We start from the raw sequence: 57671 nt of genomic DNA on the forward strand, positions 1-57671 counted from the left end.
CTGCAGGGGGGACCCTGTGGGAGAGTAGGACGCCGCCGAACAAATTGTGGGGAAGCCCCCGTGTCTGATGACACGGGGGCTTTCTGCGTTTCAGGACCAAGGGAAAACGAACGGGAATGGCAGGGGCGGCTTCCGTCCACCGCCCAGCCCAGCCCGCGTTCCCTGGCGTTGAGATGCTCGGCGGCGGTTACAGCCGTCCCGCCGCCTTCAGGGCCAGATATGCGTCGGCCAGGGCCGGCGCCAGAGTGTCAGGAGTCGCGTCGACCACGGTGACGCCGTGCCGGCGCAGTTGTTCCGCGGTGCGCTCGCGCTCGGCGTGGGACTGGGCGGCTGCCGCCGCCTCGTACACCGCGTCCGTCGTGCCCCGTGCCGTGGCCATGTCGGCGATGTGCGGATCGGCCACCGAGGCCAGCAGGACCGTGTGGCGCTGGGTGAGTCGAGGCAGGACGGGGAGGAGACCCTCCTCGATCGGCGCGGGATCCAGAGTCGTGAGCAGCACGATCAGGGAACGGCGCGGGGTCGTGCGCAGTGCCGCGGCCGCCAGCCCACGGGCGTCGGTCTCGACGAGCTCGGGTTCCAGCGTGGCCATTGCGTTGACCAGGGACGGAAGGACATCGCCCGCGGTGCGGCCCTGGACGAGGGCACGCGTGCGGCGGTCGTGGGCGAGGAGCGCCACACGGTCGCCGGCACGGGAGGCGAGCGCCGCCAGCAGCAGGGCCGCGTCCATGGACGCATCCAGCCGGGGTACGTCCCCGACGCGGCCCGCGGACGTGCGGCCGGTGTCGAGGACCAGCAGGATGTGACGGTCCCGCTCGGGGCGCCAGGTGCGGACCGCGACCGCCGTCTGACGGGCCGTGGCACGCCAGTCGATGGAACGGGTGTCGTCGCCGGGGACGTACTCGCGCAGGCTGTCGAACTCGGTGCCCTCACCCCGCGTCAGGACGCTGGTGCGGCCGTCGAGTTCCCGCAGACGGGCCAGCTTGGACGGCAGGTGCTTGCGGCTGGTGAACGGCGGCAGGACCCGCACCGTCCAGGGCACCCGGTGGGTGCCCTGACGGGCGAACAGGCCGAGCGGGCCGTAGGAGCGGATGGTGACGCGGTCCGCCACGCGGTCGCCGCGCCGGGTCGGCCGCAGACGGGTCGTGAGGCGGCGCCGTTCGCCCGGGGGCACGCGCAGGCGGTGCCGTGACGCCTCCGGGCCCGTGCCGGGCTGCCAGCTGCTCGGGGGCCAGGCGTCCCGGATCCTGGCGCGCAGCGGACGCCCCGACGGATTGGTGACCGTCAGGGTGACGTCGGCGCTGTCGCCGAGGCGTACCGAGGTGTCCCCGGAGCGGGTCAGCCCGAGACGGCGCACGGGTGCGGCCAGGGCGTAGTCGCAGGCGCACGCGATCGCGAGGGGGGCGTTGACCGCGAGGATGCCCGTCCAGCCGGGTTCCCAGATGCCGACGGGGAGGGAGCCGAGGGCCGCGAGGAGGGCGGCGCGTCCGGTGAGTGCCATCAGCGCGGAACGGGGACGTGGGCCAGGACGGCGTTGATGACCGAGTCGGCCGTGACGCCTTCCATCTCGGCCTCCGGGCGGAGCTGGACGCGGTGCCGGAGCGTGGGGAGGGCGAGGGCCTTCACGTCGTCCGGGGTGACGTAGTCGCGGCCGGTCAGCCAGGCCCAGGCGCGGGCCGTGGCGAGCAGCGCGGTGGAGCCGCGGGGGGAGACGCCGAGGGTGAGGGACGGCGACTCGCGGGTGGCGCGGCAGATGTCCACGACGTAGGCGGTGATCTCGGGGGAGACCGTCGTCGCGGCGACCGCGGTGCGGGCCGCTTCCAGGTCGGCCGCGGTCGCCACGGGGCGGACGCCGGCGTCCCGCAGGTCGCGCGGGTTGAAGCCCTGCGCGTGGCGGTTGAGGACGTCGATCTCGTCCTCGCGGGAGGGCAGCGGGATCGTCAGCTTGAGGAGGAAGCGGTCGAGTTGGGCCTCGGGCAGGGGGTAGGTGCCCTCGTACTCGACGGGGTTCTGGGTCGCGGCCACCAGGAAGGGGTCGGGGAGGGCGCGGGGGGTGCCGTCGACGGTGACCTGGCGTTCCTCCATGGCCTCCAGCAGCGACGACTGGGTCTTCGGCGGGGTGCGGTTGATCTCGTCCGCGAGGAGGAGGTTGGTGAACACCGGGCCGGGCTGGAAGGAGAACTCGGCGGTGCGGGCGTCGTAGACGAGTGAGCCGGTGACGTCGCTCGGCATCAGGTCGGGCGTGAACTGGACGCGCTTGGTGTCGAGTTCCAGGGTGGCGGCGAGCGCGCGGACGAGGAGGGTCTTGGCGACGCCGGGGACGCCTTCCAGGAGGACGTGGCCGCGGCACAGGAGGGCCACGACGAGACCGGTCACGGCGGGGTCCTGGCCGACCACGGCTTTGGCGATCTCGGCGCGCAGGGCTTCCAGGGAGGCCCGGGCGGCGGCCGGGTCCCCGGTGTGCGCGGCGTTGTCAGTGGTCGGGTCCATCATGGACGGTGTACCTCTCTTTCGAGGGCGTCGAGGTGGTCGGCGAGCTGGATGAGGGCTGAGTCGTCGCCGGGCGGCGGGCCGAACAGCAGCGCGTGCAGGGACTGTCCGTCACCCCGGAGGTGCGAGGACAGGGCGGGGAGCAGGGCCTCGGGCGCGTGCGCCTGGGAGACGGGGACGCCGACGAGGGGGGCGAGGCGCGTGCGGGTGGCGGAGCGCAGAGCCGAGGCCGCGCGGTCGCGGGCGTCGGCCCGGCGGTAGAGGCGGGCGCGGCCCTCGACGGTTTCGGAGGCGCGGATCGCGACCGGCAGCTTCTCGGGCACCAGCGGGCCGAGCCGCCGTGCGCGCCACAGGGCGGCCAGGGCTGCCGCGATGAAGAGCTGCAGGGTGCCCCAGAGCCAGCCGGAGGGGATCAGGTCGAAGAAGCTGCGCCCGCCGTCCTCGGACGCGGCGGAGGCGTCGGCGAGCGTGGGGAGGTACCAGACGAGATGGGGGCGGGAGCCGAGGAGCTGGAGGGCGAGCGAGGCGTTGCCCTGCTCGGCGAGCTTGTCGTTGAGGAGGATGTCCGGGGAGCCGAGGAGGACGGTGTCGCCGTCGCCGGTGTCGGCCGGGATGCGCAGCAGGGTGGCGAGGCGCTCGCTGGGGTAGCACTCGTCGGCCGCGACGTGGGTGGTGGTGTAGCGGAGGCCGCCGACGTCGGCGTTGCCCGCGCGGCGGGCGGCGGGCAGGGCGCAGTCGGGGGAGAGCGTGGAGTCGCGGCTGGTGGCCGGGGCGGCGGTGACGCCGGGCGCGAGGCGTTCCACGGAGGCGCTGCCGGAGGCGACCAGCACGGTCCGGCCGCCGGCGTCCGAGGTGGCGTCGTGCAGCCGGGACTGCTGGGACGGGGTCAGCAGGTCGGGGACGGCGACCAGGAGCGTGGTGTCGGGGCCGGCCGCGGTGGCGGCCTCCTCCAGGGTGGTGACCACGCGGGTGTCCACGCCGCGGTCGGCGAGGAGTTCGGCGACGGCCCGGCTGCCGTGCGGGTCGGCGGAGCGCGGGTCGAGTGCGCCGTGGCGGGTGTCGGCGCGGACCACGGCGATCACGACGGCGCCCACGAGCAGCAGCACCAGCGCGAGGGCGATGCCGCGCGTGCGGGTCCACACCTGGCGGGCGGTGGGCGAGGCCGAGGTGGACGGAAGGGGGGCCTCGGTCGTCATCCGGCTGCTCCCCGGCTGGTGTCGTGGTCCGTGCCGTGGGCGCCGGCGGTGCTGCCCGCGAGCCGGGGCCTGCTGCGTTCGAGGTCGTGGTCCAGGCCGGCGATGGCGCGGTACGCCTCCTCGGTCGCGGTGCGGCCGCCGTACGTGACGTCGTCGAAGCCGCGGGCGGCGGCGCGCAGGCGGTCGGTGTGGGCGGGCAGGGCGCGGGCGGCCTCCGTGGCCGCCTCGTCGGCGGTGCGGCCGGGCCGCAGGTCGAGCAGGGCGCGCTCCTCCAGGGAGCGCACGATGGCCCGCATGCGTTCCTGGACGGCTTGGTTCCAGTGGCCCTGGGCGGCGTGCGCCTCGGCGGCGGCGCGGTGTTCGGCGGCGCTGCGGGGCCGGTCGTCGAACAGGGCGGGCGCGGAGACCGGCTGGCGGCGCGGGGTGCCCAGGCGCCACCACAGGGCGCCCACGACGGCGATGACGGCGGCGATGACGACGGTCAGGCCCAGGGTGCCGCCCGGGGTGGTGGTGGAGGCGGCGTCGAAGAGTTCGCCCACCCAGTCCCAGAAGGCGTTGAGGGCCTTGTGGAACCAGCTGGGGTCGTTCTCGTGGTACATGCGCTTGGACAGCTCGCGCCGGGCGGCCTCCCGCGCGGGGTCGCGCGGGATGGTGACGGGCGGTTCGTCGCCGCCCGTCAGGATGCGTACGGCGGTGCCGGTGGCCGTCGGCATCGCCTGGACCGATGTGAGAATTCCCCCCGCGGCTATCACCCCGTCAGCCCCCCGGGGTGGCGTCGGGGCCGGGGCCGTGGAGGCCGGCGGCGCGGGCCAGGTCGAGGTCGAGGGCCTCGCGGCGGATGCGCTGGTCGATGTAGAGGAGCACGGTGACGCCGGCCGTGATCGGGAAGGTGATCGTGGAGCCGATGACCGAGCCGATGCCGGTGATGATCAGGAACGTCCAGCCGAAGTTTCCGCCGGTGCTGTCCAGGAAGCCGGTGACGCCGTCTCCGCTGAAGGTGCTGGCGATGACGGTGAAGGGGAGGACGATGATCGATGCCACGAGGCCGCTGAGGAGGGCCGCCAGCACCTGGATGCCGAACACACGCCACCAGGCGCCGCGGACCAGCTTCGCGGAGCGGCTCAGCGCCTTGACGATGCCTTGCTTCTCGAGCATCAGCGCCGCCGAGGACAGCGAGAAGCGGACCATGAGCCACACGGCGACGACTGCGGCGCCGAGGAGACCGAGGACGGTGAGGGCGATGGCGGCCCCGCCACCGCCGCCCGCCAGGCCCACCAGCAGGCCGGGCAGCGCGCCGACGGTGACGACCGCGGCGGTGATCAGCAGCAGCAGGCACATCAGGCCCAGCAGCCGCAGGAGCTGGGGACGGGCGTCGCGCCACGCCTCGCCGATGGTGACCGGCCGGCCGAGCACGGCGCGGCTGGTGACGGTGGTGAGCAGGGCGGTGGCGGCGACGGTGCCCAGGAGCACGATCACGTAGAGCACGACCGAGCCGAGCATCAGGTCGCCCAGGACGCCGGTCACCTCGCTGAGGGTGGCGTCCGGGTCCTCGAGGATCGCGGTGTTGCTGCTGTCCAGGGCCAGACCCTGCACGAGGACGCTGATGACCTCGGTGATGACGGCGACGGTCAGCGAGATGCCGAGGATGGTGCGCCAGTAGGTGCGCATGGTGGAGACGGCGCCGTCCAGGATCTCGCCGACGCCCAGCGGGCGCAGCGGGATGACGCCGGGCTTGGCGGCGGGCGGGGGCCCGCCCCAGCCGTAGCCCCAGCCGCCCGGTGCGCCCCCGGGTCCGCCGGCGGGCGGCGGGCCGCCCCAGCCGGGACCGGGCGGGGGCGGGGGGACCTGGCCGTGGCCCGGGGCGCCCGGCGGGCCGGTGGGCGCGGACCACTGGCTCGGGGGCGGCTGCTCCTTCGACCACTTCACGCCCGGTCCGTCGGGGGCCCGGTCCGGCTGATCGGGCTGCGCCGGCTGCCCGGTCGGCCCGGCGGGGCCGGACGCGGACGGTTCCTGACCGTCGGACGGGGTGGATCCGGGCGAGGCCCAGCCCGGAGTGTCGTTCATCATCGCTCCTTCACGGTGCCCGTCCGCGGGTGCGGCGGCAGTGTGGCAGCCATCGTGCCATGGGGTGGTTGTGCCCGGTCCGGGCGAGGTCGGACCTGCACACCTTCAATTGTCCGCGCCCCAGGGGGCAGACTGGCGGCATGGCTGATCAGTACGCGCACCGCGGCGACCCCCAGCGGCCGACCGAGATCCCGGCGATCCGCTGGGACGAGCCACCCGAAGGGCCCGTTCTGGTCGTGCTCGACCAGACCAGGCTGCCCGCCGAGGAGGTCGAACTCGTCTGCACGGACGCGTCCGCCCTGGTGGAGGCGATCCGTTCGCTCGCCGTGCGCGGGGCGCCCCTGCTGGGCATCGCGGGGGCGTACGGCGTCGCGCTCGCCGCCGTCCGGGGCTACGACGTGGACGACGCGGCGTCGGCGCTGGAGAGTGCCCGGCCCACCGCGGTGAACCTCGCGGTCGGTGTGCACCGGGCCCGGGACGCCTTCCGGGCGGCGCTCACCCGCACCGGGGACCCGCGGCAGGCGGCCGGGGCGGCGCTGGCCGCGGCGCGGCAGCTGCACCGGGAGGACGCCGAGGCCAGTGCCCGGATGGCCGAGCACGGGCTGGCGCTGCTGGACGAGATGCTGCCCGGCGGCGGGCACCGGATCCTCACGCACTGCAACACCGGTTCGCTGGTGTCGGGCGGTGAGGGGACGGCGTTCGCGGTGGCCCTCGCCGCGCACCGGACGGGACGGCTGAGGCGCCTGTGGGTGGACGAAACGCGTCCGTTGCTGCAAGGTGCTCGCCTGACGGCGTACGAGGCGGCCCGCAGCGGCATGGCGTACACCCTGCTCACCGACAACGCGGCCGGATCGCTGTTCGCGGCGGGCGAGGTGGACGCGGTGCTCGTCGGGGCGGACCGCATCGCGGCCGACGGTTCGGTGGCGAACAAGGTGGGGAGCTATCCGCTCGCGGTGCTCGCGCGGTATCACCATGTGCCGTTCATCGTGGTGGCACCGTTGACGACGGTCGATCCGACGACGCCGGACGGGGCGGCCATCGAGGTCGAGCAGCGTTCCAGTCATGAAGTGACCGAGATCACAGCACCCCAGGTGCCGGTGGCCGGAGTGGAGGCGGGAGGCGGGATCCCGGTGGCACCCCTGGGGACCCAGGCGTACAACCCGGCGTTCGACGTGACACCACCGGAACTGGTGACGGCGATCGTCACCGAAGAGGGCGCGGTGTCGCCCGTGACCACCGAGGCCCTGGCCGAGCTGTGTGCCAGGTCACGCCAGGTAACGATTAGCTAATGGGATGATGTCGTTTATGAAGGGACGAGTCCTTGTCGTCGACGACGACACCGCACTGGCCGAGATGCTCGGCATTGTGCTGCGTGGTGAGGGTTTTGAGCCGTCTTTCGTAGCCGACGGTGACAAGGCGCTGGCCGCTTTTCGCGAGGCCAAACCCGACCTGGTGCTGCTGGATCTGATGCTCCCCGGCCGGGACGGCATCGAGGTCTGCCGCCTGATCAGGGCGGAGTCCGGCGTACCCATCGTCATGCTCACGGCCAAGAGCGACACGGTCGACGTCGTCGTGGGCCTGGAATCGGGTGCCGACGACTACATCGTGAAGCCGTTCAAGCCGAAGGAGCTGGTCGCCCGCATCCGCGCGCGGCTGCGCCGGTCGGAGGAGCCGGCACCGGAACAGCTCGCCATCGGCGACCTGGTGATCGACGTGGCCGGACACTCCGTGAAGCGGGACGGGCAGTCGATCGCGCTGACCCCGCTGGAGTTCGACCTGCTGGTCGCCCTGGCCCGCAAGCCCTGGCAGGTGTTCACCCGCGAGGTGCTGCTCGAGCAGGTCTGGGGCTACCGCCACGCGGCCGACACCCGGCTGGTGAACGTGCACGTCCAGCGGCTGCGCTCCAAGGTCGAGAAGGACCCGGAGAAGCCGGAGATCGTGGTGACCGTCCGTGGCGTCGGGTACAAGGCAGGACCGAGCTGACATGTCCGGTGACAGCGCCGCTTCGGCGTCCGGCCGCTCCGGGGGCCGTCCGGGGCGGCCTGTCGGCCGGAGGACGACGGGCTCCCGCTGGAGCCGTCTGCTGGAGAGCGGGCTGCTCCAGGGCGGCGTCCAGGGCAGCCCGGTCGTCCGGCTGTTCATGCGCTGGGTGCGCAGGCCGCTGCTGCCCGTCATGCGGCTGTGGCGCCGCAACATCCAGCTGAAGGTCGTCGCCACGACGCTGCTGATGTCCATGGGCGTCGTCCTGCTGCTGGGCTTCGTGGTGATCGGCCAGGTGCGCAACGGCCTGCTCGACGCCAAGGTCAAGGCGTCGCAGAGCCAGGCCACCGGCGGGTTCGCCGTGGCCAAGCAGAAGTCCGACGAGGCGGCCAGCGTCACCGACGACGCCACCACGGTCGACGGGGCCCGCCCGACGAGCGTCATCCAGTGGATGAGCGACCTCGTGGAGTCTCTCTCCAGCGGCGGTCAGGGCGCCTTCGACGTGGTCACCCTGCCGGCCGGCGTCGAGAGCGGCGGCGGGCGCGGGCCGCGCGCCTCCGGGCACGTCGACCCGGCGCAGAGCGTGCCCGCTGCCCTGCGGGAACGGGTCAACGGCAACACCGCGGCGGCCCAGAGCTACACGCGGATCGTCTACTTCAACGGTGAGGAGTCCCAGCCCGGGCTCGTCATCGGCAAGCAGGTCAACGACCCCAACGGCGACCCCTACCAGCTGTACTACCTCTTCCCGCTCACCCAGGAGGAGAAGTCGCTCAGCCTGGTCAAGGGCACCCTGGCGACCGCCGGACTGTTCGTCGTCGTCCTCCTCGGGGCCATCGCCTGGCTCGTCGTGCGGCAGGTGGTCACCCCGGTGCGGATGGCGGCCGGGATCGCCGAGCGGCTGTCCGCCGGACGCCTCCAGGAACGGATGAAGGTCACCGGCGAGGACGACATCGCCCGGCTGGGCGAGGCGTTCAACAAGATGGCCCAGAACCTCCAGCTCAAGATCAACCAGCTGGAGGAGCTGTCCCGTATGCAGCGCCGGTTCGTGTCGGACGTGTCGCACGAGCTGCGCACGCCGCTCACCACGGTGCGGATGGCCGCCGACGTCATCCACGAGGCCCGCCAGGACTTCGACCCGGTGACCGCGCGGTCCGCCGAACTGCTCGCCGACCAGCTGGACCGCTTCGAGTCGCTGCTCGCGGACCTCCTGGAGATCAGCCGCTTCGACGCGGGCGCGGCGGCACTGGAAGCAGAGCCGATAGACCTGCGCGAGGTCGTCCGGCGCGTGGTCGGCGGGGCCGAACCGCTCGCCGAACGCAAGGGCACCCGCATCAGGATCCTGGGCGACCAGCAGCCCGTCGTCGCCGAGGCCGACGCCCGTCGCGTGGAACGCGTCCTGCGCAACCTCGTGGTCAACGCCGTGGAACACGGCGAGGGCAAGGACGTCGTCGTGCGCCTGGCGGCCGCCGGGGGCGCGGTCGCGGTGGCCGTACGGGACTACGGCGTCGGGCTCAAGCCCGGCGAGGCCACCCGCGTCTTCAGCCGTTTCTGGCGGGCCGACCCGGCCCGGGCCCGCACCACCGGCGGGACCGGCCTGGGGCTGTCCATCGCCCTGGAGGACGCCCGGCTGCACGGCGGCTGGCTCCAGGCCTGGGGCGAGCCCGGCGGCGGGTCGCAGTTCCGGCTGACGCTGCCGAGGACCGCCGACGAGCCGCTGCGCGGCTCCCCGATCGCCCTGGAACCCAAGGACTCGCGGCGCAACCGCGGACTGGACGACGCCGGCCTGCCCCGGGGCGGCCACGGCGAGAAGCGGGCCACGGTGCCCGTGCAGCCGCCCCAGGCGGCCGGGCAGGCCCAGGCCGCCCGGGACCCGCTCGTGCCGCGGACGGCCGCCGAGCCGCCCACGGCCGACCCGACGGCGCTGCCCGGCAACGGCGCGCGCGTGGTCTCCCGCCCCGCCCCCGCCGCCCGCCGGACGGAGGAGCAGCCGGAAGAGCCGGACACCCCGACGGACCCCGGGCCGGGCACTCCGACGGACCCCGGACCGCACGGCCCGGCATCCGGACCGGACCGCGGCCACGCCCCCGGCTCGAACGGCGCCGCGAACGGCAACGGCACCCGGAGCGAGGCCCGGGACACGGCGGGCACCGCGGCCACGGACGGCACGCGGGACGACGGGGACGGGCATGGCAACGACGGTGACGGGGACGGCGACAGGGCCCGCACCAGGGACGAGGAGGCTTCGCGTGGGCGGCGGTGAGCGCGTGCGGCGCGGCCGGTGGGCGACGAGGCGGGCGACGGTGTTCACCGCGGGTGGCGCCGTCCTGCTGGCCGGGTGCGCGTCGATGCCGGACAACGGCGACCTGCGGGGCGTGGAGTCCACCCCCCGCCGCGACGCCCAGGTCCGGGTGTTCGCCATGCCGCCGAGCGACAACGCGACGCCCACACAGATCGTCCAGGGCTTCCTCGAGGCGCTGACCAGCGACGACCCGCAGTACAAGACCGCCCGGATGTACCTGACGCCCAGGGCCGCCGAGAACTGGCAGCCGGAACGCTCCACCACCGTGCTGGCCGACGGGCCGGACGCGGCCGCCCGCGCCCCGGTCCAGGACGACGACGAGCACGTCGCCTTCACGCTGACCGGCCGCGAGGTCGCCACCGTGGACGCGCAGCAGGCGTTCTCGCCGTCCTCCGGGGAGTACAACAAGCTGCTGCGCCTCATACGTGACGCCGAGACCCGGCAGTGGCGGATCGACATCGTGCCGCAGGGCGTCGTCATGGGCCAGTCCGACTTCGAGCGCAACTACATGTCCGTCAACAAGTTCTACTTCGCCTCCAACACCGCGGGCGCGACCCGCAACGAGCCGCCCATGGCGGTCGCCGACCCCGTCTACGTGCGCAGCCACGTGGACCCCACGACCCAGATGGTGCGCTCGCTCCTGGCCGGCCCCACCACCTGGCTCGACCCGGTCGTGCGCTCCAGCTTCCCCACCGGCACGGCGCTGGCGAAGGGCGCCGGCTCGCTGACCCCCGACGACCGCGGCCGGCTGGTCGTTCCGCTCAACGGCAAGGCCGCCGAGGTCGGCACCGGCCGGTGCGAGGAGATGGCCGCCCAGCTGCTGTTCACCGTCCGCAGCCCCACGCCCGCCGTGGAGGAGGTCGAGCTGCGCTCCGGCGACAAGGAGCTGTGCTCCCTCGCCCAGGAGAGCGCGGAGGCCGTGGCCACCCGCGGCTCCCTGCACAGCCCCGAGTACCTGTACTTCCTCGACGAGGACCAGCGGGCGGTACGGATCGCCGCGGGCTCCGACGACACCGAACCCGAACCGGTCCCCGGTGCGCTCGGCGAGGGGGAGAAGCAGCTGCGCTCGGTGGCCGTGGCCTGGGACGAGCACACCGCGGCCGGGGTCGCCGTCGACGGGAAGTCGCTGTACGTGGGGTCGCTGGTGTCCGGCGGCTCGCTCGGCGAGCCCGTGCTGCGCAGCACCGGCAAGACCGAGGCCGACCGGCTGACGGCCCCCAGCTGGGACGCCCGGGGCGGCCTGTGGGTGGCGGACCGCAATCCCGCGGCACCCCGGCTGCTGCTCCTGGAGGAGGGCGCGGGGGAGCCGATGGAGGTGCGCACCCCCGGGCTCGACGGCCGGATCCAGTCGGTGCGGGTGGCCGCCGACGGCGTGCGGATCGCGCTCGTCGTGGAGAAGGGCGACCGGCGTTCCCTGCTGATCGGGCGGATCGAACGCAGCAGGCCGGACGGCGGCACGGCGGAACGCTCGCCGGTCACCGTGCTGGAACTGCGCTCCGCGGCCCCGGAGCTGGAGCAGGTCACCGCCATGTCGTGGACCGGGGACAGCCGCCTCGTCGTGGTGGGACGCGAGAAGGGCGGCGTGGAGCAGATGCGCTACGTCGAGGTCGACGGGTCCACCCCGGACATCCAGCAGCCCGCGGCCCTCACCGGCGTCAAGGCGGTCACCGCCTCCCCGGACGACAAGGTGCCCCTGGTGGCGTACTCGGTGGACGGCATCGTCCGGCTGCCCTCGGCGTCGCAGTGGCAGAAGATCACGAAGGGGACGGCCCCGGTCTATCCGGGGTGAGCGGTTCAGGCCCGCGGGACCCGGCCCGGAATCGTGCGGGGGGTTTTCCACAGGGCTGGCCGGGCGCGGTGGGCCGGGGCAGAGTGGCCTCATGCGCGCCTGGTGGCAGGACCTCACCGACCTGGTGCTCCCGCCCGAATGCGGCGGGTGCGGCAGACCGCGTGCGGTGCTGTGCCCGCGGTGCCGGACGGCGCTGGGCCGGACCCCGCCGCGCCGGGTGATGCCGGAGCCCCGGCCGCCCGGGCTGCCGCCGGTGCACGCGGCGGCCCGGTACGCCGACGAGGTGCGTGCCGCGCTGCTGGCCCACAAGGAGCGCGGCGCCCTCGCCCTGGCCGCACCGCTGGGCGAGGCACTGGCGGGCGCCGTCCGGGCGGCCCTTACGGCGCCCGGAGGCCGGCTCGCGCGCCGGTCCCGCGTGCTGCTCGTGCCGGTGCCGTCCGCGCGGCGGGCGGTGCGCGCCCGCGGCCACGACCCCGCCCGGCGAATCGCGTTCGCCGCCGCGGGTGAGCTCCGGCGTGCGGGGGTACCCGCCCAGGTACTTCCCGCGCTGCGGCAACGGCGGGACGTGGCCGACCAGTCGGGGCTCGACGCCCGGCAGCGGCTGGCCAACCTCGCCGGTGCGCTCGCGGTGGCTCCCGGCACCGGCCGGCTGCTGTCCGAGGGACGGGTGGTGATCGTCGACGACCTGATGACGACGGGTGCCTCGCTGGCCGAGGCCGCGCGCGCGGTGCGTGCGGCGACACGGTCCGGCCGTCCCGGTGACGTGGGCGTCCTGCACGGTTGGCCGGATACGGCCGGCGGCCCGGCCTCCGGCTCGAGCATTCCTGCCGTCTCTTCGAGCATTCCGGCGCCCGCGCTCGTGTACACGGGTGAGACAGGGGAAGGGAGAGGGCAACGACGGAACGGACCGGGACGACCGGGAGCGGGACGGCGAGCCGCCCGCCCGACGGGAGCGGCCGGTGCCGACCGCGCCGACGACAGCGACACGACCGACGTGAACGACACGGACCGCCCGACCGACACGGACAGCTTGAACGACACGTACAACTTGATCGACACGGACAGCTTGAACGACACGGACAACGAGAACGACGCGGACTGCGGGAACGACCAGGGCGACGAGAACACGGGGACGGACCGGGACGTGGTCCGGGCGGCTGTCGTCGCCGCATCGCCGGCCTCCTTCGAAATAAACCGGAACTGACAGGAAACTTGCGTCGTTGCAGGTATTGAGAGGTCGAATTCACCTGAACGGAGGTACGCCGCGGTAGAGGGTGACGACATCCGTCCGGGCGAGATATGTTCGGTTGTGAGGGAAAGCCGCAGGCCAGACCTCTTGAATCCGAATGCCGAGGCATGGGTTTTCCGTATTGACCCGAGCCGGTGGAGTGGAGATCTCGTCCGCGGGGGAGGAGGTGGACGTCACCGAGTCCGAGGTTCCGGGGGTCACCGGAGCCGGGTGCAAAAGGGAGACGCTCCGCATCGAGGCGGAGTGATCCGGGAACGGAGTTCTGCGTGGACATCGTCGTCAAGGGCCGCAAGACCGAGGTGCCCGAGCGGTTCCGGAAGCACGTGGCCGAGAAGCTGAAGCTGGAGAAGATCCAGAAGCTCGACGGCAAGGTGATCAGCCTCGACGTCGAGGTGTCCAAGGAGCCCAACCCCCGACAGGCCGACCGCTGCGACCGGGTGGAGATCACCCTGCGCACCCGCGGTCCGGTGATCCGGGCGGAGGCCGCGGCGAGCGACCCCTATGCGGCGCTCGACCTGGCGGCGGAAAAGCTGGACGCCCGGCTGCGCAAGCAGCACGACAAGCGCTTCTCGCGACGTGGCGCACGCAGGATCTCGGCCGCCGAGGTCCCCGACCACGTCCCGGGTGCGGCGACCCTGAACGGGACCGGCGCGCACTCCTCGCAGGAGGAGGCGGAAGCCGTCCCGACCAAGAAGATCGGCTCGCTGGAAGTACAGGGTGACGGCCCCCTCGTCGTCCGCGAGAAGACCCACGTGGCCGCCCCCATGACGCTCGACCAGGCCCTCTACGAGATGGAGCTGGTCGGGCACGACTTCTATCTCTTCGTCGACTCCGAGACCAAGGAGCCCAGCGTCGTCTACCGGCGCCACGCCTACGACTACGGCGTGATCCACCTCCAGACCGACACGATGGTCACGCAGACCAACTCCCCCGAGGCAGGCGGGACGCTCGGCGGCTGACCCGCCGGGCGACAGCGGTGCCGGTGCCCCTGGTGCGCGTGTGCGCCCCCAGGGGCACCGGTGTGCGCCCCCCGCTGGTGCAGCGCGCTGTCACCCCTGCGGCGTCCGGCATGGAATCATGGCGGCAGCGGTCCAACCGGTGGGCCGTTGCCTTGGGTTGGCGATGGCTCAGAACCACAGGCCACAGCCTTCAGGGGGAGGAACGATGGCGGACAGCTTTGGACCGATGCGTGACGAGGACGCCGACGACGGCGTCGTCGGCATGGGCCCGGCTGCGGGTGCACCCCGCAAGGAACCGATCAGAGTCCTTGTGGTGGACGACCACGCGCTGTTCCGCCGGGGACTGGAGATCGTCCTCGCGGCCGAGGAGGACATCCAGGTCGTGGGCGAGGCCGGGGACGGCGCAGAAGCCGTGGAGAAGGCCGCCGACCTGCTGCCCGACATCATCCTGATGGACGTGCGGATGCCCAAGCGGGGCGGGATCGAGGCCTGCACCTCGATCAAGGAGGTCGCCCCCAGCGCCAAGATCATCATGTTGACGATCAGCGACGAGGAAGCCGACCTCTACGACGCCATCAAGGCGGGCGCGACCGGTTACCTCCTCAAGGAGATCTCCACCGACGAGGTGGCCACCGCCATTCGTGCGGTGGCCGACGGGCAGTCCCAGATCAGCCCGTCCATGGCGTCGAAACTCCTCACCGAGTTCAAGTCGATGATCCAGCGCACCGACGAGCGCCGGCTCGTGCCCGCGCCCCGGCTGACGGACCGTGAGCTGGAAGTGCTCAAACTCGTCGCCACCGGAATGAACAACCGGGACATCGCCAAGGAACTGTTCATCTCCGAGAACACCGTGAAGAACCACGTGCGCAACATCCTGGAGAAACTGCAACTGCACTCCCGGATGGAGGCCGTGGTGTACGCGATGCGGGAGAAGATCCTCGAGATCCGCTAGGAGCCCCGGCCCGGAGGCCCACCGCTGCCGGCACCGGTCTCCCGGCACCGGTCTCCCGGCACCGGCCTCCCGGCACCGGTCTTCCGGCACCGGCCTCCCTGAGCAGGCGGTCAGGCGAGCGCGTGGGCGAGCTCCGCCGTCAGGGGCTCGCGCAGCTCCTCCCGGTCGAGGCGCTCCACCCGCACGTCCGTGCAGTCCACCCAGCCGGCCGCCTCCACCAGCGCCCGGGCGAGCGCCGGGACCGCCCGGGGGCCGTCCAGCGCGACCTGCTTGGCGACCAGGGTGCGCCCCTCGCGCGCCGGGTCGACCCGCCCGACGAGGCGGCCGCCCGAGAGCACCGGCATGGCGAAGTAGCCGTGCACCCGCTTCTGCTTGGGTACGTACGCCTCCAGGCGGTGCGTGAAGCCGAAGATCCGCTCCGTGCGGGCCCGTTCCCACACCAGGGAGTCGAACGGCGAGAGCAGCGTCGTGCGGTGCCGCCCGCGGGGCGGGGACGCCAGGGCCCGCGGATCCGCCCAGGCCGGCTTGGCCCAGCCCTCGACGGTCACCGGGACCAGACCCGAGTCCGCGATCACCGCGTCCACCTGTTCGCCCTTGAGGCGGTGGTAGTCGGCGATGTCCGCGCGGGTGCCCACGCCCAGGGCCCGGCCGGCCAGGCCGACCAGCCGGCGCAGGCACTCGGTGTCGTCCAGGTCGTCGTGGAGCAGCGCGGCGGGCACGGCGCGCTCGGCCAGGTCGTAGACCCGCTTCCAGCCGCGCCGCTCCACACACACCACCTCCCCGTACATCAGGGCGCGTTCGACGGCGACCTTGGCGCCGGACCAGTCCCACCACTCGCTGGTGCGCTTGGCGCCGCCCAGCTCCGTCGCCGTGAGCGGGCCCTCCGCGCGCAGCTGCTTGACGACCTGCTCGTAGGCGCCGTCGGGCAGCTCGTGGTTCCAGTGCGGGCGGTTGCGGTAGGCGCGGCGGCGGAAGGCGAAGTGGGGCCACTCCTCGATCGGCAGGATGCACGCGGCGTGCGACCAGTACTCGAAGGAGTGCGGCGGCTGCTGCCCGCTTCTCCAGTACGCCTCCTCGACGGCCGCGCGGCCAACGGCGCCCAGGCGGGCGTAGGCGATGAGCTCGTGGGACCGGGCGAGGACGGAGATCGTGTCGAGCTGCACCGCCCCCAGGTGGCGGAGCACACCGCGCACCCCCGAGCGGCGGTCCGGTGCGCCGAGGAAGCCCTGGGCCCGCAGCGCGATGCGCCGGGCCTCGTCTGCCGAGAGTTCCGTGGTCGGACGCGGGAGGGTCGTCATACGTCGGCACGATAGACCGCGGCGCCGACAACGCCCGTCCGGCCGCGGCTCACGCGGGCGCCGGAAGGTACGGCGCGGACGACGGCAGGCCCAGGTCGGAGGGGAGCAGCGAGCCCACCCAGCAGTCCCGCAGGACGCCCTTGTTGTTCAGCGCGGAACGCAGGGTGCCCTCCAAGACGAAGCCCGCCCGCTCCGCCACCGCGCGCGAGGCCCGGTTGCCCACCTCGGCGCGCCACTCCACGCGGTCCACCGACATCCGCGTGAACGCCCAGCGGCAGACCGCGAGGGTGGCCTCGGTGATGTGGCCCCGGCCGCGGTACTCCTTCGTGCCCCAGAAGCCGATCTCGCCCGCCCCCAGGGACCGCATGGTGATGCCGAGCATGCCCGTCAGCTCCCCCGAGGGCAGGAAGACGCCGAAGGTGAACATCGAGCCGTTGGCCCAGCCGTCCGGGGCCATCTGCTCCGTGAAGCCGCGCGCGTGCTCGGGCAGGTAGGGGGAGGGGATGCTGGTCCAGCGCTGGATCTCGGGGTCCTGGCAGGCCGCGTACACGGCGTCGGTGTCCTCGGGGCCGACCGTGCGCAGTACGAGCCGGCCGGTGGTGAGCGTGACGGGGTCCATCGGCCGATTCTGCTCGCCGGTCCGTGGGCCGCGCCATCCGCTGCGCCGTGAGTGAGGCGGCGGTCACCCTTCGCACAAATTCCCCGGGGGATGCGGCACCATCGGCGGGGTCCGTCCGTTGTCCTCTGTGGAGCAGTCGTGCAACAGATGTGAAGCAGCCGACGGTCACCGCCCCTGCGGGCCTCCCGGCGTGGTGGGGTCCTCGCATACGATGGCCGTTGCCCCGTCAGTGAATCGGTAACCGACCGTCCCAGGCCCGACCGGCAAGGAGACCAACCCCCGTGTCCGTCCTCTCGAAGATCATGCGTGCAGGCGAAGGCAAGATCCTGCGCAAGCTGCACCGCATCGCGGACCAGGTCAACTCCATCGAAGAGGACTTCGTCGACCTCTCCGACGCCGAGCTGCGGGCCCTCACCGATGAGTACAAGCAGCGCTACGCAGACGGTGAGAGCCTGGACGACCTGCTCCCCGAGGCCTACGCCACCGTCCGCGAGGCCGCCAAGCGCGTCCTCGGCCAGCGCCACTACGACGTGCAGATCATGGGCGGCGCCGCCCTGCACATGGGTTACGTGGCCGAGATGAAGACCGGTGAGGGCAAGACCCTCGTCGGCACCCTGCCCGCGTATCTCAACGCGCTGGCCGGCAAGGGCGTCCACATCATCACGGTCAACGACTACCTGGCCGAGCGCGACTCCGAGATGATGGGCCGCGTCCACAAGTTCCTGGGCCTCGACGTCGGCTGCATCCTCGCCAACATGACGCCGGCCCAGCGTCGCGAGCAGTACGCCTGCGACATCACCTACGGCACGAACAACGAGTTCGGCTTCGACTACCTCCGCGACAACATGGCGTGGTCCAAGGAGGAACTGGTCCAGCGCGGCCACAACTTCGCCATCGTCGACGAGGTGGACTCCATCCTCATCGACGAGGCCCGTACGCCGCTGATCATCTCCGGCCCGGCCGACCAGGCCACCAAGTGGTACGGCGACTTCGCCAAGCTGGTCCGGCGCCTCAAGCGGGGCGAGCCCGGCAACCCCCTCAAGGGCATCGAGGAGACCGGCGACTACGAGGTCGACGAGAAGAAGCGCACCGTCGCGATCCACGAGTCCGGTGTCGCCAAGGTCGAGGACTGGCTGGGCATCGACAACCTCTACGAGTCGGTGAACACCCCGCTGGTGGGCTACCTGAACAACGCCATCAAGGCCAAGGAGCTCTTCAAGCGCGACAAGGACTACGTGATCATCGACGACGAGGTCATGATCGTCGACGAGCACACCGGACGTATCCTCGCCGGCCGGCGCTACAACGAGGGCATGCACCAGGCCATCGAGGCCAAGGAAGGCGTGCCGATCAAGGACGAGAACCAGACGCTCGCCACGATCACGCTGCAGAACTTCTTCCGCCTCTACAAGCGCCGTGACCACGACGGCAAGGAGGTCCCGGGCCTGTCCGGCATGACGGGTACGGCGATGACCGAGGCCGCCGAGTTCCACCAGATCTACAAGCTGGGCGTGGTGCCCATCCCGACCAACCGGCCGATGGTCCGCAAGGACCAGTCGGACCTGATCTACCGCACCGAGGTCGCCAAGTTCGAGGCGGTCGTCGACGACATCGAGGAGAAGCACCGCAAGGGGCAGCCGATCCTCGTCGGCACCACCTCCGTGGAGAAGTCCGAGTACCTCTCCCAGCAGCTCAGCAAGCGCGGCATCCAGCACGAGGTGCTCAACGCCAAGCACCACGAGCGGGAGGCGTCGATCGTCGCCCAGGCGGGCCGCAAGGGCAGTGTCACGGTCGCCACGAACATGGCCGGCCGCGGTACGGACATCAAGCTGGGCGGCAACCCCGAGGACCTCGCCGAGGCGGAGCTGCGTCAGCGCGGCCTCGACCCGGAGCAGCACATCGAGGAGTGGGCGCAGGCCCTTCCCGAGGCGCTCGAGCGGGCCGAGCAGGCGGTCAAGGCGGAGAAGGAGGAGGTCGAGCGGATCGGCGGCCTCTACGTCCTGGGCACCGAGCGGCACGAGTCGCGGCGGATCGACAACCAGCTGCGCGGTCGTTCCGGCCGCCAGGGCGACCCGGGCGAGTCCCGCTTCTACCTGTCGCTGGGCGACGACCTGATGCGTCTGTTCAAGGCCCAGATGGTCGAGCGCGTGATGTCCATGGCCAACGTGCCGGACGACGTGCCGATCGAGAACAAGATGGTCACGCGTGCCATCGCCTCCGCCCAGTCGCAGGTCGAGACGCAGAACTTCGAGACGCGTAAGAACGTCCTGAAGTACGACGAGGTCCTCAACCGCCAGCGCGAGGTCATCTACGGCGAGCGGCGCCGCGTCCTGGAGGGCGAGGACCTGCAGGAGCAGATCCACCACTTCATGGACGACACCATCGACGCCTACGTGCAGGCGGAGACCGCCGAGGGCTTCCCCGAGGACTGGGACCTGGACCGGCTGTGGGGCGCGTTCAAGCAGCTCTACCCGGTGAAGGTCACCGTCGAGGAGCTGGAGGAGGAGGCCGGCGACCGGGCCGGACTGACCGCCGAGTTCATCGGCGACTCCATCAAGGACGACATCCGGCGGCAGTACGAGGAGCGCGAGGCGCAGCTCGGCTCCGAGATCATGCGTGAGCTGGAGCGCCGGGTCGTGCTGTCGGTCCTGGACCGCAAGTGGCGCGAGCACCTCTACGAGATGGACTACCTCCAGGAGGGCATCGGCCTGCGCGCCATGGCGCAGAAGGACCCGCTGGTCGAGTACCAGCGCGAGGGCTTCGACATGTTCCAGGCCATGATGGACGGCATCAAGGAGGAGTCCGTCGGCTACCTGTTCAACCTGGAGGTCCAGGTGGAGCAGCAGGTCGAGGAGGTCCCGGTCGAGGACGCCCCGCAGCCGGCGGCGCAGGACGCGGTGCCGGCGCAGGCCGGCGCCGCCCGCCCCGAGATCCGGGCCAAGGGACTCGACGCCCCGCAGCGGCGGAACCTGCACTTCTCCGCGCCCACCGTGGACGGCGAGGGCGGCACCGTCGAGGGCGAGTTCGCCGAGGACGAGCCGGTGCGCTCCGAGGCCGACGGCCTCACCCGCGCCGAGCGCCGCAAGCAGGCGCGGGGCGGACGCCGCCGCAAGAAGTAACCGGCGCGGACGCCTCCGGCGAGGCGGACCGCAGTGACCGGGCCGAGGGCCGGACACCCCGAGGGGTGGCCGGCCCTCCGGCGTTCCCGGTGGTGCGGTCGCCCACCGGGCGGTGGTGTGGGGGCGGGGGCCTGCGGCCCGGCGTCCGGAAGCTCCCGGAAGCTCCCGGAAGCTCCCGGAAGCTCCCGGGAGCGGCCGCAGGCGGGCGCCGGCCGTCCGCCCCCGTGGCCCCCGGCCGCGCGCGGTGACCCACCCACGCGGCCCGGCGAGACCGCCGCGGCCTCGGACGCGCCCGCCGGGGCGCGGTGTACCGGCCCACACGCCCGGCACGGGCCACGGCCGCCTGGGGCGGCCGGTCGTGGCGGAGGAGTCCCGGAGGAGTCCCGCACCGGGGCGGAGTACCGGCACGGGCCGGGTGGGGGCGTACCGCCGCGGACCACCAGTCGCCCCGGGAGAACCCGCGCCGGCCGGGGGCGCGGCGGGCACCCGTCTACGGGCCTGGGGAGGGCACAGCCGCCGTGGGAAGGCCCGCGCGACCGGAACGACCGGAAGAACCCGCGCCGGCCGGGGCGCGGTGCTACTCCGTCTCCGTCCCCGATGGGGGCACACCTGGCCGTCCTCGGCCAGGTGTAGTGGAGACCCGCACCAGGGCCGCCCAGCGTTGCCCCCCGATCCCCGTCGGCCCACCGGGCCACCGACCCACCGACCCACCGACCCACCGGCTCACCGACCCACCGGCTCACCGTCGGACCGGCGCGCCGGCACGGGCGGTCCCGTGCACCGGTGCTCAGTGTTTCCCGGGGGACGGGTGGCGCGGCCCGTCGAGTTCGACGGCGGTGCAGCGCCAGCGGAGATCGCGGCCCCGTTCGAGGCGGAAGGCCATGGCGCGCAGGCGGTTGCCGGCGCCGATCCGGGCGAAGACCTCCAGGGCGCCCTCCCGGGGGACGAAGTAGCCGATGTCCCGGACCACCGGACGGTGCCCGAAGGTACGCAGCGGGCCGTCCTCGGCGAGGCGGGCCAGATCGTCGTAGGCGCTTCCGGCGGTGTGGCGCAGCATCGCGTGGACCGGGCGCTGCCCGCTGAGGACGGCGAGGAGCAGCTCCGCGAACCGGTCGGTGGGGCGGGGCTGCGGGGCGGCGGCCAGGGGGCTGCGCGGGGTCTGTGCGGGCACCCGCGGTGCCGCCACGCCCCCACTGCGGGCACCAGCGGGCTCCGGCACCGTGCCGGAGCCCGTGCCTGCCCCGCGACGGGGGGCGGGCACCGTGGCGGGGACGCCGGGGGGCGGCCCGCCGGCGAGTGCGCGGGCGGCGCGTACCGAGGCCGTCCGGGCGTCGGCCGCCGGCGTCGCCCGTGCCGCCGGGACGGCCGCGACGGTCGGGGGCCGGTTGTCCGCGGGACGGGTCGGCGGGGCCGTGGCGGACGGCCGCCCGCCGCCGGGGGACGCGGTGCGCGCGGAACCCTGGGAGGGAGTGCGGGGCGGAGTGGTGCCGTGGGGGCGGCGCTGATCGCGGCGGTGCGGCGGACGGGCACCGGCACGGTGCTGTGTCCTGACTGTCCTGGTCATGACCTTGTTCATGGGACGGACCCCGTTCGACGGGCCCGGAAGCCGCCCCGGCTCGGGGAAGGGCGGCGGTACCGGGCAGTAACTTCCTGGTGGGGGATCTTGTACGGGGCGGGGGACCACGGCGGCAAGGAGAGGCGGGGCGCGTCGCGGGCCCGCCGGAATTCACTTATCCGGGTGACCGGACGGCGGCCGGGCCAGTACCGGAGCGGGAGCACCGGGTGAATCGCGGGACGGGGGTGGACGCCCGCGACCCCCGGGTCAGGAACCCGAAGGGGGACACCCGCACGTATCCTGAAGCCCCTGCGGACCGGCTGTGCCGGCCGCGGCCCGCACCCGCCCGAGAACCAGGAAAGCGGCCCCGTCATGCGCGTCTACGTCCCCCTGACCCTTCCCGGTCTCGCGAAGGCCCACGAGACGGGTGAGCTGGGCGACGGTCCGCTGGTCGCCTACGCGGTGACCCCGGCGTTGCGCGAGTGGTACCTCTCGGATGACATCGAGGAGCTGGAGTACGCCGCGCTCAGCCGCGCCGCGCTCGCCTCCCTGCGGCTGCTGGCGGCCGACCCCGGCGCGCCGCGCCGCCGGGTCGTGGTCGCGGTGGACGTGCCCGACCGCTCGGCGTCCGTGGACCCCGACCGGGGGCTGGACCCCGCCGCCCTGGGCGAGGTGCGGATCACCGGACCCGTGCCGCTGGCGAAGGCGGCGGCGGTGCACCTGGACGCGGCGGACGCCGGGACGGACGTGGCCGCCGCGGCGGACGCGCTGCCCGCGGCGGACGCCGGGGACGACGACGCCCGGTTCACCGTGGACGGCGCCGAGGACCACGAGCTGCTCTGGTTCGCCACGCAGGAGATCCCCGGCCTCCTGGACGGGCGGGACTGACACCGGCCCCTCCGCGCCCCCGGCGCGGGCCGCCGCCGGGCGGCCGTGCCGATTGTCGGCGGCGGCGGGTACGTTTTCCGGCATGGGGATGCACAGGGACGCGCACATCGTCTGGGACTGGAACGGCACGCTGTTCCACGACGTCGACGCGGTCATCGGGGCGACCAACGCCGCCTTCGCCGAGCTCGGCCTGGAACCGCTGACGCTGGAGCGGTACCGGGAGCTGTACTGCGTGCCGGTGCCGAAGTTCTACGAGAGACTCCTGGGACGGCTGCCGAGTGAGGCCGAGTGGGAGCTGATGGACACGACGTTCCACCGCTACTACACCGAGCACCGGGTGCGGTGCGGGCTCGCCGAGGGCGTGGCGGAGCTGCTCGCGGGGTGGTCGTCGGCGGGGCGCAGCCAGTCGATCCTCAGCATGTACGGGCACGAGGAGCTCGTGCCCCTGGTCCGCGGCTTCGGCATCGAGCCGCACTTCCTGCGGGTCGACGGGCGGACGGGACCGTCCGGGGGCAGCAAGGCGGAGCACATGGTGCGTCACCTCGGCGCCCTGACCGGCGTCGCCCCGGAGCGCACGGTGGTGATCGGTGACGCCGCCGACGACGCGCTGGCCGCCCGGCACGTGGGCGCGCGGGCCGTGCTCTACACCGGGGGCTCGCACAGTCGGGCCAGCCTGGAGGCGGTGGGCGTGCCGGTCGTGGACACGCTGGCGGAGGCGGTGGCCGAGGCGGAGCGCCTGGCCTCCTGACGGGCCCTCCCGACGTCCTCCCTGACGGGCCCTTCCGACGTCCTCCCTGACGAGCCCTTCCGACGTCCTCCCTGACGAGCCCTTCCGACGTCTTCCCGACGTCCCCCCATGTCCCCCCGACGCCCCCCCCGACGTCCCCCCGACGTCCCCCCGACGTCTTCCCGACGTCCTCACGGACAGTCCGCAGGCCGCGCCCGGCCGGCGGCGGCCGGCCGCCGACGCACCCGGCCGGCGCTCGTATGAGCGGACCCCCGCGCGGAGGATGCCTGTCCGGGCGCCCGGGCACACTGTGCGAAACGTCAAACTTCCACCCCCGGTTTTGTACACATACGGCTCATGACGGGCCCCCTGTGGAGAGCGATAGCCTTGGTGGCGTGATCAGCGCGATACGTCGCGGGGACATGGACGTCCCCGCTGTGCGCCCGGCGAGCACGGACCACATCCGTGACCGGGTGGCGGTCGCTGACCTCCACGAGCGGGACGGGGCCCGGAGGGCACCCGGGACGCGGATCCTCCCACCGGCGACACCGCGAGCGGGGTCACACCGGTCGGACGCGTCGACATCGGCCGAGAAGCCCCCGCTCCACCCATCCCGCGGCATAGCGTCGGTACGGACCGGAGACCCCGCGTCCTGTCAGCACACTGCGAGCGCGGGCATCGTATTTCCTTCTACGTCACGCAACGGCGCGCGACAGGAGTCAGAGGACAATGCAGACCAAGCTGGACGAAGCCAAGGCCGAGCTGCTCGAGAGGGCCGCCCGGGTAGCTGAGAACAGCCCGGCCGGGGGGAAACTACCGACTGGGACGACCGAGCCGAGCACACCCGACCGGGAGTCCGTGCTCGCGTTCCTCCAGCGTTACTACCTGCACACCGCCCCGGAGGACCTCACCGGCCGTGACCCGGTCGACGTCTTCGGAGCCGCTGTCTCGCACCACCGGCTGGCCGAGAACCGCCCGCAGGGCACGGCCAACGTCCGGGTGCACACCCCGACGGTCGAGGAGAACGGCTGGACGTGCACCCACTCCGTCGTCGAGGTCGTCACCGACGACATGCCCTTCCTCGTGGACTCCGTCACCAACGAGCTGACGCGCCAGGGCCGCGGCATCCACGTCGTCATCCACCCGCAGGTGGTGGTGCGGCGGGACGTCACCGGCAAGCTGATCGAGGCCCTTCCGGTGCCTCCGTCCGACGACCTCCCGCACGACGCCCACGTCGAGTCGTGGATCCACGTCGAGATCGACCGCGAAACCGACCGCGGCGACCTCAAGCAGATCACCGCCGACCTGCTGCGCGTGCTCTCCGACGTCCGTGAGGCCGTCGAGGACTGGGGCAAGATGCGCGAGGCGGCGACCCGGCTCGCCGGTGCGCTGCCCGACGAGCCCATGCCGAAGGACGTGGCCGAGCAGCAGGTCGACGAGGCCCGCGAGCTGCTGCGCTGGCTGGCCGACGACCACTTCACCTTCCTCGGCTACCGCGAGTACGAGCTGCGCGACGACGACTCCCTCGGCGCCATTCCTGGCACCGGCCTCGGCATCCTGCGCTCCGACCCCGCCCACGCCACCGCCGAGGGCCACCCGGTCAGCCCGTCCTTCGAGCGGCTGCCCGCGGACGCCCGCGCGAAGGCGCGCGAGCACAAGCTGCTCGTGTTGACCAAGGCCAACAGCCGGGCCACCGTGCACCGGCCGTCGTACCTGGACTACATCGGTGTCAAGAAGTTCGACGCGGACGGCAACGTCGTCGGGGAGCGCCGCTTCCTGGGCCTGTTCTCCTCCGCCGCCTACACCGAGTCGGTCCGCCGGGTGCCGGTGATCCGCCGCAAGGTCGAGGAGGTCCTGGAGCGCGCCGGGTTCTCGCCGAGCAGCCACGACGGACGCGACCTGCTCCAGATCCTGGAGACCTACCCGCGCGACGAGCTGTTCCAGACCCCGGTCACCGAACTCCAGGCCATCGTCACCTCCGTGCTCTACCTCCAGGAGCGGCGGCGCCTGCGCCTCTACCTGCGCCAGGACGAGTACGGGCGCTACTACTCCGCCCTCGTCTACCTGCCGCGCGACCGCTACACCACGCCGGTGCGCCTGCGGATCATCGACATCCTGAAGGAGGAGCTCGGCGGCATCAGCGTCGACTTCACCGCCTGGAACACCGAATCGATCCTGTCCCGGCTGCACTTCGTGGTCCGCGTCCCGCAGGGCACCGAGCTGCAGCACCTGTCGGACAGCGACAAGGAACGCATCGAGGCCCGGCTGGTCGAGGCCGCCCGTTCCTGGGAGGACGGCTTCCACGAGGCGCTGAACGCCGAGTTCGGCGAGGAGCGCGCCGCCGAACTGCTGCGCCGCTACGCGGGCGCCTTCACCGAGGGCTACAAGGCCGACCACACCCCGCGCAGCGCCGTCGCCGACCTGGTCCGCCTGGAACAGCTCGACGAAGAGAAGAACTTCGAGCTGAGCCTGTACGAGCCGGTGGGCGCGGCCCCCGAGGAGCGCCGCTTCAAGATCTACCGCAAGGGCGAGGCCGTCTCCCTGTCCGCGGTGCTGCCCGTGCTGCAGCGGCTCGGCGTCGAGGTCGTCGACGAGCGGCCCTACGAGCTGCGCTGCGCCGACCGCAGCGTCGCCTGGATCTACGACTTCGGCCTGCGCCTGCCCAAGGTGCCCGCCTCGGGCGCCGACTACCTCGGCGACGACGCACGCGAGCGGTTCCAGGAGGCCTTCGCCGCGACCTGGACCGGCAAGGCGGAGAACGACGGCTTCAACGCCCTGGTGCTGAGCGCCGGACTGACCTGGCGGCAGGCCGTGGTCCTGCGGGCCTACGCCAAGTACCTGCGCCAGGCCAACTCCACCTTCAGCCAGGACTACATGGAGGACACCCTCCGCAACAACGTCCACACCACCCGGCTCCTCGTCTCCCTGTTCGAGGCGCGGATGTCGCCGGACCGGCAGCGCGCCGGCCACGAACTGGTGGACGCCCTGCTGGAGGAGGTCGACGCCGCGCTCGACCAGGTGGCCTCCCTGGACGAGGACCGCATCCTGCGGTCCTTCCTCAACGTCATCAAGGCGACGCTGCGCACGAACTTCTTCCAGGAGGCCTCCGGCGGCCGTCCGCACGACTACGTCGCCATGAAGTTCGACCCGACGGCCATCCCCGACCTGCCGGCCCCGCGCCCGGCGTTCGAGATCTGGGTGTACTCGCCGCGCGTCGAGGGCGTGCACCTGCGCTACGGCAAGGTCGCCCGCGGCGGTCTGCGCTGGTCGGACCGCCGGGAGGACTTCCGTACGGAGATCCTCGGACTGGTCAAGGCACAGATGGTGAAGAACACCGTCATCGTGCCGGTCGGCGCCAAGGGCGGCTTCGTCGCCAAGCAGCTCCCCGACCCGAGCGTGGACCGGGACGCCTGGATGGCGGAGGGTGTCGCCGCCTACAAGACCTTCATCTCGGCGCTGCTGGACATCACCGACAACATGGTGGCCGGCGAGGTCGTGCCGCCCGCCGACGTCGTCCGGCACGACGAGGACGACACCTACCTCGTCGTCGCGGCCGACAAGGGCACCGCCCGGTTCTCCGACATCGCCAACGAGGTCGCCGAGTCCTACAACTTCTGGCTCGGTGACGCCTTCGCCTCCGGCGGCTCCGCCGGATACGACCACAAGGGCATGGGCATCACCGCCCGCGGCGCCTGGGAGTCCGTCAAGCGGCACTTCCGCGAACTGGGCGTGGACACGCAGAGCGAGGACTTCACGGTCGTCGGCATCGGCGACATGTCCGGTGACGTGTTCGGCAACGGCATGCTGCTCAGCGAGCACATCCGGCTGGTCGCCGCCTTCGACCACCGGCACATCTTCGTCGACCCCGACCCGGACGCGGCCGTCTCCTACGCCGAGCGGCGCCGCCTGTTCGAGCTGCCCCGCAGCTCCTGGGCGGACTACAACACCGAGCTGATGTCGGCCGGCGGCGGGATCTTCCCCCGCACCGCCAAGTCGGTCCCGGTCAGCCCGCAGATGCGCGAGGTCCTCGGCCTGGATGCCGGGATCACCAAGATGACCCCGCCCGAGCTGATCCGGGCGGTCCTCAAGGCCCCGGTCGACCTGCTGTGGAACGGCGGCATCGGCACGTACGTCAAGGCGTCCACCGAGTCCCACGCGGACGTCGGCGACAAGGGCAACGACGCCATCCGCGTCGACGGCAAGGACCTGCGGGTCCGGGTGATCGGCGAGGGCGGCAACCTGGGCATGACCCAGCTCGGCCGCATCGAGGCCGCGCTGCACGGCATCAAGAACAACACCGACGCCATCGACAACAGCGCGGGCGTGGACACCTCCGACCACGAGGTGAACATCAAGATCCTGCTGAACGGCCTGGTCGCGGACGGCGACATGACCGTCAAGCAGCGCAACAAGCTGCTCGCCGAGATGACCGACGAGGTCGGCGCCATGGTGCTGCGCAGCAACTACGCGCAGAACACCGCGATCGCCAACGCCCTGGCCCAGTCCAAGGACATGCTCCACGCCCAGCAGCGCTTCCTGAAGCACCTGGTGCGCGAGGGCCATCTCGACCGGGCCCTGGAGTTCCTGCCCACCGACCGCCAGATCCGGGAGCGGCTCGCCAACGGGCAGGGTCTGACCGGCCCGGAGACGGCCGTCCTGCTGGCGTACACGAAGATCACGGTCGCCGAGGAGCTGCTGCACACCTCGCTCCCCGACGACCCGTACCTGAAGGTGCTGCTGCACGCCTACTTCCCGTCGGCGCTGCGCGAGCGGTTCCTCGACCGGATCGACACCCACCCGCTGCGCCGCGAGATCACCACGACCGTCCTGGTCAACGACACCGTCAACACCGGCGGCACGACGTACCTGCACCGGATGCGGGAGGAGACCGGGGCGTCGCTGGAGGAGATCGTCCGGGCGCAGACCGCGGCCCGCGCGATCTTCCGCGCCGCGATGGTGTGGGACGGCGTGGAGGCCCTCGACAACAAGGTCGAGGCCGACGTCCAGACCCGGATCCGGCTGCACTCGCGCCGGCTGGTGGAGCGCGGCACGCGCTGGCTGCTCAACAACCGGCCGCAGCCGCTGGCGCTCGGCGAGACGGTGTCGTTCTTCTCCGAGCGGGTGGAGCTGGTCTGGTCGCAGCTGCCCAAGCTGCTGCGGGGGGCGGACCTGGAGTGGTACCAGAAGATCCACGACGAGCTGACGGGCGTCGGGGTCGGTGACGAACTCGCCACCCGGGTGGCCGGCTTCTCCTCCGCCTTCCCGACCCTCGACATCGTGTCGGTGGCCGACCACATGGGCAAGGAGCCGCTGGACGTCGCCGAGGTGTACTACGACCTCGCCGACCGGCTGCGGATCACCCAGCTGATGGACCGCATCAGCGAGCTGCCGCGCACCGACCGGTGGCAGTCCATGGCCCGCGCCGCGATCCGCGAGGACCTCTACGCGGCGCACGCGGCGCTGACCGCGGAGGTCCTGGCGGTGGGCAACGGCACGTCGACGCCGAGCCAGCGGTTCAAGGTCTGGGAGGAGCGGAACGCGGCACTGCTCGGCCGGGCCCGCACCACGCTGGAGGAGATCCAGAGCTCCGACACCTTCGACCTGGCCAACCTGTCGGTGGCCATGCGGACGATGCGGACGCTGCTGCGCCAGCACTCCTGACGGAACGCCCACGGGGGCGTCCCGGGCCACCGCGGCCCGGGACGCCCCCGTGGCGTCGTCAGGGGGACTCCTCCGCCCCGGCGGTCTCTCAGAACGGCAGCGGTGCCGTGGGCGTCTGCGGCGCGGGGTCCGTCGTGGCGCCGGAGCCGGTGTCGGCCCGGGGGGCCGCCTTGGGAGCCGCCTTGGGCGCGGGCTTGGTCCGGGCCTTGCGGGGGCGGTCGCCGGTGTCGCCGGTGAACTTCTCGTACTCCTTGAGCACGTCCTCCGTCGGCCCGTCCATGCGCAGTTCTCCGCGCTCCAGCCAGAGCGCGCGGTCGCAGGTGTCGCGGATGGTCTTGTTGTTGTGGCTGACCAGGAAGACCGTGCCGGCCTGCTCGCGCAACTCCCGGATGCGGGCCTCCGAACGCTTGCGGAAGGACCGGTCGCCGGTGGCCAGCGCCTCGTCGATGAGCAGCACGTCATGGTCCTTGGCGGCGGCGATGGAGAAGCGCAGGCGGGCGGCCATGCCGGAGGAGTAGGTGCGCATCGGCAGGGTGATGAAGTCGCCCTTCTCGTTGATCCCGGAGAAGTCGACGATGTCCTGGTAGCGCTCCCGGATCTCCTCGCGGGACATGCCCATCGCGAGCCCGCCGAGGTGGACGTTGCGTTCCCCGGTGAGGTCGCTCATCAGCGCGGCGTTGACGCCGAGGAGCGAGGGCTGGCCGTCGGTGTAGATGCGGCCGTTCTCCACGGGGAGGAGGCCGGCGACGGCCTTGAGCAGGGTCGACTTGCCGGAGCCGTTGGAGCCGATCAGGCCGATCGCCTCGCCCCGGTAGGCGACGAACGACACGTCGCGCACCGCGTGCACCCGGCGCACGCCGGCCGCCTTGCGGGCCTTCTCGCGGCGCAGGATGCGGTTGAGGGCGGCGGTGGCGGAGCCGCGCCCGGCGCCCGTGCCGTTGACCTCGTAGACGATGTCCACGCCGTCGGCGATGACGGTGGGGATCTTCGCGTCGGTGTGCTCAGCCACGGCCGTAGGTCTCCTCAGCCTTCCAGAAGTAGATGAAGCCGATCCCGCCGGCCAGCAGCGCCCAGCCCAGGCCGAAGGCCCACACGTGCGGGGGCAGGTAGGAGGAACCGTAGTCGTCGATCATGGCGAAGCGGGCCAGGTCCATGTAGACGGCCGCCGGGTTCCACTGGAGCACGTCCGCCAGCCAGGTGGGGACGTTCTTGTCGGCGAGCATCGCGGGGATGCTGAACATCACGCCCGAGGCGTACATCCAGGTGCGCAGTACGAACGGCATCAGCTGGGCGAGGTCCGGGGTGCGGCTGCCCAGCCGGGCGAAGATCAGCGCCAGGCCGGTGTTGAAGACGAACTGCAGCAGCAGCGCAGGCGCCACCAGCAGCCACGACCAGGTCGGCATGGAGCCGAACGCCATCACCACCACGACGAGCACGATCATCGAGAACAGCAGTTGCTGGAGCTGCTGCAGCGCGAACGACACCGGCAGGGAGGCCCGCGGGAAGTGCAGCGCCCGCACCAGCCCCAGGTTCCCGGAGATGGCCCGCACCCCCGCCAGCACCGAGGTCTGGGTGAACGTGAACACGAACACCCCCGTCACCAGGAACGGCACGTAGATCTCGCTCGGTATGCCCTTCCGGGCGCCCAGCAGCAGGCCGAAGATGAAGAAGTACACCGCCGCGTTCAGCAGCGGCGTCGCCACCTGCCACAGCTGGCCCAGCTTGGCCTGGCTGTACTGCGCGGTGACCTTCGCCTGGGAGAACGCCAGGATGAAGTGCCGCCGCCCCCAGAGCTGACGCATGTACTGGGGGAGGGACGGCCGGGCGCCGCTGACCGAGAGGCCGTGGCGGGCGGCCAGGGCCGCGAGGTCGTCCCCGCCGGCCGGGCGGCCCGGGGACGCGGGGGGCGGTGTGTGGAGGGCCTGACTCACATCCGCTGCTTTCGCTAGGGGGACGGGGCAAGAGAGCTGCCGACGCGTCGGAACGGCACCGTATCGTCGCCACGTGAGCGTAAGTCGAATGAACGTCGGAACGCAACCGTATCGTCGTCACGCCCTATGCTGGTCGGCATGACGACGAACGCCGAGGAGCCCCAGCCGCGTCCGCGCCGCCGGGCCCCCGCCGGGGCCGCCGTCCTGCGGGAGGACGTGACGGAGGCGATCCGGTCCGCCGTCTTCGAGGAACTGGCCGCCGTCGGCTACGCGCGGATGTCCATCGAGGGCATCGCCCGCCGCGCGGGCGTCGGCAAGACCGCCGTCTACCGCCGCTGGCGCTCCAAGCTGCACCTCGTCCTCGACCTCGTCTCCGCCCTCGCCGTGCAGGGCCTGCCCGCTCCGGACACCGGCTCGCTGGAGGGCGACCTCCGGCTGCTGTACGAGGTCACCGCCCGCGCCCTGCGCCACCCCGTCGCCTCGCAGATCCTCCCGGACCTCCAGGCCGAGGCGGCCCGCAACCCCGACATCGCCGAGGCCCTGCAGAAGGCGCTCAGGGAGGGCCAGGACGGGGTCGCCCTCGGCATCGTCACCGCGGCCCAGCGGCGCGGCGAACTGCGTCCGGGCCTCGACCACGCCCTGGCCCTCGACCTCATCTCGGGCCCCCTGTACTGGCGCTCCGTCGTCATCCGCGACCCGAAGCCGCCCAAGGGCTACCTGGCGGCCCTGACCCGGGCCACCACCGCGTCGCTCAAGGCGCTCTGAGAGGGGCGACGGGACCGCCGGACGACGACAGCCGGCCCCGGCGGTCCCGGGGCCGGGTGCCGGATCAGCCCCGCGCCGCCTCCGGGTGCCGCAGCAGCCAGCCGCCCCAGGCCGACGTGATCATGTCGTCGACGCCGAGCCGGGCCCTCCAGCCGAGCAGGGCGGCGGCGCGGTCCGCCGAGGCGACCACGCGGGCCGGGTCGCCGGGGCGGCGGGCGGTGACGGCGGGGGCGAGGCCGTGGCCGGTGAGCGCGGTGACGCGGTCGATCATCTCCCGGACGGAGACGCCCTCGCCGCGGCCGATGTTGAGGGTGAGCTCCCGGCCGGGGGAGGCGCGCAGGGCGCGGGCCGCGGCCACGTGGGCCTCGGCCAGGTCGACGACGTGGACGTAGTCGCGGACGCAGGTGCCGTCCGGGGTCGGGTAGTCGTCGCCGAAGACGCGCGGCGGCTTCTGCGCGGTCAGCTTCTCGAACACCATGGGGACCAGGTTGGACACGCCGGTGTCGGCGAGTTCCGGGCGGGCCGCCCCGGCCACGTTGAAGTAGCGCAGGCAGGCGGTGGACAGGCCGGCGGCCCGGCCTGCCGCGCGGACCAGCCACTCGCCGGCCAGCTTCGTCTCCCCGTAGGGCGTCAGGGGCACACAGGGGGTCTCCTCGGTGACCAGGTCCACGTCCGGCATGCCGTAGACCGCCGCGGAGGACGACAGGACGAAGGACGGCACCCGGGCCGCCGTCACCGCCTCGAGCAGCACGCGCAGGCCCTCGACGTTCTCCCGGTAGTAGTGCAGGGGGCGCTCCAGCGACTCGGCGACCTGCTTCTTGGCCGCGAGATGGACGACGCCGGTGACCCGGTGGCCGGCGAGGGCGCGCGCCACCCGCTCGCCGTCCAGGGTGGAGCCGACGACGAGCGGCACCCCGTCCGGCACCCGGTCGGCGAGACCGGTGGACAGGTCGTCGTAGACCACCGTCCGTTCCCCCGCCTCGGTCATCGCCTCCACGATGTGCGCCCCGATGTACCCGGCGCCACCGGTGATCAACCAGGTCATGTGCGGCCGTCCCCTCGTCGTTGGCCCGTGCTGGTGCGTGCGTGCGTGTGCGTGTGTGCGTGCGGCCCGGCCGTCCGGGTCCGTCCGGCGGCCGGTGCGCAGCTCAGTGAACCAGGCGCCGCAGCCGCGCGCGGGAGACCGCGAGCAGACCGCGCGCCCCGGCCGCGACCCGCAGGGCCAGGGAGCCCGAGTGGGTCGCGTACGGCTGCACCAGCAGCACGCCGTGCCGGCCGTTCGGCACCACGCGGCGCCGCAGCAGGCCGGGGCCGGCGACCGCGTGGGCGGTGACCTCCCGGTCCGAGCCGTCCCGGAACCGCACCCGCAGCCGCAGGTCCCAGGCGCCGTGACCGAGCGCGGCCAGTTCCCCCGGGCGCACGGCGGTCACGGCGGCCCAGCCGCCGTCGGTGGACGCCCGCAGCGGCACGGTACGGCGGACGGCCGTGCCGTCCGGCCCGCGGTGCCGCCACTCCACGTCCAGCGCGAGCGGCCCCACGAGCTCCACCCGGCCGTACAGGTCGTGCAGGCGCAGCCGCAGCACGCCGCGGCCGCGTGCGGTCAGGCGCAGTTCGGCGTCGACCGCGAGGGGGAGCTGCTCGACCGGCCGGGTCAGCAGCTGCTCCAGTCCGACACCGGGCAGGTCGTCCGACCAGCAGGGTGTGCCGTCCGCCGAGCGGGCGTAGGGCGGGCACAGCCGGGCCGGCCGGGACGCCAGTTCCCGGAGCCGGGTCAGGTCGCGGGGTTCGGGGGAGGCCAGCAGGACCCGGGCGATCAGCCGTCCCGGCGCGACCGGGTCGCGGTCCCGGTCGGCGGCGTCGTACTCGGCCAGGAACGCCCGGGTGTGCGCCCACCACGCGCGCCGGTGGGCCTCGTCCCGCTGCGGCAGCTCCCGTACGTACCTGCGCAGGTCGTGGTCGAGGAACGCGGCGCGGGCCGCCCGGGCGAGGTCCTTCTGGCCGGCGTCCAGCAGGGTCGCGTGGGCCGCCCGGTGGGCCCGGGTGCGGGCCTGCCAGTCGTCGGAGAGCGACAGGCGGCGGGCGGACCGGTGGACGCGCCGGACGTACACCCGGTCCGGTATCAGGGCGACCCGGGGCCGGGCGGCCCACAGGCGCGCGGTGAAGACGATGTCCTCGTGGGGGGCGTGGTCCTCGGGGAAGCGGATGCCGTGGTCGCGCAGGAAGGCGGTGCGGTAGAGCTTGGCGACGCTCAGGGTGTCGTGCACCAGGCGCGGATTCCGCTCCGGGGCGGGGAGCACGGCCGCTTCGGCGTACAGCGACGCCTGCCACGGGATCTCGCGGCCCGAGGGCAGCTCCCGCCGGACGCACAGCCCGCCCGCGACCTGGGCGTCCGCGCTGTCCGCGGCCCGCAGCAGCGCGTCCACCGCGCCGGGCGGCAGGACGTCGCCGCTGTCGAGGAACATCACGTACGGCGCGGTCACGGCGGCGAGCCCGGTGTCGCGCGGGGTGCCGCCGCTGCCGGCGGGGTGGCGGACCACCCTCAGGCGCGGGTCGGTGTCCGGCCGGCCGGGCGCGCGGGCGCCGCCGTCCGGCGTGCGGGCGTCGACGGCGACCACCTCCCGCACGGCCCGGCCCTGACCCAGCGCGGAGCGCACGGCGTCGGTCACCTGGGCGGAGTCGTCGGATCCGAGGATGACGACGACGGCGACGGTCTCGGGGGGAACGGGGCTGAGGTCGGGGTGCATGGCGTCCCTGGGGCCGGTGATGCGGACGGAATTACGGGTCTTTTGCCCGCCCTGGGCCGTCCTGTACACGTCGGGTCGCGGTCACGCCTCCTCGGCCGCGGCGCCGAGGGCGGCGGTGAGGCTGTCGAGGCGGGCCCGCAGGTCCCGGATCTCGTCGAGGTCGAAGCCGGTCGCGGCGGTGATCCGGCGCGGCACGCGCAGGGCCCGCTCCCGCAGGGCGGTGCCCTCCGCGGTCGGCCGGACCTCCACCGAGCGCTCGTCGCGGGCGCTGCGCTCGCGCACCACGAGTCCGGCCGCCTCCAGCCGCTTGAGCAGCGGGGACAGGGTGCCCGAGTCGAGGCGCAGGTGCTCGCCCAGCTTCTTCACGGGCAGAGGGCCGCGCTCCCAGAGCACCAGCATCACCAGGTACTGCGGGTACGTGAGCCCGAGCTCCTTCAGGACCACGCGGTACAGGCCGTTGAAGGCGCGGGACGCGGCGTGCAGGGAGAAGCAGATCTGCTGGTCGAGGCGGAGCCAGTCGCCCTGGGGCGGGCCCGGGGCGGAGGTGCTCGGTGTGGAGGTCGTCGCTGCCATGTCTCCAGGGTAGCTCCGGCCGACCATTCAATTGCGCACAATTAAATTGTGTGCTCTACTCATGGTCGTGAGGCGGCCGGGACCATGCACCGGACGGCCGCCCGCCCCCGGACATCGACAGAGGGAAGGTTCCTTCATGGACGCGCTCTACACCGCCGTCGCCACCGCCACCCACGGCCGGGACGGCCGCGCCGTCACCTCCGACGGCAAGCTGGACGTCGGCCTCACCGCCCCCGCCGAGCTGGGCGGCAGCGGCGCGGGCACCAACCCGGAGCAGCTGTTCGCCGCCGGATACGCGGCCTGCTTCGGCAGCGCCCTCGGTGTGGTCGGCCGGGCCGCCAAGGCCGACGTGAGCGAGGCCGCGGTGACCGCCGAGGTGGTCCTCGGCAAGCAGGGCGAGGGCTTCGCGCTCGCGGTGACCCTGCGCGTCGAGCTGCCCGACGGTCTGGACGAGGCGACCGGACGCAAGCTGGTCGAGCAGGCCCACCAGGTCTGCCCCTACTCGAACGCCACCCGCGGCAACATCCCGGTGGACCTCGTCATCGAGTGACCTGGCGCGGGCCGGGGCGGTGCCGCCCGTCCACCGGCGTCCCCGGCCCCGGCGGCCCCGCCGCCGACCCGCGCCAGCACCTCCCCCGTCTGCCGGCTCCACGCCACCACCACCGCCTCCGCGGGCAGCGGCGTCCGGGGCGTCAGCAGCAGCCAGCGCACCCGGTAGCGGCGCGCGAGGGCGGCGCGTTCGGCGGAGGCCGAGCCGGGGTCGAGGAAGACCCGCACGGCGGCCTCCCGCTCCCTCGCGTCGAGGGCCGCGTCCGGCACCACCGGGGCGACGAGGTACGGCCCGTACCCCGGCAGCGTGCGCGCGGCGTGGGCGCCGTCCGTGATCACCACCTCGCCCCGCCCGATGTGCCGCGCGGCCCACGTGTAGTCCGGCCACCGCGACGACGCGGACACCGCCGGGTCCGGGGCGCCCGGCACGACCCCGCCGGCCGTCACGCCCAGCAGGGCCGCACCGGCCCCCGCCGTCGCCGCCGCGCCCAGCACACGCCGCCGCACCGGCCACGGCCGGGGCGCCGCCAGCTCGACCGCGAGCGCGCACACCGACGCCACCGCGGCGAGCCACAGCATCCCCTCGTACCCGGAGTGACCGCCTACCTGGCCGTACCACGCCAGGGCACCGCCCAGGACGGCCATCAGCACCAGCGGATCCCACCGGGGACCGCGCCGCGCCCGCAGCCACAGCGCGGGCAGCCCGAGCAGGGCCGGCCACAGCGCCCCGCCGGTGGCGCGGATCCCGGCGCCGGGCCGGCCGGCCGCGGCGACCACGTCGAAGTACGGCCACACCGCGCCCACCAGCAGTGCCACCGCCCCCGTCAGCGCCCAGCGCCCGGCGAGCGCCCACCGCCACCCGCGCTGCCACCCGGCGACCAGCGCCGCCGCACCCGCACCGGCCACCACCCCGGTCGCCGGGTGGACGAGCAGCACCAGCCCGTACAGCACGCCCAGGCCCGCGTACCCGGGCAGGCCGCGCAGGCCACCGGGGCCCACATGGCGCACCGGCTCCGTGTCCCGGGCGCGCGCCCCGGTCAGTGCCCACGCCCAGAAGGTCAGCCCCGCCGCGAGCACCGACGGGTACGGCAGCGTGTACGCCGGCCCGGGGCCGCCGCTCCACCCGCCCGCCTGCGCGCCCCACAGCAGGGTCACCCCGGCCAGCGCCAGGACCGGCGCCCAGCGGCGCGGGCTGAGCACCCGGACGAAGCGCCCCAGCCCGGCCAGCAGCACCAGCAGGTTCAGCGGGCCGGCGAGCCGCAGCACCTCCCGCCCGCCCAGCTCCGTCACCCGGGCGAACACCCCCTGGGCCAGCGCGTAGGGCGTGTAGGCGGGGCTGCCCGCGCCCGGCAGGTCGGCGGTCGGATGCCGCGGGTGCAGCAGGTCGTCCCGCAGACGCTCGACCGCCGCCGCGTGCAGCCCGGCGTCGCAGCACAGCGGCACCGCCCAGAACGCCAGGGACAGCGCGAGCCAGCACAGCAGACCGGCGAGCCGGTACGGCGTGGGGCGCCACCGGCCGCCGCCGCGCAGCGCCGTGGCGCCGGTCAGGGCGCGCCGGACCGGGGTGTCGGCACTCACCGGCGGGCGTGGGGCGGTCGGGGCAACGGGGGCATTCGCCGTATGTTCCCGCTCGGCCCGGCGGCGTGACCGGGTGTCACCTCATCGGATGAGTGTCACAGCGCCGGGTCGGGGGCGCCGGCCGGGCCGCCCCGCGGGCCGCCAGGTGGGCGGCCGGCTCGGGGTGGGCCGTGACGGACCGGGGGACATGACGACTCCCGTGGGCGGTCAGCCGCGGTCGGCGGCGGTCAGCAGGGCGGCCGGCGACCGCTCCGGCACCGGCGCGGACACGGGTAAGGCCGGGGCCGGGGGCGGCGGGGCGACCGGCGGGGAGCCTGCGCGCGCGGCGGCGGCCGACGGCACCGGGCGGCGCTCCGGCGGCGGTACGACCACGGGCAGACCCGCTTCCCCGAACAGCACCCGGCGCACCACCCGCTCCGCCGCGTGCCCGTCGTCGTGCGGGCAGAAGCGGGCGCGGAACGCGGCGCGCAGCTCACCGGAGCGGGAGCCGCGCCAATGGCCGGTGGCGAAGATGTCGGCCAGCTCGTCCGCGCTGCGCGCCACCGCGCCCGGCGGGAACGCGCACAGGTCGCCGTAGGTGCCGCAGACCGCATCGAACGCCTCCTGGTCGGGGATGTGGAGGACGATCGGCCGGTCCAGGCCGGCGTAGTCCGTCATCAACGAGGCGTAGTCGGTGACCAGCGCGTCCGAGGCCAGGCAGAGCGACTCCACGTGCGGATGCCCGGACACGTCCAGCACCCGGCCCGAGGAGGCGAGCGGCGGGGCGTCGTGGCGGGCGGGGGAGCGGTCCAGGATCACGAAGCGCGGGCCGAGCCGGCGGGCCAGGCGCTCCAGGTCGAGCAGCGCGGCCGGGGTGCGCCGGTAGGGGCGGTCGGCGGGCGCGTACAGGATCGCCACCGCGCCGGCCGGGACACCGAGCGACTCCCGCAGCCGGGCCACGTCCGCCCCGGTCGCCGTGTACAGCCGGTCGGTGCGCGGCCGGCCGTACTCCAGCACCTGGTAGGGGCCGGGGAGCGTCCGCTCGAAGGTCAGGGTCGAGTGGCGGTCGGCGGACACCAGGTAGTCCCACCGGCCGGCGTCCCGCAGCAGCTCCGGAAGGCCGGTGTCACCGGCCGCCGCCGGGCGTTCCCGCAGGTCCAGCCCGGTGCGCGTGAGCGGGGTGCCCTGCCGCGTCTGCACCAGCACCTGGCCCCTGCGCTTGACCAGGCGCGGATCGAAGGCGGTGTCGCTCACCAGGTACGCGGAGCGGGCGAGGGCCGTCCAGTACGCGGCGGTGCCGGGGCCGAAGCGGCGCGCGTCCGGCGGGACGGTGTGCAGGTGCTCGGGCCGCGAGACCCAGGCGGTGCGCACGTGCGGGGCGAGGGAGCGGACGGCGGACTCCAGCGCGCCCGGGTCGCCGCCGTGCCCGTGCCCGTCCCGGAAGCTGAACACGGCGCGGTCGGTGCGCAGCGGCAGCAGGCGCTGGACGCGGTAGTGCAGCCGCAGGCCCGCGCGGCGCAGCGCGCGCAGCAGCCCGCCGGCCCGCCGCGCCGTCCCGCGCCGCAGGGCCGAGGCCAGCCGCACGGCCGCGTAGGTGCGGCGCAGGCCCAGACGGATCAGGGCGTGGCGCACCCGGGCCCGGGCGGGGACGGACCCGCCGGGCGTGCGGTGGCGGCGGTAGTGCGCACGCGCCCGGCGCAGGAACGGGCCGCGCGCGCCGCGCGGCAGCGCCTCGCGCCGCGTGTACACGGCCGCCAGGTGGTCGACCATGCGGCGGAACAGCACCGGCCGCCAGTGCGCCGGCCCGGGCCGCTCGTCGAGGAACGCGAAGAGCCGGTCGTACTGCTCGAAGACGTCGAAGTGCCGCTCGCCGGCGGTGCGCGACAGGCCCCCCACGCGTCGCTGCCGGTGGCGCACGCACACCCGGTCCAGGGTGGCGATCGTCTCCGCCGTCATCAGCGCCGGGTACGTCCAGGGCACGTCCTGGTGGAGGCCGGGGGGGAACCGCAGGCCCTCCCGCGCCACGAAGTCCCGCCGGTACGCCTTGTCCCAGGCCACCGGGGGCAGGTCCAGCAGCGCCGGCCGGTCGGCCAGCCGGAACGGCGCCGGAGCGCACTCGGTGAGCTGCCCGGCGGCCGGGCCGCGGAGCGTCTCGCCGGACCAGTGGGTGTGGGCGTGGCCGTAGACCAGGACGTCCGGCTCGTCCGTCTTCTTCAGCCGTCCCGCGAGGGCGAGGAGCGCGTCCGGGGCGAGGGTGTCGTCGCCGTCGAGGAACACGAGGTAGTCGCCCGTGGCGCCCTCCATCCCCGCGTTGCGCGCCGGGCCCGGGCCCGCGTTCTCCGGCAGGTGCACCGCCCGGACGCGCGGGTCGCGGGCGGCGGCCTCGTCGATCAGGGCGCCGCACGCGTCGGGCGAGGCGTCGTCGACGGCGATCAGTTCGAGATCCGGGTACGACTGGGACAGCACCGAGTCCAGGCTCTCCTGGAGGTGGGCCTGTACGCGGTACGCGGGGACGATCACACTGAACCTGGGCACGAGCCATCCAACGGTCGTTGCGGACGTTCGGCCCGGGAACGGGCACTGGGCCGTCGTGGTTACGTCCGCTGCTGCGTCCGGGGGAATCCGCTCACCCGGAGGGGCGGACCCGGCGCGGTCCGCCCCCCGGTGTGCCGACGCGTGCGCTACTTCACCGCGCCCGCCATCACGCCGGAGATGAACTGCCGCTGGAAGGCGAAGAACACCACCAGCGGGATCGCCATCGAGATGAACGCGCCCGGCGCCAGCACGTCGATGTTGTTGCCGAACTGGCGTACCTGGGTCTGCAGCGCGACCGTGATCGGCTGGCTCCCGGAGTCCGAGAAGATCAGCGCCACCAGCAGGTCGTTCCACACCCACAGGAACTGGAAGATGCCCAGCGAGGCGACCGCCGGTCCGGCGAGCGGCATCACCACCCGGGCGAACAGGCGCAGTTCACCGGCCCCGTCCAGCCGGGCCGCCTCCAGCAGTTCCCTCGGGATCTCCGCGAAGAAGTTCCGCAGCAGGAACACCGCGAACGGCAGGCCGAAGCCGACGTGGAACAGGATCACGCCGGTCAGCGAGCCGAAGATGCCGATACCGCCGAAGAGTTCGGCGATCGGGATCAGCGCCACCTGCACCGGCACCACGAGCAGTCCCACCACGGCGAGGAACCACCAGTCCCGGCCCGGGAAATCCATCCACGCGAAGGCGTAGCCCGCCAGCGCGCCGATGACGACGACCAGCACGGTCGCGGGCACCGTGATCAGCACCGTGTTGAGCAGGGAACCGGTGATGTCGTCGTTCTTCAGCAGCGTCTCGTAGGCGCCGAAGGTGAGCTGCGACGGCTCGGTGAACACCGTCCACCAGCCGCTGGACGCCATGTCCTGCGGGGTGCGCAGGCTGGCCAGCAGCAGCCCGACCGTCGGCACCAGCCAGAACAGCCCGACCACGATCAGGAAGACCCGTACGGCCCCGCCGCTCACCCACCGGGCGAGCCGGGAGCCCAGCGGCTCCCCGGCCCCGGCGGTGCGGACCGGTGCCGGGGGCGTCGTCACCGGAGGGCCGGCTTCCACCGTCATCGCCTGACCTCCCGCCGCAGTCTGCGTACGTTGAACCACATCACCGGGATCACCAGCAGCAGCAGGAACACCGCGATGGCGCTGGCGATGCCCGGCTGGTCCGCGGAGAAGCCCTGGCGGTAGAGCTCCAGCGCCAGGACGTTGGCGTCGTCCTGGGAGGAGCCCGGGGCGATGATGAAGACCAGGTCGAAGACCTTCAGCACGTTGATCATCAGGGTGACGACGACCACGGCGAGGACCGGCGCCAGCATCGGCACGGTGATCCGCCGGAACACCTGCCACTCGTTGGCGCCGTCGACCCGGGCGGCCTCCAGCAGTTCCCGCGGCATGCCGGCGAGCCCGGCCGCGATCAGCACCATCGCGAAACCGGCCCACATCCAGATGTACGAGCCGATGATGGACGGGGTGACCAGCGACGGGCCGAGCCAGTCCAGGCCGTTGTACGGCGCCGCGAAGTTGCTCGCGGGCAGCCGCAGGTGCGCCCCGTCGGCCTTCGCGGACAGCGAGAAGGTGCCGTCGGCGGCCGCGGTGGTGCTCTCCACCACCTTGCCGTCCTTGACGGCCTCGATCCGCATCCCCGGATAGCCCAGTTCGGACGCGTCGACCTCGTTGAGGGTGCCGACGCCCCGGCCGCGGGTGAAGTCCTGCCAGGTCGTGCCGGTGACGCGGTCCGGCTCCGGTGTCGCCGCGACCGCCTTCTCGGCGTCGTCCGGCATCACGTCCGGTGCGACGCCGACCAGCGGCAGGGCGACGACGTCGCCGGGGCTCACCGTCGCCCTGGTGACGAACGCGCCCCCGCCGGCCGGCTCCAGCGGCGACTCACGGCCCGGGTGCGCCTTCGGGAACGCGGAGGACTGGGCGAAGGTGTCGTGCACCCCGACCCACACCGCGTTGGCGACGCCCTTGTCCGGCTCCTGGTCGTACACCAGCCGGAAGATGATCCCGGCGGCCAGCATGGAGATCGCCATCGGCATGAAGACGACCAGCTTGAACGCCGTGCCCCAGCGGATCCGTTCGGTCAGCACCGCGAAGATCAGGCCGAGGGCGGTGGCGAGCGTCGGCGCGAACACCACCCAGACGACGTTGTTCTTCAGCGCCGTGCGGATGCCGTCGTCGGTGAACAGCGCCCGGTAGTTGTCGATCCCGGCGAACCCGTCGCCGGACTGGTCGTAGAAGCTGCGGACGACGGAGTACCCGATTGGGTAGACCACGAGCGCACCGAGCAGGACGAGCGCGGGCAGCAGGAACAGCGCCGCCACGGTTCTGCGGGTGCCGGTGACGCTCTTGCGCGACCTGGGAGCGGCAGGGGCCGCCCCGGGCGCCCCTGCCGCCTTGACCGACGTCATGCCGGATCAGTTCCCGTACGCCGCGGCCGCGTCGGCCTCCAGCTGCCGTTGCGTGCCGGCGATGTCGGAGGGGTCCTTCAGGAAGTCCTGCAGCGCCTTCCACTCGCCCTTGCCGGGCGTGCCGCCGAACGCCTGCGGGGCCTGGTCGGACATGTCGAAGCGGAAGTCGTCGCCCGCGTCGATCAGCGCCTTGGCCGTGGTGCGCTGCACCTCGTTGGGATAGGCCGAGTTGGGCACGTTCTTGTTCGGCGAGAGGTAACCGCCCAGCTTCGCCTGGATGCTCGCCGCGTCCGGGGAGGCCAGGAAGGTCGCCAGCGCCTGCGCCGCCTTGCTGTCCTTCAGGATGACCGCCGCGTCACCGCCGGACACCACGGGCGGGGTGTCGCCGACCGACGGGAACGGGAAGACCTTCGCGTCGGTGCCGATCTCGGCATCGGTCTCCGCGATGTTGACCTGCACGAAGTCGCCCTCGTAGACCATGCCCGCCTTGGGCTGGTCGCCGCCGGTGAAGGTCTGCGTCACCGAGGCCGGGAACTCGGTCTGCAGGGCGCCGGACGGGCCGCCCGCCAGATAGTCCTTCTTGCCCCAGATCTCCGCGAGGGTGGTCAGCGCGTCCTTCACGGACGGGTCGGTCCACTTGATCTCGTGCGCGGCGAGCTGGTCGTACTTCTCCGGGCCGGCCTGGGAGAGGTAGACGTTCTCGAACCAGTCCGTCAGCGTCCAGCCGTCCGCCCCGCCGACCGAGAACGGCGTGACACCGGAGTCGTACACCGTCTGCGCGGTGGTGAGGAGTTCGTCCCAGGTCTTGGGCTCGTCGGCGCCCGCGTTCTCGAAGACCTGGGCGTTGTACCAGATCAGCGACTTGTTGGCGGCCTTGTAGTAGACGCCGTACTGCTCGCCGCCGACCGCGCCGATGTCCTGCCAGCCCTGCGAGTAGTTCTTGGCCAGCTCCGCCTTCGCCTCGGCGCCCAGCGGCTTGGCCCACTTCTTCTCCACCGCCTGCTTGATGGCGCCCGGCTGCGGCAGCATCGCCACGTCCGGCGGGGCGCCGCCCGCGATCTTCGAGCCGAGGAAGTTGATGATCGGGTCCTGGGCGGGGACGAAGGTCACCTTGGCTCCGGTGCGCTTCTCGAACTCCGCGAGGACCTTCTTGAAGTTGGCCTGTTCGGCGCCGGTCCACACGGCGGCCACCTCGAGGCTCGCGCCGTCCAGCTTCGGGAGGGTGACGGTGGTGCCGGTCTCCTCGGCGCCGCCGCCCTGTTCGTCGTCGCCGTCGTCCCCGCCTCCGCACGCGGTCAGCGAGACCGCGAGGACACCGGCCGCGAGGGCTGCCGCGGCCCGCGTGGAGCGGTGGGTGCGTAGGGATGCCGTGGGATTTCCGGGCGACTTGCGTATGCGGATGGTCCTGCTCGTCCTGCGCATCACTGCCCCGTTCTTCGAACCGTCGAACGTCGAGCGCTGTCCCGTGCGCTCTGGTCTACCCCCGGGGTCGGGGGGCGGCAAGAGTGCGTCCTGTGTCAAGTGGGGGATCGTGACCGCGTCGTGACGGCCAACGCCGGGGCGTGGTACGGGAGTTACAGGAGTGACGGGACGTGGGTCGCGGCGACCTCGCGGGCGGCCCGCTCCAGCGCGCTGGCGAGCAGCGCCAGGTCGGTCGGACCGTTGCCCAGTTCGCGGACCGGGCGGCGGGCCGGAGGGTCGCCCATGCGGTGCCAGTCGAGCGGGACCACGGTGGGACGCAGGGTCGCCGTCCGCGGGATACGGCCCGTCACCCGCCCGGCCTGGAGCGAGGTCACCCGGCCGTCCGCGCGGCCGAGCCGGCCGCGCCCGGGCGCCGGCTGGTCCGGGCCCGCCACCGGCGCGTCGAGCGAGACGCGCAGGGTTGCCTGCCGCACCGGCTCCGTCGTCGCCGTCCGGGGGCAGGGTCCGGCGGCCGCGACCAGGTGCACGCCGAGCCGGTGACCGTCCCGGGCGACGGCCTCCAGCGCCCGCAGCACCGAACCGGCCGCGGGCCGGCCGGGGGAACCGAGCGCGGGGGAGACCAGGGCGTCCAGGTCGTCGACGACCACCACCAGCCGGGGCAGGGGCGGTGCGGCGTCCGCCGCGCGCCGCACCGCTCCCGGCCGCAGCCGGATCGTGGTGCTCGGCGGGGCGTCCAGGTCGCCGTTGTGCTCGGCGCCGGGGGCGGAGGAGGTACGGGTGCGCTGGGTGACCATGCGGTCCGCCAGGGCCCGGCCGGTGTGCCACTCCGTGAAGTCCGAGCGGCCGAGCAGCTCGGCCCGCCGCTTCAGCTCGGCGGTCAGGGACTGGGCGAACTCCCGCATCCGCACCGGGTCGTTGGCGGCGAGGTGGGTGGTGACGTGCGGGACGTCGGTGCACACGCCCAGGCCGTCGGCGGTGCCGTCGCCCGCGGTGCCCGTGCCCCGGCCGTCGACCAGGACGATGCCCAGCCGGTCGGGGCGTTCGGCCGCCGCCAGCGAGGCGACGACCGCGCGCAGGGTCTCGGTCCGGCCGCTGCCGGCCGGACCCTCCACCACCAGGTGCGGGCCGTCGGCCGCGAGGTCGGCGACGACCGGGCCGCGGGTCCCGGCGCCCAGCACGGCGGTGACGCGTCCGCCGAGCGACCCGGTGTCGTCGGCGGCGTCGGCCCAACGGGCCATCAGCGAGGCGGGCGTGGCCCGGGCCAGGCCCAACTCGTCGAGCAGCCGCGCGGACCGCGGCAGCGGTGCCGACACCCGGGTGTGCCGTTCACCGGCCGGGCCGTCGGGGCGCAGCGGGGCCAGCGCCCGCGCGAAGCGCTCCGCCCAGGCGGCGGAGACGGCGTCCACCGTGGCGAGCGTGCCGTGCCCGACCGGGCCGGGGGCGGTGCCGGAGGCCGCACCGGCGACCCGCAGCAGCCGCAGGGTGGTCGCCACGTCGCCGCTGAGCAGGGCGACGGCGCCGCACTCCCGGAACGTGGGGGCCACCGCGCAGGCCGCCTCGTACGTCTGCGTCAGCGGGGAGGAGGGGGAGGCGGCGGGCGCCTCCGCCAGGCACACCAGGTGGATCCCGGCCCGCGGTCCCTCGGCGGCCAGCCGCGCCACCGCCTCGCGCACGTCGGCGCCCCCGGGGTCGCCGTCCACGACGACCACCGTGTACGGCCCGGCGGTACGGCCGTCGGCGTCCCGGGCCCAGGACGGGCGGCGGGCGGCGGTGTCCTGCTCCGCGCCGGCGGCGGGGGCGGACGGCGGTCCGGCGGCGGCCGGGGCCGCCTGGTCGTGGTCGGCCAGCCGGCGCAGCAGTTCCTCGGTGCGGGCGGTGGCCTGCTCACGGTCGTGGGCGAACAGCAGCCGGCAGTCCTGGCCGTGGCCGGGGCGGACGTGCGGCAGCCAGCCCAGCCAGGCCCACTCGGCGGTGCGCTCCGCCAGCGGGCGCGAGCGGTCCGCCGCGATCAGCACGATCTCCAGGACGTCCGGCGAGTGGAGCGCGGCGAGCTGGGCCAGCACCGCGCGCGCCAGCCCGGCGAGCCGGGCGCGCGGGCCGGCCAGGCCGAGGGAGCCGACCTCGCGCAGCCCGGAGGTCACGGGGACGGCCGGCAGCAGGCCGGAGCCGTCGGGTGCCGCCCGGTCGGCCGTGCCGAGCCGCACGGCGAGGGCCTCCGGGTGGTCCGGGCCGCGCTCCCACAGCCGGGGGCCGGGGCCCAGCGCGGTCAGCAGCAGGGTGGCCGGGTCCGGCCAGGTCTCGGGCCGGGCGGGGGCGGCGGCGACCGGTTCGGGTGCCCGGGTGTCCGGGGTGTCGCCGTGGTCGTCGGCGGGGGCGGCATGCGGATCCGGGCGCTTCCCGGCCAGCCGTCGCGCCCAGGCGCCCAGACCGCCCCGCCTGCGTCCGTCGGCGGCCGGGGGCAGGTCGGTCCCGCGCAGCGGGGTGGCCTTGCGGGTGGCGGGGGAGGCGGGCGGGACGGGAGCCCCGGCCGCGTACGGCGGCGCGGGGGCCGGTGCGGCCGCGGGGGCCTGTGCTGCCGGGTGCTGGGCTGCAGGGTCCTGCGCTGCGGGGGAGTGGGGAGCGGCGCCGCCGGGGCCGGGTGCCGCGCCGCCTTCCGCGTAGGGGGCCGGGCCGGCCGGTGCCGCGGGTCCGGAGCGGCCGGTGGCCGGGTCGCCGTCGGCGGGCCGGGGCCGGGAGACCCGGCGTCCCTTGGGCACCCTCGGCAGTTCGCCGCGCGGCGCGACGTGCAGGGTCCGGCCGCCGGGGCCGGGCGGACCGCCCCGCTGTTCGATGTCCGGGGCTCCGGCCTGCTCGGGCACCGTAGGCGGTCCGGCCGCCTCCCGGCCGCCCGGTGCGCCGTCGGCCCAGTGGGCGGTGCCGCGGCCGTGGTGCGTCGGCGCGTCCGGTGCCGGGGCGGGCCCCGCCGCTGCTGCCGCCGGCGCGGCCGTGTCTGCTGCCTGTGCCTCAGCCGCCTCCGCTGCCTCCGCGCGCGCGGGCGCGGGGGCCGTCCCGGTGGGGTCCTCGGCGGTCCGTGGCCCCGGCACGCGGACGTGGCCCTCGCCGTCGGGGGTCGTCCCGGTCCGGGCGCCGGGCCCGGCCGCCGGGGTCAGCCGCAGGCCCGACTCACCGATCCGCAGCAGCGCGCCCGGCGTCAGCCGCACCGGCCGGGAGCCGACGGGGCGGCCGTCCAGGGTGGTGCCGTTGGTGGAGCCGAGGTCGGCGACGGCGACCCGGCCGTCGGAGCCGACGGTGACCGCGCAGTGCAGGCGGGAGACGTCCGGGTCGTCGAGCGGCACGTCCGCATCGGCGGAGCGGCCGATGCGGATCTCGCCGCCGTGCAGCAGATGGACCCCGCCCGCGTCGGGACCGGCGACGACGTGCAGCCGGGTGGGGGCCTCGTCCAGCTCGGGATGCGCCTCGGGCTCGCCGGGGGCGCCCACGGCCAGCACGGCGCCGTCGATCAGCGGCGGCTCGCCGAGCGTGCAGCGCTGGGCGTCCAGCCGCTGGTCGCCCGCGTACAGCACCGGGGTGCCGGAGGAGCTCTCGGCGCCCGCGACCGCGGAGGCCAGCGCCGAGGCGACGGCGGCCAGGGCCGTGCCCGCGGGTGCCGTGACCAGCACGTCGCAGCTCGGGGTCCGGTCCCGCGCGGGGGAGGAGGGCCCCAGCGGGTCTACGACGGTCAGCCGGATCTGCATCGCCGTCAGCGGTCCCTTCTGCGCGGGCGCTCGCGACACGGGAGGACGAAAGCCGTCCCGCGGTCCCCCACCGCGGGCTTCCCCCACCGCCACACGCGCACGTACGGCCAGTTCTGCAGGGCATCCTCGCACCTGCCGCCGACAACGCGCCCGCCCCCCGCCATCAAATGATCTTGATTGGTCGGCTCTGCCCCCAAAAATGCCTGACCAGTGACGTCCGGATGATCGTTGTGCGCCGACTTGAGATCGGTCACGTCCGGCCTCCGGCAACCAACGGACCACCTCACACGTCTTTCCTTCGAACACGGACGGGCGCCGGTACGTAAGACCCACGGAAAGACGACGTCGAAGTCGGCAAGCCGGTGTCCCGCGTGGCGGCACTACAGTGGGTCGGAACATTCCGTAGCACGGTGGACCACGGTGTACGCCAAGCAAGCAGCAGGGAGCATGACGTGCGGCCGGTAGGCAGCAAGTACCTGCTCGAGGAGCCGCTGGGACGCGGCGCCACGGGCACCGTCTGGCGAGCACGCCAGCGGGAGACCGCGGGCGCCGAGGCGGCCGTGCCCGGACAGCCCGGCGAGACCGTTGCGATCAAGGTCCTCAAGGAGGAGCTGGCCAACGACGCGGACGTGGTGATGCGCTTCCTGCGGGAGCGCAACGTGCTGCTGCGGCTGACCCACCCCAACATCGTCCGGGTCCGTGACCTGGTGGTGGAGGGCGATCTGCTGGCCCTGGTCATGGACCTGGTCGAGGGTCCCGACCTGCACCGCTACCTGCGCGAGAACGGCCCGTTCACCCCGGTCGCCGCCTCGCTGCTGACCGCCCAGATCGCCGACGCGCTCGGTGCCAGCCACGCCGACGGCGTGGTGCACCGGGACCTGAAGCCCGCCAACGTGCTGCTGCGCCAGACCGGCGGCGAGATGCACCCGATGCTCACCGACTTCGGGATCGCCCGGCTGGCCGACTCCCCCGGGCTGACCCGCACCCACGAGTTCGTCGGCACGCCCGCCTACATCGCGCCGGAGTCCGCCGAGGGCCGCCCGCAGACCTCCGCCGTCGACATCTACGGCGCCGGCATCCTGCTCTACGAGCTGGTCACCGGCCGCCCGCCGTTCTCCGGCGGCTCCGCCCTGGAGGTGCTGCACCAGCACCTGAGCGCCGAGCCCCGTCGCCCCTCCACCGTCCCCGACCCGCTGTGGACGGTCATCGAGCGCTGCCTGCGCAAGAGCCCGGAGCAGCGGCCCAGCGCCGAGAACCTGGCCCGCGGCCTGCGCGTGGTCGCCGACGGCATCGGCGTGCACGCCAACTCCGCGCAGATCGCCGCCGCGGAGAACGTCGGCGCCCTCCTCGTGCCCGACCCGCAGCCCGCACAGGTGCCCGGCACACCCGGCACCCCCGGCGCCTCCGACCCCACCCAGGTGCTGCCGCACACCGGGGGCGCCTACGACCCCAACGGCGCCACCAGCGTCCTGCCGCACACCGGCGCCCCGGGCGCGGCGGACCCCACGGCGGTCATGCCCCCGGTGCCCCAGGGCCCGCCCGGCGGGAACGGCCAGGGCGGCGGCCCCGAGGACCCCCACCCCTGGCAGAACCAGCTGCGCGCGGCCCGCGACCGCAACGAGCAGACCCAGGTCCAGTACCTGGACCCGGGCGAGGACCCGCTGCGCCGCCGCCCCCAGCGGCAGGTGGCCCGGCCCCAGCAGCCGCCCCAGCGCCGGCCGCAGCCCCAGCCCCAGCAGGGACCCGGCTACGGGCATCCGCAGCAGCACCAGCCGCAGCAGTACGCCCCGCCGCCGCCCCAGCGGCCCCAGCAGCCGCAGCCGCAGCGGTACGCCCCGGCCCCGGAGCCGCAGCGTCCGCCGCGCGAGCCCCGGCAGCGGCAGCGCAGCGCCAACCCGATGCGCATCCCCGGGCTGGGGTGCCTCAAGGGCTGCCTGTTCACGCTCGTCATCCTGTTCGTCGCGGGCTGGCTGATCTGGGAGCTGACCCCGCTGCAGGACTGGATCGGCACCGGCAAGGGCTACTGGGCCCAGCTGACCGACTGGTTCGGCACCGCCGCGGACTGGGTCCAGGACCTGGGCGGCGGCTCGGGCGAGGGGACGGGCGGCGGCACCGGCGCCCCCTGACCCGGCGACGGCCGGACGCGGCGGGCCCGCCACGCGATGGGCCCGCCGCCCGCCCGGCGGCAGGCCCGCCCCGCACCGGGCGGGGCCGCGGGGCCGTCCGCCGGTGCGCCGTCCCGGCACGCCGGGTTTGCTGATTTGTCGACATCCAGCGGGTGATTTCCGGCTCCGCGGTGAAGGTTGGCTCCCCGTACGCGTAGCTTTGGCGACAACACGCGTCGGTAGGAGCAGTCTTGGCACGGAAGATCGGCAGCCGGTACACCGCCCACCAGATCCTCGGGCGGGGCAGCGCCGGCACGGTGTGGCTGGGTGAGGGGCCCGAGGGGCCGGTGGCCATCAAGCTGTTGCGCGAGGACCTCTCCTCCGACCAGGAGCTCGTCGGGCGGTTCGTGCAGGAGCGGACGGCGCTGCTCGGCCTGGAGCACCCGCACGTGGTCTCGGTGCGCGACCTGGTCGTCGACGGCAACGACCTCGCGCTGGTCATGGACCTGGTCCGGGGCACGGACCTGCGCACCCGCCTCGACCGGGAGCGCAGGCTGGCCCCCGAGGCGGCCGTGGCGATCGTCGCCGACGTCGCCGACGGGCTGGCCGCCGCGCACGCCGCGGGCGTCGTGCACCGCGACGTCAAGCCGGAGAACGTCCTGCTGGACATGCAGGGCCCGCTCGGCCCCGGCGGCTCCCACCGCGCCCTGCTGACCGACTTCGGCGTGGCCAAGCTGATCGACACCCCCCGCCGGACCCGCGCCACGAAGATCATCGGAACGCCGGACTACCTGGCCCCGGAGATCGTCGAGGGCCTGCCGCCGCGCGCCTCCGTCGACATCTACGCCCTGGCCACGGTCCTGTACGAGCTGCTGGCGGGCTTCACGCCGTTCGGCGGCGGCCACCCGGGCGCGGTGCTGCGCCGCCACGTCACCGAGACGGTGGTGCCGCTGCCCGGCATCCCCGACGAGCTGTGGCAGCTGCTGGTGCAGTGCCTGGCGAAGGCCCCCGCGTCGCGGCTGCGCGCCTCCGAGCTGGGCGCCCGGCTGCGCGAGCTGCTCCCGCTGCTCGCGGGCATGCCCCCGCTCGACGTCGACGAGCCGGGCACCGAACCCGCTGAGGAGCCCGCGGAGGATCCCGCGTCCACGGCACCGGCCGCCGGTGCGCCGGTGCGGCGCCGCGGGGCGGTGCCGCTGGTGCCGGGCGCCAAGCCCGCCGACTCCAACCGCGATACCCACACCTCGATGCGCGTGCCCGCCCCCGATGAACTGGCCGGCGGGGCGCGCGGCACCGCCCGGGCCCCCCGGGCGGCGGGCGCCCCGCGCCCCGGCTCGGCCCGCAACCGCGCCGTCGCCCGGCGCCGCCGCCTCACCCTCGCCGCCGCGGCCGTCGTCCTGGCGGCGGCCCTCGGGGTCGGTGCCTGGCTGGCCACCGCGGACGACGACACCGGCACCCCCCAGGACACCCGGAACTCGGCCCCGACGACACCGTGACCCGCCCCACCCGCCGTGACCTGCCCCACCCGCGGTGACCTGCCCCACCCGCGGTGACCTGCCCCACCCGCCGGTCCGGAGTGGGCCCGCGGGCCCGCCCCGGACCGGCCCCTGCCCGCCGGGACTGCCCTGCCCGCCCGGGCCCCCGGCCCCGCCCGCCGGGTAGGCCGGAGCGGGTTCCGCCCGTCGGTCCCTGCTCCGCCCGCCGGGTCCGCCCGGACCTGCCTCCGCCCGTGCCCCCGGTCCTGCCCGCCTGGGCCCCCGGCCCCACCCCTCGGGCCGCGGAGCCGCCCCGGACCGGCCTCCGCCCGGTCCGCCCCGTCCCCGGGAGTGCCGCACCCGGCGTGGGCCGGGGCCCGTGCCCTGCCCTGCCCGCCCGGAGCCCCGGGCCCCGCCCCCGGCCCTGCCTGCCGGCCCTGCTCCGCCCGGGCCCCCGGCCCCGCCGCCCGTGCCGCGGACGCGCCCCGGACCGGCCTCCGCCCGGCCCGCCCGGTCCCCGGGAGTGCCGCACCCGGCGTGGGCCGGGCGGCGGAACCGTTACGCTGGAGGGCGTGGCAGTCGTCGATGTATCCGAAGAGCTCAAGTCCCTCTCCTCGACCATGGAGTCGATCGAGGCCGTCCTGGACCTCGACAGGATCAGGGCAGATATCGCCGTGCTCGAGGAGCAGGCGGCCGCGCCGTCCCTGTGGGACAACCCGGACGAGGCGCAGAAGATCACCAGCAAGCTCTCCCACCTCCAGGCGGAGGTCAGGAAGGCCGAGACGCTGCGCGGCCGGATCGACGATCTCGCCGTGCTGTTCGAGATGGCCGAGGAGGAGAACGACCCGGACACCCGCGCGGAGGCCGAGTCGGAGCTCGAGTCGGTCCGCAAGGCGCTGGACGAGATGGAGGTCCGCACCCTCCTGTCCGGCGAGTACGACGCCCGTGAGGCCCTGGTCAACATCCGCGCCGAGGCCGGCGGTGTCGATGCCGCCGACTTCGCCGAGAAGCTCCAGCGGATGTACCTGCGCTGGGCCGAGCAGCACGGCTACAAGACGGAGATCTACGAGACGTCGTACGCCGAAGAGGCCGGCATCAAGTCGACCACCTTCGCCGTGCAGGCGCCCTACGCCTACGGCACCCTCTCCGTCGAGCAGGGCACGCACCGCCTGGTGCGCATCTCTCCGTTCGACAACCAGGGCCGCCGCCAGACCTCCTTCGCCGGTGTCGAGGTGCTGCCGGTCGTCGAGCAGTCCGACCACGTCGACATCGACGAGTCCGATCTGCGCGTCGACGTCTACCGCTCGTCCGGCCCCGGCGGGCAGGGCGTGAACACCACCGACTCCGCGGTGCGCATCACGCACGTCCCCACCGGCATCGTCGTCTCCTGCCAGAACGAGCGGTCCCAGATCCAGAACCGGGCCACCGCCATGAACGTCCTCCAGGCCAAGCTGCTGGAGCGGCGCCGTCAGGAGGAGCAGGCCAAGATGGACGCCCTCAAGGGCGACGGCGGCAACTCCTGGGGCAACCAGATGCGTTCGTACGTGCTGCACCCCTACCAGATGGTCAAGGACCTGCGCACCGAGCACGAGGTCGGCAACCCCGAGTCCGTGTTCAACGGTGAGATCGACGGCTTCCTGGAGGCCGGGATTCGCTGGCGCAAGCAGCGGGAGAAGTAGCCCGCCGCGCGCCCAAGCGCTTTGTCGACATGACAACTGCCGCCCCCGGGGCGGCATTTGTCGTTCCAGGGCGCGGTCGGCACGCCTTTTACGTCACACTTGCGCCTCCCTTATTCGGCAAAGCGTGCGTACGGGGACATCGCGTACGCAACGGCCTTGACGTTCTTTTGGAAAATCGGAAGGGTGCGGGGTGGCATGCGCATCTCCGGGGCGCATGTGAACCGGGGGGCGCGTCACCACAGTTGCACCCCCGTCGATCACGGCCCCGGGCGTGGCCTCATTGACGATTCAGCTACTGGGGGTAGCACGCATATGACGAAGAAGACGCGGGTCCGCGTCGCACGCATCGCTGCCGGCGCCGTGGTCGCCGCGGGTGCGTCGCTGATGGTGGCGGGTGTCGCCCAGGCCGACCCGATCCTGCCGGACCCGAGCTGCGGCATCATCGGCACCGACCCGGCCTGCGAGGACGACGGCGGCGACAACCCCGGCAACCCGGGTGGCGGTGACGACAACCCGGGCAACCCCGGTGGCGGTGACGACAACCCCGGCAACCCGGGCGGCGGTGACGACAACCCCGGCAACCCCGGTGGCGGTGACGACAACCCCGGCAACCCGGGCGGCGGTGACGACAACCCCGGCAACCCCGGCGGCGGTGACGAGGACCCCGTCGAGGAGCCCACCGAGAAGCCGACCACCCCGGACGGCGACAAGGGCGACGACGACGCCGGTACCACCCCGGCCGGCGGCAACGGCCCCGCCGCCCAGGAGCAGGGCTCCTCGGCCCTGACCGACACGGGTGACGCGCCCGCCACCTCCGCCCAGGGCAGCGGTGACGAGCTGGCCGAGACCGGTGCCGCCGAGATGACCTTCCTGGTGATCGGCGCCGCCACGATGATCGCCGGCGGTGTCGGCTTCCGCGTGCTGCCGCGTCTCATGACCGGCCGCGGCGGTGCCGCCGCCTGACGGTGACGGCACCGGCACGCACCGTACGCGGGGCGTGACGTGACAACGGAGGGGCCCGGAGCACACAGCGCTCCGGGCCCCTCCGCGTACGTCTTCGGCCTCCTGCGGGAGCAGGCGAGGTCAGGCGGTCTGGTGGGCGAGCAGGGCCACCGCCGCGACCAGCACCGCGAGCAGCGCGATGAGCATCATGGGGTTCAGGCCCGCGAAGAAGTTCTCCTGCTGCAGCCGCTCACGGTTCGCGCGGCACACCGGGCACCGGCCCTCGTTCACGGGCGCAGCGCAGTTCGCGCACACCAGCCGGTCGTACGTCATGCGCTCGCCTCCTCGCACCGGTCCTCACTCATGGAACGTCCGCGGCGCCGTGAACGTTCCCCCCTCCACTGTGCCAGCTCCGCCGGAAATCGGCGCGGCCCGCCCCCATGGCCGCATTCCCGTGGTAGCGGGGCCGTACATGCCTCACATAGGGCGCAACTGTGGCGTAACCCCGGGCGGTGACTGCGGGCGGCCTTCCGCTTCGCGTAAGGTCACGCTCATCTACCCCCGGCGACCCGTGGTGCATCCGTGATCCGATTCGACAACGTCTCCAAGGTCTACCCCAAACAGAACCGTCCAGCCCTCCGCGACGTCTCCCTGGAGGTCGAGAAGGGCGAGTTCGTGTTCCTCGTGGGGTCCTCCGGCTCCGGAAAGTCCACCTTCCTGCGGCTGATCCTCCGCGAGGAGCGGGCCAGCCACGGCCAGGTGCACGTCCTGGGCAAGGATCTCGCCCGTGTCTCCAACTGGAAGGTTCCGCAGATCCGGCGCCAGCTGGGCACGGTGTTCCAGGACTTCCGCCTGCTGCCGAACAAGACGGTCGGCGAGAACGTGGCGTTCGCCCAGGAGGTCATCGGCAAGTCGCGCGGGGAGATCCGCAAGTCCGTGCCGCAGGTCCTCGACCTGGTCGGGCTCGGCGGCAAGGAGGACCGGATGCCGGGCGAGCTGTCCGGCGGTGAGCAGCAGCGGGTGGCCATCGCCCGGGCCTTCGTCAACCGGCCCAAGCTGCTCATCTGCGACGAGCCCACCGGCAACCTCGACCCCCAGACGTCCGTCGGCATCATGAAGCTGCTCGACCGCATCAACCGGACGGGCACCACCGTGGTGATGGCGACGCACGACCAGAACATCGTGGACCAGATGCGCAAGCGCGTGATCGAGCTGGAGAAGGGCCGCCTCGTCCGCGACCAGGCCCGCGGCGTCTACGGCTACCAGCACTGATCACCCTCGAACGCGTCCACTCATAAGGCCTGAAGGACCCGCCATGCGTGCCCAGTTCGTACTGTCGGAGATCGGCGTCGGTCTCCGCCGCAATCTGACGATGACCTTCGCGGTCGTCGTCTCCGTCGCCCTGTCGCTCGCCCTGTTCGGCGGCTCGCTCCTGATGAGCGACCAGGTCAACACGATGAAGGGCTACTGGTACGACAAGGTCAACGTCTCGATCTTCCTGTGCAACAAGAGCGACGCGGAGACCGACCCCAACTGCGCCAAGGGCGCGGTGACGGAGGACCAGAAGAAGCAGATCAAGACCGACCTGGAGAAGATGTCGGTCGTCGACACCGTCGCCCACGAGACGCAGGACGACGCCTACAAGCACTACAAGGAGCAGTTCGGCGACTCCCCGCTGGCCAGCTCGCTGACCCCGGACCAGATGCAGGAGTCGTACCGCATCAAGCTGACGGACCCGGAGAAGTACCAGGTCATCGCGACCGCCTTCGACGGCCGGGACGGCGTGCAGTCCGTGCAGGACCAGAAGGGCATCCTGGACAACCTCTTCGGGCTGCTGAACGGCATGAACTGGGCCGCCCGGTCGGTGATGGCGCTGATGCTCGTCGTCGCGCTGATGCTGATCGTCAACACGGTGCGCGTCTCGGCGTTCAGCCGGCGGCGTGAGACCGGCATCATGCGCCTGGTCGGCGCCTCCGGCTTCTACATCCAGGCGCCGTTCATCATGGAGGCCGCGGTCGCCGGACTCATCGGCGGCACGCTCGCGTGCGGATTCCTGGTGGTCGGCCGGTACTTCATCATCGACAACGGCCTCGCCCTGTCCGAGAAGCTGAACCTGATCAACTTCATCGGCTGGGACGCGGTCCTGACGAAGCTGCCGCTCATCCTCGCGACGAGTCTCCTGATGCCCGCGGTGGCCGCGTTCTTCGCGCTGCGCAAGTACCTGAAGGTGTGACTCTTGCCAAGAAGGGGCGCGCGGCCAACAGGCCGTGCGCCCCTTCGCCTTGTCCTAGACTCACCGGCATGTCAGGTCGTGACCTGTTCTGTCAGCCCCGCCGCCTCCGCCGCGGGGCCGCCCTGACCTTGGTGTTCGCGAGCGTGCTGGTCGCCGGTGCCGCCACCGGCAGCCTGCCCGGTGCCGGTCCGGTGGCCACGGCGGACGGCGCCCGGTCGGCGCTCCCCGCCGGGCACCACACCGAGGTGAGCGAGGCGGCCCGGGAGGCCATGGCCGACGGCACCTCCCCCGTGGAGGCCGCCCAACGGGCCGTCAGCCGCAGCGGGGACCGCTGGGCCGCCGTCTACTCCCAGAGCGAGTACGAGGAGTTCGAGGAGGCCCTGGACGGCCAGTACACCGGCGTCGGCCTGTGGGCGTGCGCCCGGGACGGCCGGATCGAGGTGACCCGGGTGGGCGACGGCAGCCCGGCCGACCGCGCCGGGATCCGGGTCGGTGACCGGCTGCGCAGTGTCGACGGCGCCGGCGTCGACGGGCGGCCCGTCACCGAGGTCGTCGCCCTCCTGCGCGGCGACAACACGGACGCCCCGGCCGGCACACGGGTCCGCCTCGGACTGGAACGCGACTCCCGTACCTGGACCGAGACCGTGCGCCGGGCCCGCCTGTCCCGGGAGTCCGTCGCCGTCCGCGAGCTGGCCGGACAGGTCACCGTCGTCACGGTCGGGGCTTTCACCAAGGGCTCCGGCGAGCAGGTCCGCAAGGCCGTGCGGCGGGCCCCGGCCGGTGCCGGCATCGTCCTGGACCTGCGCGGCAACTCCGGCGGGCTGGTCACCGAGGCCGTCACCGCCGCCTCTGCCTTCCTCGACGGCGGCCTCGTCGCCACCTACGACGTGGACGGCGAGCAGCGCGCCCTGCACGCCGACCCCGGGGGCGACACGGCGAGACCGCTGGTCGCGCTCGTCGACGGCGGGACGATGAGCGCGGCCGAGCTCCTCACCGGCGCCCTGCAGGACCGCGGACGGGCGGTCGTGGTGGGCTCCCGCACCTTCGGCAAGGGCTCCGTCCAGATGCCGAGCCGGCTGCCGGGCGGTTCGGTCGCCGAGCTGACCGTCGGCCACTACCGCACCCCCTCCGGCCGGGGCGTCGACGGCCGCGGCATCACTCCCGACGCCGAGACCGACGACGATGCCCTGGAGCGGGCCACGACGGTGCTGCGCGGCCTGGGCCGGCAGGACGCGCCCCGCCCGTAAACGGCTTCCCCCCGACCCCCCGCTCAGTGCGAAGATGGCTGCACTATGGCTAAGGAAAAAGGGCGCAAGCTGATCGCGCAGAACAAGAAGGCGCGGCACGACTACCACATCATCGACACCTACGAGGCCGGCCTGGTCCTCACGGGTACCGAGGTGAAGTCGCTGCGTCAGGGCAGGGCGTCGCTGGTGGACGGCTTCGTCCAGCTGACCGACCACGAGGCGTGGCTGCACAACGTCCACGTACCGGAGTACAGCCAGGGCACCTGGACCAACCACAGCGCGCGGCGCAAGCGGAAGCTGCTGCTGCACCGCGAGGAGATCGACAAGCTGGAGTCCAAGTCCCAGGAGACGGGCCACACCATCGTGCCGCTGGCCCTGTACTTCAAGGACGGCCGCGCGAAGATCGAGATCGCCCTGGCGAAGGGCAAGAAGGAGTACGACAAACGGCAGACCCTGCGGGAGAAGCAGGACCGGCGCGAGGCCGAGCGGGCGATCTCCGCGGTGCGCCGCAAGCAGCGCGCATAGGGGGTGTCCGGCACCATGCCCGCGGCGTCGGACAAGGCCCGGTGGCCTGCGCGGGAATAGGCTGGCACGGACCTGCGTTGGTCACGTACGATGGCACCAGCACCTCATAGCGGGTGCGTGTGGCCCCTCCTCCGGGCGGGGTCTTGAAAAAACAACATGGGGATGATCGGTTTCGACAGCGGCTGTCGAAGCAGGGGAAGCGTGTCGAGGAAGCGGCCATGATCTCGTAAACCACAGGCCGAAAAAAATAATCGCCAATTCCAAGCGATCCATCTCCCAGGGCGAGCTCGCCCTCGCTGCCTGATCTTCAGGTAGCGAGCAGCGGCTCCCCTACTTAAGGGAGTGTCAGCCCGGGGGTGTTCCCGACCCGGATCCTGGCATCAGCTAGGGAACTAAACCTTGATCCCGG

At 73.6% G+C, this 57671-nt stretch carries 41 protein-coding genes and 1 other RNA gene (1 of these 42 running past the window's edge); 22 read left to right on the forward strand and 20 right to left on the reverse strand.

Annotated features, from left to right (window positions below):
* Positions 1-187 precede the first annotated feature (187 nt).
* Genes ACIRPP_RS19140 through ACIRPP_RS19160 form a run of 5 tightly spaced genes read right to left on the reverse strand, consistent with a single transcriptional unit; the run spans position 188 to position 5747 of the window.
* Positions 188-1498 (reverse strand): DUF58 domain-containing protein, encoded by a 1311-nt coding sequence (locus ACIRPP_RS19140; RefSeq protein WP_403643997.1) that lies wholly within the window; start codon positions 1496-1498, stop codon positions 188-190.
* A complete protein-coding gene (locus tag ACIRPP_RS19145; RefSeq protein ID WP_203591825.1) occupies positions 1498-2487 on the reverse strand; it encodes a MoxR family ATPase in 990 nt (329 codons plus the stop codon). The genes ACIRPP_RS19140 and ACIRPP_RS19145 overlap by 1 nt, the downstream gene beginning before the upstream one ends.
* Complete coding sequence (locus ACIRPP_RS19150) at positions 2487-3683, reverse strand: DUF4350 domain-containing protein (RefSeq protein ID WP_403644001.1); 1197 nt, start codon at positions 3681-3683, stop codon at positions 2487-2489. The genes ACIRPP_RS19145 and ACIRPP_RS19150 overlap by 1 nt, the downstream gene beginning before the upstream one ends.
* Positions 3680-4396: a DUF4129 domain-containing protein gene (locus ACIRPP_RS19155; RefSeq protein ID WP_403644004.1), complete on the reverse strand. Its 717-nt coding sequence runs from the start codon at positions 4394-4396 to the stop codon at positions 3680-3682. The genes ACIRPP_RS19150 and ACIRPP_RS19155 overlap by 4 nt, the downstream gene beginning before the upstream one ends.
* 43 nt (positions 4397-4439) lie before the next feature.
* Positions 4440-5747, reverse strand: a complete 1308-nt coding sequence (locus ACIRPP_RS19160; protein ID WP_403644007.1) for a hypothetical protein — start codon at positions 5745-5747, stop codon at positions 4440-4442.
* Positions 5748-5887: 140 nt separating this feature from the next.
* Here ACIRPP_RS19160 and mtnA point away from each other — a divergent pair, with 140 nt between their 5' ends.
* The 7 genes from mtnA to ACIRPP_RS19195 all read left to right on the forward strand — a co-directional run bounded on the left by mtnA (position 5888) and on the right by ACIRPP_RS19195 (position 14975).
* Positions 5888-7036, forward strand: coding sequence for an S-methyl-5-thioribose-1-phosphate isomerase (gene mtnA / locus ACIRPP_RS19165; protein ID WP_403644010.1), 1149 nt, complete (start codon positions 5888-5890; stop codon positions 7034-7036).
* Positions 7037-7040: 4 nt separating this feature from the next.
* Positions 7041-7730: a two-component system response regulator MtrA gene (gene mtrA, locus ACIRPP_RS19170; RefSeq protein WP_009188938.1), complete on the forward strand. Its 690-nt coding sequence runs from the start codon at positions 7041-7043 to the stop codon at positions 7728-7730.
* Between the two features lies 1 nt (position 7731).
* The gene (gene mtrB, locus ACIRPP_RS19175) at positions 7732-9987 is read left to right on the forward strand and encodes an MtrAB system histidine kinase MtrB (RefSeq protein WP_403644014.1); all 2256 of its coding nucleotides are present in this window, start codon (positions 7732-7734) and stop codon (positions 9985-9987) included.
* A gap of 85 nt (positions 9988-10072) precedes the next feature.
* Positions 10073-11815, forward strand: coding sequence for an LpqB family beta-propeller domain-containing protein (locus ACIRPP_RS19180; RefSeq protein ID WP_403644619.1), 1743 nt, complete (start codon positions 10073-10075; stop codon positions 11813-11815).
* Positions 11816-11906: 91 nt separating this feature from the next.
* Positions 11907-13019, forward strand: coding sequence for a ComF family protein (locus ACIRPP_RS19185; protein WP_403644017.1), 1113 nt, complete (start codon positions 11907-11909; stop codon positions 13017-13019).
* 311 nt (positions 13020-13330) lie between these two features.
* Positions 13331-14023 (forward strand): ribosome hibernation-promoting factor, HPF/YfiA family, encoded by a 693-nt coding sequence (gene hpf, locus ACIRPP_RS19190; RefSeq protein ID WP_403644020.1) that lies wholly within the window; start codon positions 13331-13333, stop codon positions 14021-14023.
* Between the two features lie 205 nt (positions 14024-14228).
* The gene (locus ACIRPP_RS19195) at positions 14229-14975 is read left to right on the forward strand and encodes a response regulator transcription factor (RefSeq protein WP_164337534.1); all 747 of its coding nucleotides are present in this window, start codon (positions 14229-14231) and stop codon (positions 14973-14975) included.
* 110 nt (positions 14976-15085) lie between these two features.
* Here ACIRPP_RS19195 and ACIRPP_RS19200 read toward each other — a convergent pair whose 3' ends face one another.
* On the reverse strand, positions 15086-16273 hold the full coding sequence (locus ACIRPP_RS19200) for a winged helix-turn-helix domain-containing protein (protein ID WP_403644023.1): 1188 nt from the start codon (positions 16271-16273) through the stop codon (positions 15086-15088).
* 49 nt (positions 16274-16322) lie between these two features.
* Positions 16323-16892, reverse strand: coding sequence for a GNAT family N-acetyltransferase (locus tag ACIRPP_RS19205; protein ID WP_403644025.1), 570 nt, complete (start codon positions 16890-16892; stop codon positions 16323-16325).
* A gap of 281 nt (positions 16893-17173) precedes the next feature.
* On the opposite strand from ACIRPP_RS19205, the gene secA reads away from it, so the two are divergent.
* Positions 17174-20011, forward strand: a complete 2838-nt coding sequence (gene secA / locus ACIRPP_RS19210; protein WP_403644028.1) for a preprotein translocase subunit SecA — start codon at positions 17174-17176, stop codon at positions 20009-20011.
* Positions 20012-20798: 787 nt separating this feature from the next.
* Here the strand turns inward: secA and ACIRPP_RS19215 are convergent.
* Complete coding sequence (locus ACIRPP_RS19215) at positions 20799-21197, reverse strand: Rv3235 family protein (RefSeq protein ID WP_403644031.1); 399 nt, start codon at positions 21195-21197, stop codon at positions 20799-20801.
* A gap of 741 nt (positions 21198-21938) precedes the next feature.
* Here ACIRPP_RS19215 and ACIRPP_RS19220 point away from each other — a divergent pair.
* The 3 genes from ACIRPP_RS19220 (at position 21939) to ACIRPP_RS19230 (ending at position 28842) form a co-directional block, all read left to right on the forward strand.
* Complete coding sequence (locus tag ACIRPP_RS19220; protein ID WP_403644033.1) at positions 21939-22454, forward strand: DUF6912 family protein; 516 nt, start codon at positions 21939-21941, stop codon at positions 22452-22454.
* A gap of 82 nt (positions 22455-22536) precedes the next feature.
* Entirely contained in the window at positions 22537-23202 is a 666-nt protein-coding gene (locus ACIRPP_RS19225) for an HAD family hydrolase (RefSeq protein ID WP_403644036.1), read from the forward strand.
* A gap of 708 nt (positions 23203-23910) precedes the next feature.
* The gene (locus tag ACIRPP_RS19230) at positions 23911-28842 is read left to right on the forward strand and encodes an NAD-glutamate dehydrogenase (RefSeq protein ID WP_403644039.1); all 4932 of its coding nucleotides are present in this window, start codon (positions 23911-23913) and stop codon (positions 28840-28842) included.
* 88 nt (positions 28843-28930) lie between these two features.
* Here ACIRPP_RS19230 and ACIRPP_RS19235 read toward each other — a convergent pair whose 3' ends face one another.
* Positions 28931-29851 (reverse strand): ABC transporter ATP-binding protein, encoded by a 921-nt coding sequence (locus tag ACIRPP_RS19235; protein ID WP_403644042.1) that lies wholly within the window; start codon positions 29849-29851, stop codon positions 28931-28933.
* Positions 29844-30773 (reverse strand): ABC transporter permease, encoded by a 930-nt coding sequence (locus tag ACIRPP_RS19240; protein WP_403644045.1) that lies wholly within the window; start codon positions 30771-30773, stop codon positions 29844-29846. The genes ACIRPP_RS19235 and ACIRPP_RS19240 overlap by 8 nt, the downstream gene beginning before the upstream one ends.
* A gap of 138 nt (positions 30774-30911) precedes the next feature.
* Here ACIRPP_RS19240 and ACIRPP_RS19245 point away from each other — a divergent pair, with 138 nt between their 5' ends.
* Positions 30912-31538, forward strand: coding sequence for a TetR/AcrR family transcriptional regulator (locus ACIRPP_RS19245; RefSeq protein ID WP_403644048.1), 627 nt, complete (start codon positions 30912-30914; stop codon positions 31536-31538).
* 64 nt (positions 31539-31602) lie between these two features.
* Here the strand turns inward: ACIRPP_RS19245 and galE are convergent, their stop codons facing one another.
* From galE to ACIRPP_RS19260, 3 genes are all read right to left on the reverse strand, one after another.
* Positions 31603-32583 carry a UDP-glucose 4-epimerase GalE gene (galE, locus tag ACIRPP_RS19250; RefSeq protein ID WP_403644050.1) on the reverse strand — a complete coding sequence of 327 codons (981 nt, stop codon included), beginning with the start codon at positions 32581-32583 and terminating at the stop codon, positions 31603-31605.
* 103 nt (positions 32584-32686) lie between these two features.
* Positions 32687-34282 carry a glycosyltransferase gene (locus ACIRPP_RS19255; RefSeq protein ID WP_403644053.1) on the reverse strand — a complete coding sequence of 532 codons (1596 nt, stop codon included), beginning with the start codon at positions 34280-34282 and terminating at the stop codon, positions 32687-32689.
* A gap of 81 nt (positions 34283-34363) precedes the next feature.
* Entirely contained in the window at positions 34364-34855 is a 492-nt protein-coding gene (locus ACIRPP_RS19260) for a MarR family winged helix-turn-helix transcriptional regulator (RefSeq protein ID WP_403644056.1), read from the reverse strand.
* Between the two features lie 136 nt (positions 34856-34991).
* Between ACIRPP_RS19260 and ACIRPP_RS19265 the strand changes: the two genes are divergently transcribed.
* On the forward strand, positions 34992-35405 hold the full coding sequence (locus ACIRPP_RS19265) for an organic hydroperoxide resistance protein (RefSeq protein WP_403644058.1): 414 nt from the start codon (positions 34992-34994) through the stop codon (positions 35403-35405).
* Here the strand turns inward: ACIRPP_RS19265 and ACIRPP_RS19270 are convergent.
* From ACIRPP_RS19270 to ACIRPP_RS19295, 6 genes are all read right to left on the reverse strand, one after another.
* Positions 35354-36982: a hypothetical protein gene (locus ACIRPP_RS19270; RefSeq protein WP_403644061.1), complete on the reverse strand. Its 1629-nt coding sequence runs from the start codon at positions 36980-36982 to the stop codon at positions 35354-35356. The genes ACIRPP_RS19265 and ACIRPP_RS19270 overlap by 52 nt on opposite strands.
* 207 nt (positions 36983-37189) lie before the next feature.
* Complete coding sequence (locus tag ACIRPP_RS19275; RefSeq protein ID WP_403644063.1) at positions 37190-39496, reverse strand: CDP-glycerol glycerophosphotransferase family protein; 2307 nt, start codon at positions 39494-39496, stop codon at positions 37190-37192.
* Positions 39497-39642: 146 nt separating this feature from the next.
* Positions 39643-40557 (reverse strand): carbohydrate ABC transporter permease, encoded by a 915-nt coding sequence (locus tag ACIRPP_RS19280; RefSeq protein ID WP_403644066.1) that lies wholly within the window; start codon positions 40555-40557, stop codon positions 39643-39645.
* Positions 40554-41903, reverse strand: a complete 1350-nt coding sequence (locus ACIRPP_RS19285; RefSeq protein ID WP_403644069.1) for a carbohydrate ABC transporter permease — start codon at positions 41901-41903, stop codon at positions 40554-40556. The genes ACIRPP_RS19280 and ACIRPP_RS19285 overlap by 4 nt, the downstream gene beginning before the upstream one ends.
* A 6-nt stretch (positions 41904-41909) precedes the next feature.
* The gene (locus tag ACIRPP_RS19290; protein WP_403644072.1) at positions 41910-43325 is read right to left on the reverse strand and encodes an ABC transporter substrate-binding protein; all 1416 of its coding nucleotides are present in this window, start codon (positions 43323-43325) and stop codon (positions 41910-41912) included.
* A 152-nt stretch (positions 43326-43477) separates the two neighbouring features.
* The gene (locus ACIRPP_RS19295) at positions 43478-47059 is read right to left on the reverse strand and encodes an FHA domain-containing protein (RefSeq protein ID WP_403644622.1); all 3582 of its coding nucleotides are present in this window, start codon (positions 47057-47059) and stop codon (positions 43478-43480) included.
* A gap of 452 nt (positions 47060-47511) precedes the next feature.
* On the opposite strand from ACIRPP_RS19295, the gene ACIRPP_RS19300 reads away from it, so the two are divergent.
* From ACIRPP_RS19300 to ACIRPP_RS19315, 4 genes are all read left to right on the forward strand, one after another.
* Positions 47512-49185 (forward strand): serine/threonine-protein kinase, encoded by a 1674-nt coding sequence (locus ACIRPP_RS19300; RefSeq protein ID WP_403644074.1) that lies wholly within the window; start codon positions 47512-47514, stop codon positions 49183-49185.
* A 230-nt stretch (positions 49186-49415) separates the two neighbouring features.
* The gene (locus ACIRPP_RS19305; RefSeq protein WP_403644077.1) at positions 49416-50657 is read left to right on the forward strand and encodes a serine/threonine-protein kinase; all 1242 of its coding nucleotides are present in this window, start codon (positions 49416-49418) and stop codon (positions 50655-50657) included.
* A 551-nt stretch (positions 50658-51208) separates the two neighbouring features.
* A complete protein-coding gene (prfB, locus tag ACIRPP_RS19310; RefSeq protein ID WP_403644080.1) occupies positions 51209-52315 on the forward strand; it encodes a peptide chain release factor 2 in 1107 nt (368 codons plus the stop codon).
* A 312-nt stretch (positions 52316-52627) separates the two neighbouring features.
* A complete protein-coding gene (locus ACIRPP_RS19315) occupies positions 52628-53278 on the forward strand; it encodes a hypothetical protein (protein WP_403644083.1) in 651 nt (216 codons plus the stop codon).
* Between the two features lie 120 nt (positions 53279-53398).
* On the opposite strand, the gene ACIRPP_RS19320 is transcribed toward ACIRPP_RS19315, so the two are convergent.
* Positions 53399-53590 (reverse strand): hypothetical protein, encoded by a 192-nt coding sequence (locus tag ACIRPP_RS19320; protein ID WP_164333263.1) that lies wholly within the window; start codon positions 53588-53590, stop codon positions 53399-53401.
* A gap of 249 nt (positions 53591-53839) precedes the next feature.
* On the opposite strand from ACIRPP_RS19320, the gene ftsE reads away from it, so the two are divergent.
* The 5 genes from ftsE to ssrA all read left to right on the forward strand — a co-directional run.
* Positions 53840-54529 carry a cell division ATP-binding protein FtsE gene (gene ftsE, locus ACIRPP_RS19325; protein ID WP_164333262.1) on the forward strand — a complete coding sequence of 230 codons (690 nt, stop codon included), beginning with the start codon at positions 53840-53842 and terminating at the stop codon, positions 54527-54529.
* Between the two features lie 43 nt (positions 54530-54572).
* Positions 54573-55490 carry a permease-like cell division protein FtsX gene (ftsX, locus tag ACIRPP_RS19330; protein WP_403644088.1) on the forward strand — a complete coding sequence of 306 codons (918 nt, stop codon included), beginning with the start codon at positions 54573-54575 and terminating at the stop codon, positions 55488-55490.
* A 68-nt stretch (positions 55491-55558) separates the two neighbouring features.
* Positions 55559-56737: a S41 family peptidase gene (locus ACIRPP_RS19335; RefSeq protein ID WP_403644091.1), complete on the forward strand. Its 1179-nt coding sequence runs from the start codon at positions 55559-55561 to the stop codon at positions 56735-56737.
* A gap of 45 nt (positions 56738-56782) precedes the next feature.
* On the forward strand, positions 56783-57262 hold the full coding sequence (gene smpB / locus ACIRPP_RS19340; RefSeq protein WP_164339294.1) for an SsrA-binding protein SmpB: 480 nt from the start codon (positions 56783-56785) through the stop codon (positions 57260-57262).
* 158 nt (positions 57263-57420) lie between these two features.
* Positions 57421-57671, forward strand: a transfer-messenger RNA (tmRNA) gene (gene ssrA, locus ACIRPP_RS19345) (it continues 153 nt past the right edge of the window).

This window comes from Streptomyces sp. NPDC101219, assembly GCF_044767675.1.
GTDB lineage: Bacteria > Actinomycetota > Actinomycetes > Streptomycetales > Streptomycetaceae > Streptomyces.

Excerpts from the sequence above, each read along its gene's own strand:
- ACIRPP_RS19140 (WP_403643997.1), bottom strand. The coding sequence starts at position 1,498 with ATGGCACTCACCGGACGCGCCGCCCTCCTCGCGGCCCTCGGCTCCCTC.
- ACIRPP_RS19145 (WP_203591825.1), bottom strand. The coding sequence starts at position 2,487 with ATGGACCCGACCACTGACAACGCCGCGCACACCGGGGACCCGGCCGCC.
- ACIRPP_RS19150 (WP_403644001.1), bottom strand. The coding sequence starts at position 3,683 with ATGACGACCGAGGCCCCCCTTCCGTCCACCTCGGCCTCGCCCACCGCC.
- ACIRPP_RS19155 (WP_403644004.1), bottom strand. The coding sequence starts at position 4,396 with ATGCCGACGGCCACCGGCACCGCCGTACGCATCCTGACGGGCGGCGAC.
- ACIRPP_RS19160 (WP_403644007.1), bottom strand. The coding sequence starts at position 5,747 with ATGAACGACACTCCGGGCTGGGCCTCGCCCGGATCCACCCCGTCCGAC.
- mtnA (WP_403644010.1), top strand. The coding sequence starts at position 5,888 with ATGGCTGATCAGTACGCGCACCGCGGCGACCCCCAGCGGCCGACCGAG.
- mtrA (WP_009188938.1), top strand. The coding sequence starts at position 7,041 with ATGATGTCGTTTATGAAGGGACGAGTCCTTGTCGTCGACGACGACACC.
- mtrB (WP_403644014.1), top strand. The coding sequence starts at position 7,732 with ATGTCCGGTGACAGCGCCGCTTCGGCGTCCGGCCGCTCCGGGGGCCGT.
- ACIRPP_RS19180 (WP_403644619.1), top strand. The coding sequence starts at position 10,073 with ATGCCGGACAACGGCGACCTGCGGGGCGTGGAGTCCACCCCCCGCCGC.
- ACIRPP_RS19185 (WP_403644017.1), top strand. The coding sequence starts at position 11,907 with ATGCGCGCCTGGTGGCAGGACCTCACCGACCTGGTGCTCCCGCCCGAA.
- ACIRPP_RS19195 (WP_164337534.1), top strand. The coding sequence starts at position 14,229 with ATGGCGGACAGCTTTGGACCGATGCGTGACGAGGACGCCGACGACGGC.
- ACIRPP_RS19200 (WP_403644023.1), bottom strand. The coding sequence starts at position 16,273 with ATGACGACCCTCCCGCGTCCGACCACGGAACTCTCGGCAGACGAGGCC.
- ACIRPP_RS19205 (WP_403644025.1), bottom strand. The coding sequence starts at position 16,892 with ATGGACCCCGTCACGCTCACCACCGGCCGGCTCGTACTGCGCACGGTC.
- ACIRPP_RS19220 (WP_403644033.1), top strand. The coding sequence starts at position 21,939 with ATGCGCGTCTACGTCCCCCTGACCCTTCCCGGTCTCGCGAAGGCCCAC.
- ACIRPP_RS19225 (WP_403644036.1), top strand. The coding sequence starts at position 22,537 with ATGGGGATGCACAGGGACGCGCACATCGTCTGGGACTGGAACGGCACG.
- ACIRPP_RS19230 (WP_403644039.1), top strand. The coding sequence starts at position 23,911 with ATGCAGACCAAGCTGGACGAAGCCAAGGCCGAGCTGCTCGAGAGGGCC.
- ACIRPP_RS19245 (WP_403644048.1), top strand. The coding sequence starts at position 30,912 with ATGACGACGAACGCCGAGGAGCCCCAGCCGCGTCCGCGCCGCCGGGCC.
- galE (WP_403644050.1), bottom strand. The coding sequence starts at position 32,583 with ATGACCTGGTTGATCACCGGTGGCGCCGGGTACATCGGGGCGCACATC.
- ACIRPP_RS19255 (WP_403644053.1), bottom strand. The coding sequence starts at position 34,282 with ATGCACCCCGACCTCAGCCCCGTTCCCCCCGAGACCGTCGCCGTCGTC.
- ACIRPP_RS19260 (WP_403644056.1), bottom strand. The coding sequence starts at position 34,855 with ATGGCAGCGACGACCTCCACACCGAGCACCTCCGCCCCGGGCCCGCCC.
- ACIRPP_RS19265 (WP_403644058.1), top strand. The coding sequence starts at position 34,992 with ATGGACGCGCTCTACACCGCCGTCGCCACCGCCACCCACGGCCGGGAC.
- ACIRPP_RS19280 (WP_403644066.1), bottom strand. The coding sequence starts at position 40,557 with ATGACGGTGGAAGCCGGCCCTCCGGTGACGACGCCCCCGGCACCGGTC.
- ACIRPP_RS19285 (WP_403644069.1), bottom strand. The coding sequence starts at position 41,903 with ATGACGTCGGTCAAGGCGGCAGGGGCGCCCGGGGCGGCCCCTGCCGCT.
- ACIRPP_RS19290 (WP_403644072.1), bottom strand. The coding sequence starts at position 43,325 with ATGCGCAGGACGAGCAGGACCATCCGCATACGCAAGTCGCCCGGAAAT.
- ACIRPP_RS19295 (WP_403644622.1), bottom strand. The coding sequence starts at position 47,059 with ATGCAGATCCGGCTGACCGTCGTAGACCCGCTGGGGCCCTCCTCCCCC.
- ACIRPP_RS19315 (WP_403644083.1), top strand. The coding sequence starts at position 52,628 with ATGACGAAGAAGACGCGGGTCCGCGTCGCACGCATCGCTGCCGGCGCC.
- ACIRPP_RS19320 (WP_164333263.1), bottom strand. The coding sequence starts at position 53,590 with ATGACGTACGACCGGCTGGTGTGCGCGAACTGCGCTGCGCCCGTGAAC.
- ftsX (WP_403644088.1), top strand. The coding sequence starts at position 54,573 with ATGCGTGCCCAGTTCGTACTGTCGGAGATCGGCGTCGGTCTCCGCCGC.
- ACIRPP_RS19335 (WP_403644091.1), top strand. The coding sequence starts at position 55,559 with ATGTCAGGTCGTGACCTGTTCTGTCAGCCCCGCCGCCTCCGCCGCGGG.
- smpB (WP_164339294.1), top strand. The coding sequence starts at position 56,783 with ATGGCTAAGGAAAAAGGGCGCAAGCTGATCGCGCAGAACAAGAAGGCG.